Origin of the sequence: Falsiroseomonas sp., assembly GCF_051859025.1 — a bacterium.
Taxonomy (GTDB): Bacteria; Pseudomonadota; Alphaproteobacteria; order Acetobacterales; family Acetobacteraceae; genus Falsiroseomonas.
Map to the genome: position 1 here is coordinate 1 of NZ_JBHYGL010000034.1, position 56053 is coordinate 56053.

55 protein-coding genes and 1 pseudogene (1 of these 56 cut by a window edge) are annotated in these 56053 nt (G+C 70.6%); 40 read left to right on the forward strand and 16 right to left on the reverse strand.

What is annotated here, in order from left to right:
- On the reverse strand, positions 1-1370 hold a 1370-nt coding region (locus ACTIE5_RS21115; protein WP_439551699.1), incomplete at its 3' end, for a sigma-70 family RNA polymerase sigma factor.
- A gap of 86 nt (positions 1371-1456) precedes the next feature.
- Positions 1457-3346, reverse strand: a complete 1890-nt coding sequence (gene dnaG, locus ACTIE5_RS21120) for a DNA primase (RefSeq protein ID WP_439551700.1) — start codon at positions 3344-3346, stop codon at positions 1457-1459.
- 82 nt (positions 3347-3428) lie between these two features.
- Here dnaG and ACTIE5_RS21125 point away from each other — a divergent pair, with 82 nt between their 5' ends.
- Positions 3429-4859 carry a pentapeptide repeat-containing protein gene (locus tag ACTIE5_RS21125; protein WP_439551701.1) on the forward strand — a complete coding sequence of 477 codons (1431 nt, stop codon included), beginning with the start codon at positions 3429-3431 and terminating at the stop codon, positions 4857-4859.
- A 24-nt stretch (positions 4860-4883) separates the two neighbouring features.
- On the opposite strand, the gene ACTIE5_RS21130 is transcribed toward ACTIE5_RS21125, so the two are convergent.
- The gene (locus ACTIE5_RS21130; protein WP_439551702.1) at positions 4884-5348 is read right to left on the reverse strand and encodes a GatB/YqeY domain-containing protein; all 465 of its coding nucleotides are present in this window, start codon (positions 5346-5348) and stop codon (positions 4884-4886) included.
- Between the two features lie 111 nt (positions 5349-5459).
- Between ACTIE5_RS21130 and carA the strand changes: the two genes are divergently transcribed.
- From carA to ACTIE5_RS21165, 7 genes are all read left to right on the forward strand, one after another.
- Entirely contained in the window at positions 5460-6857 is a 1398-nt protein-coding gene (carA, locus tag ACTIE5_RS21135; protein WP_439551703.1) for a glutamine-hydrolyzing carbamoyl-phosphate synthase small subunit, read from the forward strand.
- A gap of 10 nt (positions 6858-6867) precedes the next feature.
- A complete protein-coding gene (locus ACTIE5_RS21140) occupies positions 6868-7500 on the forward strand; it encodes a LysE family translocator (protein ID WP_439551704.1) in 633 nt (210 codons plus the stop codon).
- Positions 7497-7763, forward strand: a complete 267-nt coding sequence (locus tag ACTIE5_RS21145) for a hypothetical protein (protein WP_439551705.1) — start codon at positions 7497-7499, stop codon at positions 7761-7763. Before ACTIE5_RS21140 ends, ACTIE5_RS21145 begins: the two co-directional genes overlap by 4 nt.
- A 1-nt stretch (position 7764) precedes the next feature.
- Positions 7765-11010, forward strand: coding sequence for a carbamoyl-phosphate synthase large subunit (carB, locus tag ACTIE5_RS21150; protein WP_439551706.1), 3246 nt, complete (start codon positions 7765-7767; stop codon positions 11008-11010).
- Positions 11011-11222: 212 nt separating this feature from the next.
- Complete coding sequence (greA, locus tag ACTIE5_RS21155) at positions 11223-11696, forward strand: transcription elongation factor GreA (protein ID WP_439551707.1); 474 nt, start codon at positions 11223-11225, stop codon at positions 11694-11696.
- A gap of 10 nt (positions 11697-11706) precedes the next feature.
- Positions 11707-12957 (forward strand): threonine ammonia-lyase, encoded by a 1251-nt coding sequence (locus ACTIE5_RS21160; protein WP_439551708.1) that lies wholly within the window; start codon positions 11707-11709, stop codon positions 12955-12957.
- A 5-nt stretch (positions 12958-12962) separates the two neighbouring features.
- Positions 12963-13445 (forward strand): GFA family protein, encoded by a 483-nt coding sequence (locus ACTIE5_RS21165; protein WP_439551709.1) that lies wholly within the window; start codon positions 12963-12965, stop codon positions 13443-13445.
- On the opposite strand, the gene ACTIE5_RS21170 is transcribed toward ACTIE5_RS21165, so the two are convergent.
- Together ACTIE5_RS21170 and ACTIE5_RS21175 are read right to left on the reverse strand one after the other, a co-directional pair.
- The gene (locus tag ACTIE5_RS21170; protein WP_439551710.1) at positions 13432-14742 is read right to left on the reverse strand and encodes a hypothetical protein; all 1311 of its coding nucleotides are present in this window, start codon (positions 14740-14742) and stop codon (positions 13432-13434) included. The two genes, ACTIE5_RS21165 and ACTIE5_RS21170, sit on opposite strands and share 14 nt — an antisense overlap.
- A complete protein-coding gene (locus tag ACTIE5_RS21175) occupies positions 14739-15233 on the reverse strand; it encodes an Lrp/AsnC family transcriptional regulator (protein ID WP_439551711.1) in 495 nt (164 codons plus the stop codon). The genes ACTIE5_RS21170 and ACTIE5_RS21175 overlap by 4 nt, the downstream gene beginning before the upstream one ends.
- A 151-nt stretch (positions 15234-15384) precedes the next feature.
- Between ACTIE5_RS21175 and trxB the strand changes: the two genes are divergently transcribed.
- From trxB to ACTIE5_RS21190, 3 genes are all read left to right on the forward strand, one after another.
- The gene (gene trxB / locus ACTIE5_RS21180; protein WP_439551712.1) at positions 15385-16365 is read left to right on the forward strand and encodes a thioredoxin-disulfide reductase; all 981 of its coding nucleotides are present in this window, start codon (positions 15385-15387) and stop codon (positions 16363-16365) included.
- Between the two features lie 179 nt (positions 16366-16544).
- Positions 16545-17453: a LysR family transcriptional regulator gene (locus tag ACTIE5_RS21185; protein WP_439551713.1), complete on the forward strand. Its 909-nt coding sequence runs from the start codon at positions 16545-16547 to the stop codon at positions 17451-17453.
- Between the two features lie 371 nt (positions 17454-17824).
- Complete coding sequence (locus ACTIE5_RS21190) at positions 17825-18688, forward strand: isocitrate lyase/PEP mutase family protein (RefSeq protein WP_439551714.1); 864 nt, start codon at positions 17825-17827, stop codon at positions 18686-18688.
- Here ACTIE5_RS21190 and ACTIE5_RS21195 read toward each other — a convergent pair.
- The 5 genes from ACTIE5_RS21195 to ccmA form a co-directional block, all read right to left on the reverse strand.
- On the reverse strand, positions 18672-19058 hold the full coding sequence (locus ACTIE5_RS21195; protein ID WP_439551715.1) for a hypothetical protein: 387 nt from the start codon (positions 19056-19058) through the stop codon (positions 18672-18674). The genes ACTIE5_RS21190 and ACTIE5_RS21195 overlap by 17 nt on opposite strands.
- A 98-nt stretch (positions 19059-19156) precedes the next feature.
- The gene (locus tag ACTIE5_RS21200; protein ID WP_439551716.1) at positions 19157-21157 is read right to left on the reverse strand and encodes a glycosyltransferase; all 2001 of its coding nucleotides are present in this window, start codon (positions 21155-21157) and stop codon (positions 19157-19159) included.
- Positions 21154-22911, reverse strand: coding sequence for an HlyD family secretion protein (locus ACTIE5_RS21205; RefSeq protein ID WP_439551717.1), 1758 nt, complete (start codon positions 22909-22911; stop codon positions 21154-21156). The genes ACTIE5_RS21200 and ACTIE5_RS21205 overlap by 4 nt, the downstream gene beginning before the upstream one ends.
- Before the next feature lie 164 nt (positions 22912-23075).
- The gene (gene ccmB / locus ACTIE5_RS21210; protein WP_439552074.1) at positions 23076-23723 is read right to left on the reverse strand and encodes a heme exporter protein CcmB; all 648 of its coding nucleotides are present in this window, start codon (positions 23721-23723) and stop codon (positions 23076-23078) included.
- Between the two features lie 8 nt (positions 23724-23731).
- Positions 23732-24322 carry a heme ABC exporter ATP-binding protein CcmA gene (ccmA, locus tag ACTIE5_RS21215; RefSeq protein WP_439551718.1) on the reverse strand — a complete coding sequence of 197 codons (591 nt, stop codon included), beginning with the start codon at positions 24320-24322 and terminating at the stop codon, positions 23732-23734.
- A 181-nt stretch (positions 24323-24503) separates the two neighbouring features.
- On the opposite strand from ccmA, the gene acnA reads away from it, so the two are divergent.
- From acnA to ACTIE5_RS21240, 5 genes and pseudogenes are all read left to right on the forward strand, one after another.
- Complete coding sequence (gene acnA, locus ACTIE5_RS21220; protein ID WP_439551719.1) at positions 24504-27200, forward strand: aconitate hydratase AcnA; 2697 nt, start codon at positions 24504-24506, stop codon at positions 27198-27200.
- 134 nt (positions 27201-27334) lie between these two features.
- Positions 27335-27604 carry a ribbon-helix-helix domain-containing protein gene (locus tag ACTIE5_RS21225; RefSeq protein ID WP_439551720.1) on the forward strand — a complete coding sequence of 90 codons (270 nt, stop codon included), beginning with the start codon at positions 27335-27337 and terminating at the stop codon, positions 27602-27604.
- 26 nt (positions 27605-27630) lie between these two features.
- Positions 27631-27936: pseudogene (locus ACTIE5_RS21230) on the forward strand (type II toxin-antitoxin system RelE/ParE family toxin); the annotation flags it as partial.
- Positions 27937-27977: 41 nt separating this feature from the next.
- Positions 27978-28931: a diacylglycerol/lipid kinase family protein gene (locus ACTIE5_RS21235; RefSeq protein WP_439551721.1), complete on the forward strand. Its 954-nt coding sequence runs from the start codon at positions 27978-27980 to the stop codon at positions 28929-28931.
- A complete protein-coding gene (locus ACTIE5_RS21240) occupies positions 28900-29721 on the forward strand; it encodes a metallophosphoesterase family protein (RefSeq protein ID WP_439551722.1) in 822 nt (273 codons plus the stop codon). The genes ACTIE5_RS21235 and ACTIE5_RS21240 overlap by 32 nt, the downstream gene beginning before the upstream one ends.
- Here ACTIE5_RS21240 and ACTIE5_RS21245 read toward each other — a convergent pair.
- Together ACTIE5_RS21245 and ACTIE5_RS21250 are read right to left on the reverse strand one after the other, a co-directional pair.
- Positions 29711-30853: an MFS transporter gene (locus ACTIE5_RS21245; RefSeq protein ID WP_439551723.1), complete on the reverse strand. Its 1143-nt coding sequence runs from the start codon at positions 30851-30853 to the stop codon at positions 29711-29713. The two genes, ACTIE5_RS21240 and ACTIE5_RS21245, sit on opposite strands and share 11 nt — an antisense overlap.
- Before the next feature lie 41 nt (positions 30854-30894).
- On the reverse strand, positions 30895-31263 hold the full coding sequence (locus ACTIE5_RS21250; protein WP_439551724.1) for a hypothetical protein: 369 nt from the start codon (positions 31261-31263) through the stop codon (positions 30895-30897).
- A 219-nt stretch (positions 31264-31482) separates the two neighbouring features.
- On the opposite strand from ACTIE5_RS21250, the gene ACTIE5_RS21255 reads away from it, so the two are divergent.
- From ACTIE5_RS21255 to cysD, 5 genes are all read left to right on the forward strand, one after another.
- The gene (locus ACTIE5_RS21255) at positions 31483-34629 is read left to right on the forward strand and encodes a helicase-related protein (RefSeq protein WP_439551725.1); all 3147 of its coding nucleotides are present in this window, start codon (positions 31483-31485) and stop codon (positions 34627-34629) included.
- 7 nt (positions 34630-34636) lie between these two features.
- Positions 34637-34921 carry an RNA-binding S4 domain-containing protein gene (locus tag ACTIE5_RS21260; RefSeq protein WP_439551726.1) on the forward strand — a complete coding sequence of 95 codons (285 nt, stop codon included), beginning with the start codon at positions 34637-34639 and terminating at the stop codon, positions 34919-34921.
- Between the two features lie 152 nt (positions 34922-35073).
- Positions 35074-35406, forward strand: a complete 333-nt coding sequence (gene fdxA, locus ACTIE5_RS21265; RefSeq protein ID WP_439551727.1) for a ferredoxin FdxA — start codon at positions 35074-35076, stop codon at positions 35404-35406.
- Positions 35407-35655: 249 nt separating this feature from the next.
- Positions 35656-36789, forward strand: a complete 1134-nt coding sequence (locus ACTIE5_RS21270) for a CarD family transcriptional regulator (protein ID WP_439551728.1) — start codon at positions 35656-35658, stop codon at positions 36787-36789.
- 90 nt (positions 36790-36879) lie between these two features.
- Positions 36880-37800, forward strand: coding sequence for a sulfate adenylyltransferase subunit CysD (gene cysD, locus ACTIE5_RS21275; RefSeq protein WP_439551729.1), 921 nt, complete (start codon positions 36880-36882; stop codon positions 37798-37800).
- A gap of 67 nt (positions 37801-37867) precedes the next feature.
- Here cysD and thpR read toward each other — a convergent pair whose 3' ends face one another.
- Positions 37868-38404 carry an RNA 2',3'-cyclic phosphodiesterase gene (thpR, locus tag ACTIE5_RS21280; protein WP_439551730.1) on the reverse strand — a complete coding sequence of 179 codons (537 nt, stop codon included), beginning with the start codon at positions 38402-38404 and terminating at the stop codon, positions 37868-37870.
- Between the two features lie 36 nt (positions 38405-38440).
- Entirely contained in the window at positions 38441-38989 is a 549-nt protein-coding gene (locus ACTIE5_RS21285; protein WP_439551731.1) for an arylesterase, read from the reverse strand.
- A gap of 124 nt (positions 38990-39113) precedes the next feature.
- Here ACTIE5_RS21285 and ACTIE5_RS21290 point away from each other — a divergent pair, with 124 nt between their 5' ends.
- From ACTIE5_RS21290 to ACTIE5_RS21340, 11 genes are all read left to right on the forward strand, one after another.
- On the forward strand, positions 39114-39824 hold the full coding sequence (locus tag ACTIE5_RS21290; protein ID WP_439551732.1) for an ABC transporter ATP-binding protein: 711 nt from the start codon (positions 39114-39116) through the stop codon (positions 39822-39824).
- Positions 39825-39828: 4 nt separating this feature from the next.
- Positions 39829-42342 (forward strand): ABC transporter permease, encoded by a 2514-nt coding sequence (locus tag ACTIE5_RS21295; protein WP_439551733.1) that lies wholly within the window; start codon positions 39829-39831, stop codon positions 42340-42342.
- 21 nt (positions 42343-42363) lie between these two features.
- Positions 42364-42879, forward strand: a complete 516-nt coding sequence (locus ACTIE5_RS21300) for a deaminase (RefSeq protein ID WP_439551734.1) — start codon at positions 42364-42366, stop codon at positions 42877-42879.
- 146 nt (positions 42880-43025) lie between these two features.
- The gene (locus ACTIE5_RS21305) at positions 43026-43823 is read left to right on the forward strand and encodes a Bax inhibitor-1/YccA family protein (protein ID WP_439551735.1); all 798 of its coding nucleotides are present in this window, start codon (positions 43026-43028) and stop codon (positions 43821-43823) included.
- A 95-nt stretch (positions 43824-43918) separates the two neighbouring features.
- A complete protein-coding gene (locus ACTIE5_RS21310) occupies positions 43919-44317 on the forward strand; it encodes a DUF2946 family protein (protein ID WP_439551736.1) in 399 nt (132 codons plus the stop codon).
- A gap of 58 nt (positions 44318-44375) precedes the next feature.
- A complete protein-coding gene (locus ACTIE5_RS21315; RefSeq protein ID WP_439551737.1) occupies positions 44376-44891 on the forward strand; it encodes a YcnI family copper-binding membrane protein in 516 nt (171 codons plus the stop codon).
- 14 nt (positions 44892-44905) lie between these two features.
- Positions 44906-45256 (forward strand): hypothetical protein, encoded by a 351-nt coding sequence (locus tag ACTIE5_RS21320; RefSeq protein ID WP_439551738.1) that lies wholly within the window; start codon positions 44906-44908, stop codon positions 45254-45256.
- 10 nt (positions 45257-45266) lie between these two features.
- Entirely contained in the window at positions 45267-45737 is a 471-nt protein-coding gene (locus ACTIE5_RS21325) for a copper chaperone PCu(A)C (RefSeq protein WP_439551739.1), read from the forward strand.
- A 55-nt stretch (positions 45738-45792) separates the two neighbouring features.
- The gene (locus ACTIE5_RS21330; RefSeq protein WP_439551740.1) at positions 45793-46338 is read left to right on the forward strand and encodes a cupin domain-containing protein; all 546 of its coding nucleotides are present in this window, start codon (positions 45793-45795) and stop codon (positions 46336-46338) included.
- A complete protein-coding gene (locus ACTIE5_RS21335) occupies positions 46307-46459 on the forward strand; it encodes a hypothetical protein (RefSeq protein ID WP_439551741.1) in 153 nt (50 codons plus the stop codon). Before ACTIE5_RS21330 ends, ACTIE5_RS21335 begins: the two co-directional genes overlap by 32 nt.
- A 71-nt stretch (positions 46460-46530) precedes the next feature.
- On the forward strand, positions 46531-47139 hold the full coding sequence (locus ACTIE5_RS21340) for a glutathione S-transferase family protein (RefSeq protein WP_439551742.1): 609 nt from the start codon (positions 46531-46533) through the stop codon (positions 47137-47139).
- Positions 47140-47180: 41 nt separating this feature from the next.
- Here the strand turns inward: ACTIE5_RS21340 and ACTIE5_RS21345 are convergent, their stop codons facing one another.
- Positions 47181-47759, reverse strand: coding sequence for a hypothetical protein (locus ACTIE5_RS21345; protein ID WP_439551743.1), 579 nt, complete (start codon positions 47757-47759; stop codon positions 47181-47183).
- Positions 47760-47907: 148 nt separating this feature from the next.
- Between ACTIE5_RS21345 and ispH the strand changes: the two genes are divergently transcribed.
- The 5 genes from ispH (at position 47908) to ACTIE5_RS21370 (ending at position 52197) form a co-directional block, all read left to right on the forward strand.
- A complete protein-coding gene (gene ispH, locus ACTIE5_RS21350; protein WP_439551744.1) occupies positions 47908-48894 on the forward strand; it encodes a 4-hydroxy-3-methylbut-2-enyl diphosphate reductase in 987 nt (328 codons plus the stop codon).
- Between the two features lie 9 nt (positions 48895-48903).
- A complete protein-coding gene (locus ACTIE5_RS21355; RefSeq protein WP_439551745.1) occupies positions 48904-49884 on the forward strand; it encodes a homoserine kinase in 981 nt (326 codons plus the stop codon).
- A 34-nt stretch (positions 49885-49918) separates the two neighbouring features.
- The gene (gene rnhA, locus ACTIE5_RS21360) at positions 49919-50347 is read left to right on the forward strand and encodes a ribonuclease HI (protein WP_439552075.1); all 429 of its coding nucleotides are present in this window, start codon (positions 49919-49921) and stop codon (positions 50345-50347) included.
- 208 nt (positions 50348-50555) lie between these two features.
- Positions 50556-51617, forward strand: a complete 1062-nt coding sequence (locus ACTIE5_RS21365; protein WP_439551746.1) for a helix-turn-helix transcriptional regulator — start codon at positions 50556-50558, stop codon at positions 51615-51617.
- 163 nt (positions 51618-51780) lie between these two features.
- Positions 51781-52197 carry a hypothetical protein gene (locus ACTIE5_RS21370; protein ID WP_439551747.1) on the forward strand — a complete coding sequence of 139 codons (417 nt, stop codon included), beginning with the start codon at positions 51781-51783 and terminating at the stop codon, positions 52195-52197.
- Between the two features lie 25 nt (positions 52198-52222).
- Here ACTIE5_RS21370 and ACTIE5_RS21375 read toward each other — a convergent pair whose 3' ends face one another.
- The gene (locus tag ACTIE5_RS21375) at positions 52223-53239 is read right to left on the reverse strand and encodes an amino acid ABC transporter substrate-binding protein (protein ID WP_439551748.1); all 1017 of its coding nucleotides are present in this window, start codon (positions 53237-53239) and stop codon (positions 52223-52225) included.
- 202 nt (positions 53240-53441) lie between these two features.
- On the opposite strand from ACTIE5_RS21375, the gene ACTIE5_RS21380 reads away from it, so the two are divergent.
- The 3 genes from ACTIE5_RS21380 to ACTIE5_RS21390 form a co-directional block, all read left to right on the forward strand.
- Positions 53442-54386 carry an FkbM family methyltransferase gene (locus ACTIE5_RS21380; protein WP_439551749.1) on the forward strand — a complete coding sequence of 315 codons (945 nt, stop codon included), beginning with the start codon at positions 53442-53444 and terminating at the stop codon, positions 54384-54386.
- 79 nt (positions 54387-54465) lie between these two features.
- Positions 54466-55692, forward strand: coding sequence for an ABC transporter substrate-binding protein (locus ACTIE5_RS21385; protein ID WP_439551750.1), 1227 nt, complete (start codon positions 54466-54468; stop codon positions 55690-55692).
- Positions 55693-55697: 5 nt separating this feature from the next.
- Positions 55698-56053 carry the 5' end (the start) of an ABC transporter permease gene (locus tag ACTIE5_RS21390; RefSeq protein ID WP_439551751.1) on the forward strand. It continues 1498 nt past the right edge of the window, so only the first 356 of its 1854 coding nucleotides appear in the window; the start codon lies at positions 55698-55700; its stop codon lies beyond the right edge, outside the window.

Below are 56053 nucleotides of genomic sequence, written 5' to 3' on the forward strand. Positions count from 1 at the left end.
TAGGTGCTGAACTTGTAGCCGCGGCGGTATTCGAACTTATCGACCGCCTTCATCAGGCCGATATTGCCTTCCTGGATCAGGTCCAGGAACTGCAGGCCGCGATTGGTGTATTTCTTGGCGATGGAGATCACCAGGCGGAGGTTCGCCTCGATCATCTCCTTCTTCGCCTGGGTCATGTCGCGTTCGCCGCGCGACACGGTGGCATAGACGCGCTTGAAATCCGGCACCGGCAGGCCGGTATCGGCGGCGACCTTGGCGATCTCCGCGCGGATCGCTTCCGCATCGTCCTTGGACCGCGCGACGAAGGCCTTCCAGCCCTTGCCCTGCAGCTTGGAGATGCGGTCGAACCAGGCGGGGTCCAGCTCGCTGCCGCGCCACTGCTCGATGAACTCGTCGCGCTTGACCTTCTGCGCTTCCGCCAGGCGCAGGACCTGGCCTTCCAGCATGGTCTGGCGGCGGTTCAGGCCCTTGAGCTGGTCGACCAGCTCCTCGATCCGGTTGTTGTGGAGGTGGACCTTCTCCACCAGCGCCACCAGTTCCTGGCGCTGCTTCTCATAGGTCTTCTCGCTGCGGGCCGATTGCTCCCCGCCCGAGGTATAGGCATCCATCCGCTTGGAGGTGAGCTTGTAGAGCTTGCTGTAGGCGCCCTCGATCTCCTCGAAGGCCTTCAGCGCTTCCGGCTTCAGCTTTTCTTCCAGCGCGGAGAGGGAAAGGCCGACGCCTTCCGCGGCCTCGTCACCCTCCTCGTACTCCTCCTCCGGCGGGGGCGTGCCTTCGGGGGTATTGGCGCCGGCGGTGGCTTCCAGGTCGATGACGTCGCGCAGCAGCATGCGGCCATTGTTGACGGCGTCATGCCAGGCGACGATGGCCTTGAAGGTCAGCGGGCTTTCGCACAGCCCGCCGATCATCATGTCCCGGCCGGCTTCGATCCGCTTGGCGATGGCGATCTCGCCCTCGCGCGACAGCAGCTCGACCGAGCCCATTTCCCGGAGGTACATGCGGACCGGGTCGTCGGTGCGGCCGAGATTGGCCTCATCGACATTGCCGCCGCTTTCTTCCTCATCCTTGTCGTCGTCGTCGGCCTTGGCGGCGGGCTTGTCGACCGCGGCCTCGCCATCCTCCGATTCCTCGGATTCCACCACCTTGATGCCGATCTCGCTCAGCATCGCCATGGTGTCCTCGATCATCTCGGAGGACACTTGTTCGGAGGGCAGCGCGGCGTTCAGCTCGTCATAGGTGACGTAGCCGCGTTCCTTGCCGCGGGCGACCAGCTTCTTGACCGCGGCGGTCAGGGTATCGAGCAGCACGCCCTCAACCGCCTCGTCACGGCCTTCTGCCGTTTCGGCGCCACCTGCGACCTTGCTCGCCATGCCTTCATCCGCTCCGTCAACGGCGCAACGACAGGCCGCGGGGTTTTGCCCGTGGCAGGCGGAAGCGCGTTAAGACCTTCAATACGTCAATGCCCACCGCCGGTGGCCGCGTCGCCCGCGGCCTCGGCTCCATCCATTTCCGCCCACTCGCCGCGCCGCACGGCGGCCAGGGTTTGCGACAGCCGGATCAGGCGCTGCTGCGCCCGGGCCTGCGCCGCGGGGTCGCTGGCTGCGTCCCAGTCGCGCTGTGCCGCCACCCGGTCCTCCTCCAGCTCCGCCTCGCCCCGCAGCAACCCGAAGAAGTGCCACCAGGCGTCGAGCGCGTCCTTCGGCTGGGCATCGGGGCTGGCGGCCTCCGGCAGGCCCGGATCCCGCAGCAAGGCCGATACCAGCTCCCCCCACCCATCCCGGGCGAGTTGGTCCATCAGGCCGATGGAGTCAAGTTCATGGCCGCCTGCCAGCCACAGGAGCATCGAGGCGCGGCAATCCGCCAGCTGCGGGTCGCCCATTTCCAGCCCGGCGAAGACCTCCTCCACCTCCGGCAACAGCCAGGGGTGGCGGAGCGTGATGGCCATCAGCGCGCGGGACTGGGCGATGCGGACGCGGCCGGGCGTGATGGCGGGGCGCACCCGGGGCACCACCACCTTGCGGCCACCGGGGCGCCCGCTTCCACTGAAGCCGCCACCCCCTCCGCCGCCGCCAAAGGCGGGCTTCTGGGCGCGGGTGCTTTCGAAGAAGCGGTCCAGCAGGGCGCGGCGATATTCGGCCGCCAGCGACTTGTCGGCGATCTGGTTCGCCACCTCCGCCAGGCGGTTGCGCAGCCCGGCGCGCTGTTCGGGCGTGGTGGCCGGGCGGCCTTCGGTCAGCAGGCCGAACAGCGCCTCCGACAGCGGCCGCGCGCCATCCAGCACCGACTGGAAGCCGGCCGTCCCGCGGCGGGAGACGAGGGTGTCCGGGTCCTCCCCCGCCGGCAGGGTCGCCAGCCGCAGGCTGCGTTCCGTGGTCAGCAGCGGCAGCGCCGCCTCCGCCGCCCTTGCCGCCGCGCGGGCGCCGGCGCCATCGCCATCGAAGCACAGCACGGGTTCGGGGCTGAGGCGCCACAGCTCCTCCATCTGTTCCGCGGTCAGGGCGGTGCCGAGCGGCGCGACGGCACCGCCGAAGCCGGCTTGGTGCAGGGCGATGACATCCATGTAGCCCTCCACCGCCACCACCGCCGCGCCCCGGAAGGCGGCTTCCCGCGCCATGTCCACGCCATAGAGGTTGCGGCGCTTGGAAAAGACCGCCGTTTCCGGCCCGTTCACGTATTTCGGCTGGCCATCCCCCAGGATGCGCCCGCCGAAGGACACGACGCGCCCGCGCCGGTCCCGGATGGGGAAGATGACCCGGTTGAAGTAAAGGTCTGAATAACCCTCGCCGCTTTCGCGTTCGCGGATCAGCCCGGCTTCCGCCAGCTGTTCCTGGGTGATGCCATCCGTTTTCAGATCCGCCGCGATGGCGCCGCGGCCGCCGCCGGACCAGCCCAGGCCGAAGCGCGCGATCGTCTCCTCGCTCAGCCCGCGGCGGCGGAGATAGGCCAGGCCCTCCGCCCCCTCCGGCATCCGGAGCCGCCGCTGGAAGGCATGGGATGCGGCCTCCAGCACGCCGTAGAGGTCCCTCGCCGCGCGTTCCCGCGCCGCGGCTTCGGGGGTGGCTTTCGGAACTTCCAGCCCCGCTTCCTGCGCCAGGCGCTCCACCGCCTCCGGGAAGCCCTGGCCTTCCGCCTTCATGACGAAGGTGATGGCATCCCCATGCGCGCCGCAGCCGAAGCAGTGGAAATGGTCGTCATAGACGTAGAAGCTCGGCGTTTTCTCCCCGTGGAAGGGGCAGCAGCCCTTCCAGTTCCGGCCTGATTTCGTCAGCCGGGTCTTGCGCTGGATCAGCGGCGCCAGCGGGGTGCGGGCGCGCAACTCGTCCAGGAATTGCGGGGGCAGCGCCATGCCGGCCCCTTAGCATACCGTGCGCCGCCGCAAGGAAGGGCGTAGCGAATTCTTCAGGGCTTCGGCGCCAAGCATGGGGGACGTGACCCATCTCCCCCCCCTGCCATCCTCCATGGCCCCCTCCATGGCCCCCTCCATGGCCCGCCCGACTTCGGCATCCACGGGCCCGAGCTGGCGGGAGGCGATGGCGGTGGATTACCACCCCGTCTCGGCGGCGGAGATCGCGGCTGCGCTGGCGCTGCACGCCCGCCACCTCCGTGGTGAACGCGGCGGCAGGCGGGCCGCCTTCAAATTCGCCGACCTCGCCCATGCCGATCTCCGCGGCGCGGTGCTCGCCGGCGCGGACCTGACCGGCGCCAGGCTGGAAGGGGCGATGCTGGCGGGGGCGGATCTGCGCGATGCCTGCCTGTTCGGCGCCAACCTCCGGAAGGCGGAGCTGACGCGGGCCCGATTGAACAAGGCGGACCTTCGCGGCGCCTCCCTGCTCGGTGCCCGGCTGATGCGCGCCGACCTGACGGGCGCCGATCTGCGGGATGGCCACCTGGTGCGCAGCAAGGGGGGTGAACTGGTGCCCGCCACCACCATGGACGGGCATGGGGACCTGTCGGAGGCCTCCGCCACCAATGCGAACCTGACCCGCGCCAAGCTCTCCAACGCCTTCATCGTGCAGACCGATCTGCGCGATTCCAATTTGCGGGAGGCAGTCTTCGTCCGCGCCGACCTGAGCCGCACCGACCTCAGCGGCTGCAATCTGGAAGGGGCGGACCTGTCGGAGGCCAATCTGGAAGGCGCGGTGCTGGAGGGGGCGATCCTCAGCCGGGTGCTGCTGCGCCGCACCAACCTGGCCGGCGCCAATCTGCTGGGCGCGCTGCTGGACGAGGTCGATCTGGGTTCCGCCATCCTGGATGGCGCGGCGATGACGCGTCGGCTGGAGAATCTGGAGGATGCGGTGAGCCAGGCCGTGGCGCTCCACCAGGAGTGGATCCGTAGCAACGGGCGGGAAGGACAGCGGGCCGATTTCTCCGCCTGCGACCTGGCGGGTACCGATCTTTCCGGGGTGAACCTGGCGGCGGCGGTGCTGAAGCACGCTGTGCTGCGCGGCTGCGACCTGACCGGCACGGTGCTGGCCATGGCGGATCTGAACACCGCTGATCTGCGCGGGGCGAAGATGGCGCGGGTCAATTTGCGCGGCGCGAGCCTGGTCCGCGCATCGCTGAACGAGGCCGACCTGACGAAGGCCGCGGCCGGGCCGATGACGCTGAAGCAGGGCCACACCTGGCCCACCAACCTGACCAGCGCGCGGCTGGTTCGGGCGAAGCTGGTGGGGGCGGATCTGGCGGAAGCCCGGCTGCCCGATGCCGACCTGACCCAGGCCGATCTGCGGGAGGCGGCGCTGGCCGGCGCCGACCTGACCGACGCCACCCTGACCATGGCGGACCTCCGCCGCGCCGACCTGCGCGGGGCGATCCTGGTGGGCGCCGAGGGCCTGGTCCTGCCGGGGCGGGGGGGTTAGCCCCCGTCCTCCAGCCCCCGTCCTTCAACCCCCGAGCTTGGCCTTCACCAGCGGGCCGGCCTTGGCCATGTCCAGCACCGCGCCGTGCTTGGCCTTCAGCACGGCCATGACCTTGCCCATCTCCTTGACGGAGGTCGCACCCGATTCCGCCACGGCATCGGCCACGGCGGCTTCCATGGCGGCGCCATCCATCTGCGACGGAAGAAAGGATTCGATCGTCGCGATCTCGAACTCCTCCTTCTCCGCCAGTTCGGGGCGGCCGCCCTGGCGGTACATGGTGGCGCTCTCCGCCCGGGACTTCACCATGCCGCGCAGCATGGCGACGATCTGGTCATCCGACACCTTCTCCACGCCGGAGGGGCGGGCGGCGATGTCGGCATCCTTCAGCTTGGCCGTGATCATGCGGATGGCAGAGGTCTTCGGCGCATCCTTGCCGATCATGGCGGCCTTGAGAGCCTCGGTGAAACGGCTGCGGAGATCGTCGGCCATGGGAAATCCTCCTTGATCAGATGGCTGTAGCATGGGGGAGCGATTGGGAAAAATATTCCCAGAGACAGACTCGGGTTGCAGGCGGAAGTTTTTTCCCACATAGGACCGGCCATGCGCACGGTCGATGACGTCATCACCCTGCTGGGCGGCGCGGAAGCGGCGGCCCAGCGCCTCGGCATCGGGACGGAGGCTGTGCGCAAGTGGCGCCAGGCCCGCGCCATCCCGGCCAAGCACTGGTCCGCCATCCTGGGCGCCACAGGCCTGACCCTGGCCGACCTGCCCCAGGGCATCACCCCGACCGGCGACACCGCCCCCCGCAAGCCCCGCATGGAGACCGCCCCGGTGACCCAGACGACCACGACCCCCGAAGGCGCCACTGCGGCGCTCGTGCTGGCCGACGGGTCCGTCTTCTGGGGCCGCGGCTTCGGCGCCCATGCGACGACCGTGGCGGAGATCTGCTTCAACACCTCCATGACCGGGTACCAGGAGGTGCTGACCGATCCCTCCTACGCCGGGCAGACCATCTGCTTCACCTTCCCCCATATCGGCAATGTCGGCGCCAATGCCGAGGATATCGAGGCCATCACCCCCGCGGCGCGCGGCCTGATCGTCAAGCAGGATGTGACGGAGGCCTCCAACTACCGTGCCACCCGGCACCTCGATGACTGGCTGAAGTCCCACGGCATCCCCGGGATCGCGGGCATCGACACCCGCGCGCTGACGGCCCGCATCCGCGATGGCGGCGCGCCGAATGGCGTGCTGGCCCACCCCGCGGACGGCGTCTTCGACATCCCCGCGCTGCTGGCCCAGGCCAAGGCCTGGCCAGGGCTGGAGGGGATGGACCTCGCGAAGCAGGTCTCCACCCGCCAGACCTATGGCTGGGACGAGGCCGAATGGGCCTGGGGCCAGGGCTACGCCACCCAGACGGCGCCGAAGCACAAGGTGGTGGCGGTGGATTACGGCGCCAAGCGCAACATCCTGCGCTGCCTGGCCGCGGCCGGCTGCGCCGTGACGGTGGTGCCGGCCACGGCGACGGCGGAAGAGATCCTCGGCCACAACCCCGATGGCGTGTTCCTGTCGAACGGCCCCGGCGACCCCGCGGCGACCGGTGCATACGCGGTGCCGGCGATCCAGGGCGTGCTGGCCAAGGGCGTGCCGGTCTTCGGCATCTGCCTGGGCCACCAGCTGCTGGCCCTGTCGCTCGGCGCCACGACCTACAAGCTGGACCGCGGCCATCGCGGCGCGAACCAGCCGGTGAAGGATTTGGTGACGGGCAAGGTCGAGATCACGTCGCAGAACCACGGCTTCGCGGTGGATGAGAAGTCGCTGCCCGACGGCGTGACGGTGACGCATCGGAGCCTGTTCGACGGCACGAATGAGGGTATCGCGAGCGCGAAGTACCCGGCCTTCTCCGTGCAGTACCACCCGGAAGCGAGCCCCGGCCCGACGGACAGCCACCACCTGTTTCGTCGCTTCGTCGGCATGATCGAGACGCACAAGGCAGGCTGAGGCGCGGGTCATGCCCTCCGCCGACACGATCCTCGTCTTCGCGCTGCTGTCGCTCGGCCTGGCGGTCACGCCGGGGCCGAACATGCTCTATTTGGTCTCGCGTTCGCTGGCGCAGGGGGCCGGGGCGGGGATGGTGTCGCTGGCGGGGTGCCAGGCGGGATCGCTGACCATCATGGTCTGCGCGGCGGCGGGCATCACCGCGGCGCTGCTGGCGGTGCCCTATGCCTGGGACGTGCTGCGGCTGGGTGGTGCGGCCTATCTGATGTTCATGGCCTGGCAATGCGTGCGGCCCGGCGGGCAGCCCCTGTTCAGCCCGCGGCCGATGCCGCGCGAACCGGCGGCGCGCCTGTTCATCGTGGGCTTCGCGACGGCGGCGCTGAACCCGAAGGTGGCGCTGTTCTACATGGCGGTGCTGCCGCCCTTCCTCGACCCCGATCGCGGCAGCCTGTTCATGCAGGCAGCGGTGCTCGGCCTCGTGCAGATCGCCGTCTGCACGGCCTGGGATGCGGTGCTGGTCTGGGGCGCCGCCGGCACGGCGCGGTTCCTGTCGACAAAACCCTTCTGGATGGCGGTGCAGCGCTGGGTGCTGGGCGGCGCGCTGGCGCTGCTGGCGGTGAAACTGGCAACGGAGAGCAAGGCATGATGGACATCGCGCTTGGCATCTTCGCCCTGGCCTATTCGGGGCTTGTGCTCTTCACCGTCGCATCGTCGCTGCGCCGGCTTTATCCGCCGGTGCGCGCGGCCGTCTCGGCCTTCGCGCTGTCCGTCGCCGTGCATGGCGCGACGACGCTGATGATGGGCGATGTCGCCACCCTCGCCTTCTTCTTCTGGGCCGTGCCCCACGCCCTGATCCTGCCGCTGCTGCTGATGAGCGCGCGGCGCCAAGCAAAATCGACCGGAGCCTGACATGCCGAAGCGCACCGACATCAAGTCCATCCTCATCATCGGCGCGGGCCCGATCGTCATCGGCCAGGCCTGTGAGTTCGACTATTCCGGCGCGCAGGCCTGCAAGGCGCTGCGGGCGGAGGGCTATCGCGTCATCCTGGTCAACAGCAATCCCGCGACCATCATGACCGATCCAGGGCTCGCGGATGCGACCTATATCGAGCCGATCACGCCCGAGATCGTCGAGAAGATCATCGCCAAGGAACGGCCGGACGCGCTGCTGCCGACCATGGGCGGGCAGACCGCGCTGAACACCGCCCTCAAGCTCGATGCCTCCGGCGCGCTGAAGAAGTACAATTGCGAGCTGATCGGCGCCAAGGCCGAGGTGATCGACAAGGCGGAGGATCGCCTCAAGTTCCGCGATGCCATGAGCAAGATCGGCATCGAGAGCCCCCGCTCCGCCATCGCCCATTCCATGGAGGAAGCGCGCGCGGGGCTCGAACTCGTGGGCCTGCCCTGCGTCATCCGCCCCTCCTTCACGCTCGGCGGCACCGGCGGCGGCATCGCCTATAACCGGGAGGAGTTCGAGCAGATCGTCGCCTCCGGCCTCGATGCCTCCATGACCACCGAGGTGCTGGTCGAGGAAAGCGTGCTGGGCTGGAAGGAGTATGAGATGGAGGTGGTCCGCGACAGCGCGGACAACTGCATCATCATCTGCTCCATCGAGAATCTGGACCCGATGGGCGTCCATACCGGGGACAGCGTGACGATCGCGCCGGCGCTGACGCTGACCGACAAGGAATACCAGCGGATGCGCGATGCCAGCATCGCCTGCCTGCGGGAGATCGGCGTCGATACCGGCGGATCGAACGTCCAGTTCGGCATCAACCCCGTCGATGGCCGCATGGTGGTCATCGAGATGAATCCGCGCGTCTCCCGTTCCTCCGCGCTGGCCTCCAAGGCGACGGGCTTCCCCATCGCCAAGGTCGCCGCGAAGCTGGCTGTCGGCTACACGCTGGATGAGTTGTCCAACGATATCACCAAGGTCACGCCCGCTTCCTTCGAGCCCACCATCGACTACGTCGTGGTGAAGATCCCCCGCTTCACCTTCGAGAAATTCCCCGGCACGCCGGCAACGCTGACGACGTCGATGAAGTCGGTGGGCGAGACGATGGCCATCGGGCGCAGCTTCGCCGAGGCCCTGCAGAAGGGCCTGCGGGGGCTGGAGACGGGTCTCAGCGGCCTCGATGAGATCGAGGTGCCGGGCGATGGATCGCATGCCGCCATCCGCACCTCGCTGGCCACGCCGAAGCCCGATCGCGCGCTGGTCGTGGCGCAGGCGCTGCGCGCGGGGATGAGCGTGGAGGAGATCCACGAGGCCTGCCGCTTCGATCCCTGGTTCATCCGGGAGATCGGGAAGATCGTGGATGCCGAGAATGTGGTGAAGGCGGAGGGGCTGCCGAAGACGGCGCAGCGTTTCCGCACCCTCAAGGCGCTTGGCTTCAGCGACAAGCGGCTGGCGAAGCTGGCGGGCATGACGGAAGCCGCTGTCTTCGATGCGCGCGACAAGCTCGGCGTCCATGCCGTGTTCAAGCGCATCGATACCTGCGCTGCGGAATTCGCCTCCGACACCCCCTACATGTACTCGACCTATGAGGGCGGCTTCGGCACCCCGGAATGTGAGTCCCGGCCGACGACGCGGCAGAAGGTCATCATCCTCGGCGGCGGGCCGAACCGGATCGGCCAGGGGATCGAGTTCGACTATTGCTGCGTCCATGCCTGCTACGCGCTGCGCGATGCGGGCTACGAGACCATCATGGTGAACTGCAACCCCGAGACCGTCTCCACGGACTACGACACCAGCGACCGCCTGTATTTCGAGCCGCTGACGGGCGAGGACGTGATCGCCATCATCCGCAAGGAACAGGAAAGCGGGGAACTGCTGGGCTGCATCGTGCAGTATGGCGGCCAGACGCCGCTCAAGCTGTCGCAGGCGCTGCACAAGGCGGGCATCCCCATCCTCGGCACCTCCGCCGAGGCGATCGACATCGCGGAGGATCGCGAGCGGTTCCAGCTGTTGCTGAAGCAGCTTGGCCTGAAGCAGCCGCAGAACGGGATCGCGCGCGACCTGGATGAGGCGTTGGTGGAAGCCGAACGCATCGGCTACCCCGTCGTCGTCCGCCCCAGCTACGTCCTCGGCGGCCGCGCGATGGAGATCGCCTACAACAAGGAACAGCTGCGCCGCTTCGGCGCGGAAGCCGTGAAGGTCTCCGGCGAGAACCCGATCCTGATCGACCAGTATCTGGCCGATGCGATCGAGGTCGATGTGGACTGCATCTGCGACGAGGTCGGCGATGTCTATGTCGCCGGCGTGATGGAACACATCGAGGAAGCCGGCATCCATTCCGGCGACAGCGCCTGCTCCCTGCCGCCCTATTCCCTGCCCCCCGCCATCGTGACGGAGCTGAAGGCGGAGACGGAGGCGATGGCCAAGGCCCTCAAGGTCAAGGGCCTGATGAATGTCCAGTATGCCGTGAAGGACGGGGAGATCTTCGTCCTCGAGGTCAATCCCCGCGCCAGCCGTACCGTGCCCTTCGTGGCGAAGGCGACGGGCGTGGCGGTCGCCAAGATCGGCGCGCTGGTCATGGCGGGGGCCAGGCTCAAGGCCTTCGGGCTGGATGACACGGCCGTGTCGCGGCACGTCGCGGTGAAGGAAGCGGTCTTCCCCTTCAACCGCTTCCCCAATGTCGACGTGATCCTGGGCCCGGAAATGAAGTCGACCGGGGAGGTGATGGGCCTCGATTTCAGCTTCGAACGCGCCTTCCTGAAGTCCCAGCTCGGCGCCGGCGTGAAGCTGCCGGAAACCGGCACGGCCTTCCTTTCCGTGAAGGATAGCGACAAGGCCGGCGCCGTCAGCATGGCGCGGCGCCTGGTGGAGATGGGCTTCAAGGTGATGGCAACGCGCGGCACGGCGGCCAGGCTGCGGGAAGTCGGCATCGACTGCACGGTGGTGAACAAGGTGGCGGAGGGGCGGCCGCATTGCGTGGACGCCATGAAGTCCGACGCCATCCAGATCGTCATCAACACCGCGAGTGGCGGGCAATCCGTGACGGACAGCTTCGACATCCGCCGCAGCGCGCTGACGCACGGCATCCCGCACTACACGACGCTGGCCGGCGCCAGGGCCGCGGTGCATGCCATCGCGGCGCTGAAGGGTGGAACCCTTGATGTGGCGCCGCTCCAGTCCTATTTTGCCCATTCATTCTGAGCGGGCGGGCCCGTTCAAGCCGGCGGGGCGGGGTGGGGGTGGACCCCCTTCCCCGCCTTGCCTGTTCCAGCCCCGATCATAACGTGCTTGCATGGTGCCGGCCCGGTTTCCCGGGCGCGGCACCGCCGGCAGGATCGGAACCCGGCAGGGCCCGTGACGCTGCCACCGCCATCGATTGCCCACCGCTTATTGTGCTGGAGGAAGGACGCGACGTGCAGAAGTTCCCCATGACCGCCGAAGGTCTCGCCCGGCTGGAGGAGGAACTCCGTCAGCTGAAGGCCGAGGAGCGCCCCGCCGTGATCCGTGCGATCGCGGAAGCCCGCGCCCATGGCGACCTTTCGGAGAATGCGGAGTACCACGCGGCGCGAGAGAAGCAGTCCTTCATCGAAGGCCGCATCGCCGAACTCGAATCCGTCATCCCCTCCGCCGAAGTCATCGACACATCCAAACTCTCCGGCAACCAGGTGCGCTTCGGCGCGCATGTGACCGTGGTGGATGAGGAGACGGACGGGGAGAAGACCTACCGGATCGTCGGCCAGCATGAGGCCGACATGAAGAAGGGCACCATCTCCATCTCCTCGCCGCTCGCCAAGGCGCTGATCGGCAAGAAGGTCGGTGACAGCGTTGAAGTCCCGGCCCCCGGCGGCGCCCGGGTCTATGAGATCGCGAACGTCCGCTTCGTCTGAAAGACTTCCCATGTCGCCCGTCCGCGCACTCGCCCCGGTGATGGAAACCGCCACCGCAATCTCCATCACCCTGGCCGATGTGCGCGCGGCGGCGGCGCGGATCGCGGGCGCCGTCATCCGCACGCCGACCATCCGCTGCGATGCGCTGTCGCGCGCCACGGGCGCCTCCATCCACCTGAAGCTCGACAACCTCCAGGCCACGGGCGCCTTCAAGGAACGGGGTGCGGCCAACCGCATCGCGCTGCTGACGGCGCGGGAAAGGGCGGCTGGCGTCATCGCCATGTCCGCCGGCAACCACGCCCAGGCCGTGGCGCGCCATGCCTCGCTGGCCGGCATCAACGCCACCATCGTCATGCCGCGCTTCACGCCGGCCACGAAGGTGACGCGGACGGAAGGCTGGGGCGCGCGCGTGGTACTGCATGGGGAGACGCTGGCGGAAGCCGCGGCCCATGCGCATGAACTGGCGCTGCGGGATGGCCTGACCTTCGTCCACCCCTATGACGACCCCGGCGTCATCGCCGGCCAGGGCACCGCTGCGCTGGAGATGCTGGAGGATTTCCCCCAGCTCGACACCCTCGCCATCCCGGTGGGCGGCGGTGGATTGCTGGCGGGCTGCGCCACCGCCGCGCTGGAACTGCGCCCGGGCATCCAGGTCTTCGGCGTGGAGGTGGAAGGCTACCCCGCCATGGCGCAGCGCCTGGCGGGCCAGCCGGTCGCCGTGGGCGGGCCGACGGTCGCGGAGGGCATCGCCGTGCGCGATGTCGGCGAAGTGCCCTATGCCATGTTGAAGCGGCTCGGCACCGAAGTGCTGGTGGTGCCTGAACGCGCGGTCGAACAGGCCATCGCCATGCTGGCGGAAGGTGCGAAGCTGGTGGCGGAAGGCGCGGGTGCCGCGGGCCTCGCCGCCGTTCTGGCCTTTCCCGAGCGTTTCGCGGGCAAGGCGGTCGGCATTCCCGTCTGCGGCGGCAACATCGATGCCCGCGCGCTGTCGAACGTGCTGCTGCGGCAATTGCTGCGGGATGGCCGCATCCTGCGGCTGCATTTCGACATCCCCGACCGGCCCGGCATGCTGGCGGACATCGCCGCGCGCATCTCGGCGCTCGGCGGCAATGTCATCGAGGTGAACCACCAGCAGCTGTTCGGCGCGCCCACGGTGCAGTCCACGGAGCTGTACCTGATGGTGGAGGTTCGGGACGGCGTGCAGGGCAATGCCATCATCTCCGCGCTGCAGGCGGCGTCCTACGTCGTGCGCCGGGGCTGAGGGCCTTGCGGGGGCATTGCACCTGCCGCCGCGTCAGCTACGAGATCACCTCGAAGCCCCTTTTCGTCCATGGCTGCCACTGCCGCTGGTGCCAGCGGGAGACGGGATCGGCCTTCGCCACCAATGCGATGATCGAGACGGACCGCATCCTGCTGACCGCCGATGCGCCGGAACTCGTCGATACGCCATCGAACAGCGGTCGTGGCCAGAAGATCATGCGCTGCCCCAACTGCCGCGTGGCGCTGTGGAGCCACTACCCCGGCGCGGGGCCGCGCTTCGCCTTCCTCCGCGTCGGCACGCTGGAAAACCCGGACGCCTTCCCGCCGGACATCCACATTTTCGTCAGCTCCAAGCAGCCCTGGGTGGTGCTGCCGGAAGGCGTACCGGCGATGGCGGAATACTACGACCGCGAGGAACACTGGCCGGCGGAGAGCCTGGCGCGGCGGGCGGCGGTGCTCCTCAGCGGGGCCTCCTTCAGCGGGGATTGACCCGCGACTCCCAGGATGGCGGCGTGTAGCCGGACAGGACCCGGCATTCGCCGGCGTAGCGTGCGCGCAGCGCCTCGCAGCGGCCGCGCACCTCCCCCGGCGTCGGGCGGCGGCGGGTTTCCGCCCAATCGGCCAGCGCGGCCAGGGCGGCGGGGTAGAGCGCGGCGGAGAGCTTGTTGTGCTCCCCATCATCGACGAAGACCTGCGCCAGCAGATGCGCGGTGCCCGCGGCCTCCAGAGTCGCGCGGTAGGCGGCCGCGTGTTCCACGAAGACCGTGCTGTCGGCGATGCCGTGCAGCGTCAGCACGGGAATCGCGATACCCCCCATCGGGTCGCCATCCCTGGCCAGCACGGCCCGCGCATCGGGATCGGGCGTGATGCGCGGCACGCGGGCGTTGAAGGCCGCGTCGTCGCTGGTGCCGGTGTAGCGCACCTCCGCATTCCCGAAGGCGCTGCGGCCATCCATCATCCGCCAGGCGATGTCGGCGAAGACCGTGGTGGCCCAGGACAGGTGGCCCGGTATGGCCCATTCCGTGATCCGGCTGGCCGCAACCAGGTCGCCCAGCGCCTGGCGCTGCGCCGGGCTCCGCGCTTCCGGCGCCAGGTCGGCGCCTGTGCAGGCGAGGTAGCGCTCCATCAGCGCGTCCCGCTCCATCACCTCGCCCCGGGCCAGGCCGAGCGTCACGGGGTATTGCGTCTCCTCCGGCCGGGGATGCGTGCCGCAGACCGCCTGGAAGGCGGCGCGGAGGTCGACGCGCATGTCATAGGCCCGCGTCGGCCCGGCCAGCACGGCGGAGGTAAGCAGCGCCGCCTGCCAGGGGCGCCGGCCTTCCTCGTCCCGCTCGTTCAGCGTCTCGATCGCCTTGGCCGCAACGGCGCCGCCCCAGGATTGACCGTGCAGCACGGACAGGCGCGGGCGGCCGAAGGCGGCTTCCGCGGCGCGGGTGGCGGCCAGCGTATCCTCCCCCGCCCGGCGCAGGCCGAAGCCTTCCCGCCGGCGGCTGGTGGAGGCCCAGGCCCAGCCCTCCGCCAGGAATTCCTGGTAGCGGATCAAATCCTCATCCGTCGTCTCCCGCGCCGGCGGCGTCATGCGGGGGCCGCCGAAGATGTGGGTGACGAGGCCGCCATTCCAGGTGGCGGGGCGGGCCAGCAGCAGCCAGGCGCCGTTCGCGTCCTGGCCCCGCAGGCAGGTGGTGCCGGCGGGCAGGCCGGGCGGGCAGTCGGCGGGGACGATTTCCGCCCGCGCGCCAAAGGGCAGCAGCGCCAGCGCCAGCCAGGCCAGGCGCCGCCAGGTCACCCCGCGGCGCCTTCCCGGTCGATCGGGACGCCGGTCTGGTCCTTGGCGGTGTGGATGGTCTGCAGCGTCTGCACCCGCAGCACATTGGGCGCGCCGGTGAGGCGCGAGGTCAGCTGGTTCTCATGCGCCGTGTCGCGGGCCACCAGGCGCAGCATGAAGTCGCCGCCGCCGCGGATCATGTGGCATTCGCGCACCTCCGGCCATTCGCAGACCATCGCCTCGAAGGCCTGGAGCACGGCCTGCTTCTGCGTCTCCAGCCCCACCAGGGCGAAGAAGGTGATCTGCCATCCCAGCACATGGGGATCGAGGTCCGCGTGATAGCCGCGGATCACCCCCTGTTCCTCCAGCCGCCGCACGCGGCGCAGGCAGGGGGGGGCGGAGAGGCCGACGCGCCGGGCCAGTTCCACATTGGTCATCCGGCCATCGCCTTGCAGCTCCGCCAGGATATGGCGGTCCACCTGGTCGATGTCCTGGGCAGCGGAGTCCGGCATGGTGGGGCGAAATGTCCTGTTCAGCGTTGCGGGCGCAATATCCTTGCGGGGAACCATGTCGGCAAGATGGCTGATGATGGGAGGTTGAGCATTCGCCCCGGGCGGCCGATATCCCGGTCCCAAGACCCCAGACCGCAACGGATTCCCTGCCGTGTCCCAGACCATCACGACCCGCCTGCTGATCCTCGGCGCCGGCCCCGCCGGCTACACGGCGGCGATCTACGCCGCCCGCGCGGGGTTGCAGCCGCTGGTGGTGGCCGGGATGCAGCCGGGCGGGCAGCTGACCATCACGACGGAGGTCGAGAACTATCCCGGCTTCGCCGGCCCGATCCAGGGGCCATGGCTCATGGAACAGATGCAGGCGCAGGCCGTGCATGTGGGGGCGACGATCGAGCAGGATGTGATCACCTCGGTCGATTTCTCCCGCCGTCCCTTCCGCTGCATGGGCGACAGCGGCGCCACCTACCTGGCCGAATCGATCGTGATCGCGACGGGCGCGCAGGCCCGCTGGCTCGGCATCCCCGGGGAGAAGGAGCTGTCGGGCTTCGGCGTCTCCGCCTGCGCCACCTGCGACGGCTTCTTCTACCGCGGCAAGGACGTGGCGGTGGTCGGCGGCGGCAATTCGGCGACGGAGGAGGCGCTGTACCTCTCCAACCTCGCCCGCCACGTCACGCTGATCCACCGGCGCGACACGCTGCGCAGCGAGAAGATCCTGCAGCAGCGGCTGTTCGCGAAGGCGAACATCACCTGCGTCTGGGACACGGCGGTGGAGAGCGTGCTGGCCGATCCGTCCGGCCGCGTGCCCGTCGCGCGCGGATTGGCGCTGCGGAACCTGAAGACCGGGGCGACGTCGGAGCTGGCGGTGCACGGCGTCTTCGTCGCGATCGGGCATGATCCCGCGACCGCGCTGTTCAAGGGCCAGCTCGGCATGGACCAGGACGGCTACATCGTCACGAAGCCCGGGACCACGCAGACCAGCATCGCCGGCATCTTCGCGGCCGGGGACGTGCAGGACCGCATCTACCGCCAGGCCGTCACCGCGGCCGGCACGGGCTGCATGGCGGCGCTGGAGGCGGAGAAGTTCCTGGCCCATGTGCCGGCCGATGCGCCCGCCCTCGCCGCGTGGGATTGAGGCGGCCTCGGCCGCCGGGAAGTTCTGCGGCCCTGCCGCCGGGAATTGAGGCCCGCTTTCGCACGATCTGACGGGCTGATGGAAAAAACCTATCGCGGAAGTCAGGCTGAGCCTACTCAAGCGCCATCATTGCATGGCAGCCTGCCCACCGAATCGAGAGCTTGGGAGAACGCGCGGGCATGCCGCTGGACTGGGACAAGCTGCGGGTCTTCCACGCCGTCGCCGAGGCCGGGTCCTTCACCCATGCCGGCGAGACGCTGAACCTCTCGCAATCCGCCGTCTCGCGCCAGATCCAGGCGCTGGAGGAGGCCCTGCAGGTCCCGCTGTTCCACCGGCATGCGCGGGGCCTGATCCTGACCGAACAGGGGGAGACCCTGAACCGCGCGGTGCGGGAGGTCTTCGCCAAGCTGGCGATGACCGAGGCGCTGCTGACGGAAAGCCGCGAACGGCCGACCGGGCGGCTGAAGGTCACGACCACGACGGGCTTCGGCAGCGTCTGGCTGGCCCCCCGGCTCCGCCGCTTCATGGCCATGCACCCGGATGTGACGCTGACGGTGCTGCTGGATGACGCCGACCTCGACCTCGCGATGCGGGAAGCCGATGTCGCCATCCGCATGCACCCGCCGCGGCAGCCGGACCTGATCCAGCGGAACCTCGGCACCTTCGGCTGGCGGGTCTGCGGGGCGCCGGAATACCTGAAATCGGCGGGCATGCCGCAGCGGGCCGAGGATCTCGATGCCCATCGCATGATCGTCTATGGCGACTATCGCCCGCCGGTGGAGAGCGTGAACTGGCTGAGCGAGGCAGGGCGCCGGCCGGGTTCGTCCCGCCGCGCGGTGCTGGAGATGAACTCCCTGCCCGGCATCCTGGCCGCGGTGCGCAGCGGTGTCGGCCTCGCCGCCCTGCCCGACTACATGGGTGAGGAGCTGGACGGCCTGGTGCATGTGCTGCCGGAGCTGAAGGCACCGCGGATCGAGGCGTATTTCGTCTATCCGGAGGAGCTGCGCCATTCCAAGCGCGTCGCGGTGTTCCGCGACTTCCTGGTGGCGGAGCTGGCATCCCCGTCGCGGATCAACGGCGCGGCCTGAGCCTTTCCATCGCGCGGGACAAGGCGGCGTGACTGAGAAAAATTCCGCGGACTGAGAAAACTCACCGGTATTTTTCCAGTCGCGCAGGCCTCACGCTTACCCATGCGTTCAGCGCATGTCGGCTACCGCCAATTCATCAATCCTCCATGCCGCACCGCAGCACTATGTTGTTGGTGTGCCGGCGGCGACGCTGGCTCAGGGTCACTCGGGACACTTTCCCGAACCCCTTCGTCTCCCAGACGTGAAGCCTCCCTGTTTGACTCGGCCGCTACCCCCTGGGGTTGGCGGCCTTTTTTTTGGTCCATCGCCCGGCTTGGTCCGGGCCCGTGCCGGGGATAGGCTTTCCTCAATCAATCACTGAGGAAGCCGCCATGACCCCGCCCGATCGCCTGCGCGCCCTGCTGGCCAAGCCAGGCCTGCTCACCATGCCCGCGGTGTGGGACGGGATTTCCGCGCGCCTCGCCTCGGAAGCGGGGTTCGAGACGGCCTTCCTCTCGGGCTCCTGCGTCGCGGCCAGCCGGCTCGGCGGCCCGGACCTCGACCTCATCTCCTTCGGGGAGATGTTCGACAGCTTCACCATGGTCCGCAACGCCGCGCCGAAGACGCTGATCCTGGCCGATGGCGACCATGGCTACGGCAACGCGATGAACGTGCAGCGCACCGTGGCCGCCTATGGCCGTGCCGGCGCGGCGGCCGTGCTGATCGAGGACAAGGTGACACCTCGCGCCCTGACCGCCGCCGGCAAGCCCTGCATCCCGCGGGAGGAAGCGCGCATGAAGATCCGCGCCGCCGTCCAGGCCGCGAAGGAAAGCGGCATCCTGATCTGCGCCCGCACGGATTGCCGGCCGACGCGCGGCATCGACGAAGCCGTGGCGCGGATCGAGATGTATGTGGAGGAAGGCGCCGACATCCTCTTCCTCGACAGCCCGTCCGATGAGGTGGAGATCCGCCGCGCGGTGGAGGCTTCCAAGGGCCGGCCGCATTTCGCCGTGCTCTCGCCAGGCGGCACGCGCCTGATCCCGGACCGGGATTTGGCGGAACAGCTCGGCCTCAAGATCGGCACCTACCCCACCGCCATGCTCTCCCCGGCCATTGCCGGCATCCAGTCGGGCCTGGCTGCGCTGGAGGCCGGCAAGGCCGCGAGCGAGCTGGCGCTGCCGCCGGCGGTGCACCAGGCGACCCTGGGCTACGGCACCTATGACGAGGCCGCGAAGCCCTTCATCGTCCAGGAATAGGGTCCAGCAACGGCAGGGCGGGCGGCGGGGCATCCCGTCGCCTTGCCTGGCCACGCCGGGCGGCGGCGGCGCGCAGCCGCAGCAATTCATCCAGCATCCTGTCCATGGTTCGCCACAGCGGTTCATCGCCGCGGCGTTCCGCCATCACCAGGCGATGCGCGTCCAGCGTCACGTTCAGCGTGCCGCGCGTCGTCTCCGGCCGGGGCGATCGCATCTGCACCAGCGCCTTCTCCACCTCCTCCAGCGCCACGCCGAAGCGGGCGGCGATGGCCGCGGGCTCCATCCCCTGCCGGCGGAGCGATCGCGCCCGCGTGGCGGCGGCGGGGTCGAGCGCGATGGCGGGGCGGAGCGCGGCGGTGCGGCGCGACATCTCCCCCGATCCTGATCCCGGCGGCTTTCCCCTGAACGACATGACAGGCCTCACGCGGTGTTGCGGAGGAAGACGCGGCGGCAGGCCGCCGGGTTCCCTCAGGACCCGCGCCGGATCGCCTTCTGCCCATCGGGGTCGCGTACCCGCCGCCACAGCCCGCCCAGCGCCACGCCGAGCCGTCCGGCGCGGGCCACGTTGTCGGGGGCGCGGGAGAAGAGCAGCGCGATGATCCGGCGCCGCACCACGGGATCGACCCGCCATGCGATGCCGACGATTCCGGGCGCACCCAGGCGCACCACCTCCGCCCGCACCGCCCCCACCTCCGGCAGCACCAGATCCAGCATGGTGCCGATGGCGGGGGTGCGGGCGGGGTCTACAAGGCGCAGCCGCGCGCCGCTGACGGAACAATCCTCCACCACCATTCCCGGCAGGCGCCAGAAGACGTCGAAGCGTTCCTCCCCCCGCGGCCGCGGCAATTCGCAGGAGACGAGCAGGCAGACCAGCGCCAGCACGATGGCGATGGAGGCCCAGACGATGTTCATCACATCCTCCGCCGCCACCTCCACCGGGTTGTCAGGGCCCATCAGGGACCAGGCGATGCCCCCGAGATTGGCGGCGAGGATGCCGCCGAAGCCGATCGCGAAGCCGCGGTTGAAGGTCATGGCCGTGCGGGACCTTCCCTTGGCCGTGACCTTGAAGGGCCGGCCGAAGGGGCGCAGCGCGGCGGCCACCAGGGACATCGTCACCGGCAGCGCGGCCACGGCGTGGGAGACCTCCGTGAACAGGGGCAGCGAACGGCCGCCGGAAATCCAGGCGCTATGGACCCAGAAGCAGGCCAGCGCCGGCACCCCGTAGGTCACGAAGTCCACATGGTCCGCCTGGAAGGCCGGCACGCCGAAGACCCAGTAGATGGCGGGGCCGATCAGCAGCAGCAGCAGGAAGGGCTTGGACAGCCAGTGCAGCATGCCGTGCAGGTAATGCAGCCGCTGGCCCAGCGTATAGCCGCGCCCGAAGAAGGGCCCATCCCGCAGCAGCGCCACCTGGATGGTGCCGAGGCACCATCGCGCGCGCTGGGTGCAGTATTCCGCCATGTCCTCCGCCGACAGGCCGATCGACAGGCGTTCGTTCAGCCAGCGCGTCTCGAAACCCCGGCGCAGCAGCGAATAGGTCAGGTAGATGTCCTCGCTGACCGCGCCTTCGGGAAAGCCGCCCATGAGGTCGAGCAGGTCGCGCCGCACGATGAAGCCGGTGCCGACGCAGAAGGCGCAGCCCCAGGCATCCTTCGCGGGCTGGAACAGGTCGAAGAACACCCGCTGGTCATCCACCCAGGACCCGGCGATGCCGAGGTTGTGCTGGATGGGATCGGGGTTGAAGTAGAATTGCGGCGTCTGCACCACGCCCACCTTGGGGTCGAGGAACAGCCCCACCATGCGCTTCAGCATCTGCCGCTGCGGCGCGAAATCCGCGTCCAGCACCAGGATCAGCGGCGCCTTCGTCATCGCCGCGGTCTGCCGGTAGCCGCTGTTGAGGTTGCCGGCCTTGGCGCCCTTGTTGTCCGGCCTGGTCAAATAGCGGGCGCCGACTTCATCGCAGTAGTCGCGCAGCCAGGCGCGGCGCGTATCGTCCAGCACCCAGACCGTGAAGCGGTCCGGCGGGTAGTCGAGTGCGAGGGCGGAGACGATCGCCTTCTCCAGCACCTCCAGCTTCTCGTTGTAGGTGCAGATGAAGATGTCGACGGCGGGCCAGTCGCCGCGCGCTTCCAGCAGCGCCTCCGCCGCATCGGCCCGCGCGCGCACACGTTCGGCCGAGCAGCGCGTCATGATCATCGCGGCGCCCAGCGTGTAGGCGATGGAGATGGTCTCGAAGACCAGGAAGAAGCGCGCCCAGAGCGGTTCGAAGGCGATGTCGAAGGACGGCAGCGTCTGGGTGATGCGCCAATGCAGGTAGATCAGGATGGGCAGCATGGCGCAGCCCGTGAACAGCACGCGGTCGAAGGCACGGGCGCGGTCCAGCAGCAGCGCCAGCAGCAGCGCCGCCAGGGCGAAACCCGCCCCCCAGGACAGGGCCGCCTGCAGGTCCCAGGGCGCGCCCCCGATCAACGCGTCGTCGCATCCTGCATGGGGGATGCTTCCGCGCGGCCGAAGATCGTCACGACCAGCCCGCGCGTCCAGCGCCAGGCGGTGGTGGTGACGTCGCCGAAGAAGTTGCCATCCACCTCCACGCTCACCCAGCGGCCGATGTCGCAGGGGACGGAGGGCGCGAGCCGGCTTTCATAGCCGCGCGACCAGCGGCGGGGGGATCGTTCGTCGAATTCGACCAGCACATACATCTCCCGCCGCTCCATCGGCGGGAAGGGCACGGCGTAGCCGGTATCGACGCGGTCCGTGGTGCGCGGCAGCACCTGCACCACGACGCCGTGGCGCGTCTCCTCCCAGCCATCGGCCTCGATCCGCACGCGGGTGCCGAGGCCGAGGCGATGCGCCTGGCGGACGGAGAAGATGGCGACGACGAAGGCGCGGCCGCATTCGACCGTGCCCGCGATGGTGTCGCCCGCCGTCAGGCGCTGGCCGGGGCTGGCGAAGGCGCGCAGGATGTGGCCGCCATTGGTGGAGACCGCCTGCGCGGCGCGCTGCTGGTTGAAGCGCTCCTCCTCCACCCGCGTCTGCGCTTCCAGGCTGGCCAGGCTGCTGGCAAGCTGCTGGCGCTCAACCTTCATGCGGTTGATCTCGAGGATGGTGTCCCGCCGCCGTTCCACCAGCGCGCCGAGCGCGCCCTGCCCGTCGCCGACATAGCTGCCGGTCTCCACCGCGATATGCTCGGCCACGCGCCGCGCCAGCGTGGCCTCGGCGGCGATCAGTTCCTCCCGCGCGCCACGCTCCCGCATCTGGGCGATGCGGAAGACGGTTTCCGTGACCACGCCGCGTTCGAAGAGGATGCGCTGGCGGTTGGCGAGGGCCGATTGCTCCGCCGCAGCGGCGCCGGCGGCGGCGACCTTGGCGCGGGCCTCGCGTTCGCCTTCCTGGGCCATGCGCAGGGCATGGGCCCGGTGGGTGGAGAGCGCGGCTTCCAGCGTCACCACCCAGGATTCCGCGATGGCGAGGCGCTGTTCGAGGCCGGAGACCGCGACGCGCGTGCCGGCCGTCTGGTTCTGCAAGCCGATCAGCGTCGATCGGTCCAGGCGTTCGTTGCGCAGATGCGCCAGCACCTGGCCGGGGCCGACCGCTTCCCCGGGCTGCGCCAGCAGGCGGTCCAGTTCGCCATCGATCGGCGCCGTCACCAGGGCCACGGGCGCGTTGACGACCGCGCGGGTGGAGGTGTCGGACAGGATCGGCGGCAGCGTCGCCAGCAGCAGGCTGCCGGCCAGCAGAATGGCGCCGGAATAGGTGACGGCCCGCAGCGTGAAGGCCGGCCAATGCGCGCGCAGCTCCGCCAGGCTCGGCGGGTCCAGCCGGTGCAGCAGCGCTTCCGCCGCATCGCGCCAGGGGCGGGCATGGGCGGCGGGCGGTTCCGCGGGGGATGGGGCAGCGGGGGATGAGGCAGCGGCGTGCGGGGCGGCGTACGGCGCGGGGTCCGGCGGCGGCGGGGCGTCCCCGAAGCCGGGGGCCGCCGCTTCGGCCAGGAAGATGGGCTGGGGGGGTGCGGGGCTCGGCCGGGGGGCGATGGGTTCGTGGCGACGGGCGGCGAGGGGCGGGGCGGCGAAGGGCGGGGCGCCGTCCCGCGCGGCCGATTCCCAGGGAAAGCGCACGGGGGCGGGACGCGAGGGATCATGCCCCACCGCGGCATCACCCGTGGTCGAATTGCCTCCCGTGTCGGCGGCCCGCGCGGCCTTGCGCGGATTGCCCCACAACCACATGCGGGGTTTGGCCCCCTTCTCCGCCCCGGGCCACCGTGCCGTCACGGTAGCTCTTCGGAGCAGCACTAAAATTGAGACTCAGCCAATCGAATTGGCTCATCTCTTCGTTCTAAATTCACATTCCCGTCAAAACAAGCGATCTGCGGTTGCAGTGTCCAAGGGTTCTACTCGCCCCGCAACGCAGCCCCGGCCGCCAGCGGCGCCAAGGGGGCGGCCAGTGCCAGCAGGGCGCCGAGCAGCAGCAGGTAGGGGCGCGCGGCCATGTCCGCGGCCGCGGCCTCGATGGCGGCGGCGCCGAAGATGACGGCGGGGATGGACAGCGGCAGGACGAGGAGCGGCAGCAGCACGCCCCCACGGCGGGCACCCAGTGTCAGCGCCGCCCCCGCCGTGCCGAACAGGGACAGGATGGCGGTGGCCAGGCCCAGCGCCACCATGGCCGTGCCCCAGGCCTCCACCGGCAGGTTCAGCATGGCCGCGGCCACGGGCGTCGCCGCCAGCAGGGGCAGGCCGGTCACCACCCAATGCCCGGCCGCCTTGGCCGCGGCCAGCAGCGCCGGCGGCAGGCCGGACAGCAGCAGCTGGTCGAGCGACCCGTCTTCGGCCTCCGCCGCGAAAAGCCGGTCCAGCGGCAGCAGCGCGGCCAGCAGCGCGGCCGCCAGCAGGGCGCCGGGGGCGATGCGGGCCAGGATCTGGGGCTCCGGCCCGATGCCGAAGGGGAACAGGGCGCAGACCAGGACGAAGAACAGCACCGCCGCCAGCGCATCCCCGGGGTGGCGGAGTGCCAGCCGCACCTCCCGCCCCAGCACCGCCATGAAGCCCTTCACAGCCGCAGCTCCAGCGCGCCGGGAAGTGGCAGCGGCAGGTGGGTCGCGGCCAGCACGGCGCCGCCCGCCGCGCGATGCGCCGCCAGCAGCAGGCCCAGCCTTTCGACGGAGGCGGCATCCAGCCCGACCGTGGGTTCATCGAGCAGCCAGAGCGGCGCCGGCGCCAGCGCGAGCCTTGCGAGCGCCAGGCGCCGCTTCTGGCCGGAGGACAGCACCCGCGCCGGCAGTTCCGCCAGCTCCGCCAGACCGACGGCGTCCAGCGCCGCCTCCACATCGCCGCCCCAGAGCCGGGCATAGAAGGAGAGGTTCTCCCGCGCGCTGAGGGAGGGTTTCAGCGCGTCCTGGTGGCTGAGGTAGCGGAGCCTGGCGGCATGGGCGACGCGATCCGCCAGCGCATCGGCGCCCTGCCACAGCAACTCGCCCTCCGCGAGAGGCACGAGGCCCGCAAGCAACCGGAGGAGGGATGATTTGCCCGCGCCATTGGAACCCACCAACAGCAGCGCCCCGCCGGGCGGCAAGGTGAAGGACAGGCCGGCGAAGACCGCGCGTTCGCCCCGCCAGCAGGCGAGGTCCCGACCTTCCAGCATGCACCCCCCCAAATGCCCCCGGGGATACGCCGCACCGGATGGACCGGCCCCCTTCCCTGTGGTTTAAGCCGGATGCTGCGGTCGCGAAAGCGCCGCGGGCGAAACCGCGCCTGGGTCGGCGGAAGGCGCCCCGCTTCCGGGGTCGCACCGGTCCCGGTGCCACGACGGGGATAACCGGACCATGCGGATGATCGGGCAGGACAGCCTGAAGACCCGCCGTACCCTCACGGTGGACGGCAAGGACTACAACTACTTCAGCCTGCCCGAGGCGGCGGCCAAGATCGGCGACGTCACGCGCCTGCCCTACAGCCTCAAGGTGCTGCTGGAGAACGTGCTGCGCTTCGAGGATGGGCGCAGCTACACGGTGGACGACGCCAAGGCCGTCGCCGGCTGGCTTGAGAAGGGCAGCTCCACCAAGGAGGTCCCCTTCCGCCCCGCCCGCATCCTGCTGCAGGATTTCACGGGTGTTCCCGCCGTGGTCGACCTGGCCGCGATGCGCGATGCGCTCAGCACGCTGGGCGGCGATCCGCGCAAGGTGAACCCGCTGGTGCCGGTCGATCTCGTCATCGACCACTCCGTGATGGTGGACGTGTCCGGCACCAAGGACTCGCTGCAGAAGAACGTGGACATCGAGTTCGAGCGGAATGGGGAGCGCTATGAGTTCCTCCGCTGGGGCCAGTCCGCCTTCGCGAATTTCCGCGTGGTGCCGCCCGGTACGGGCATCTGCCACCAGGTGAACCTGGAATACCTGGCGCAGGTGGTCTGGACGTCGCAGGACGGGCCGGACACCTACGCCTTCCCGGACAGCTGCTACGGCACCGACAGCCACACGACGATGGTCAACGGCCTCGGCGTGCTGGGCTGGGGCGTCGGCGGGATCGAGGCCGAGGCCGCGATGCTCGGCCAGCCCATCGCCATGCTCATCCCCGACGTCATCGGCTTCAAGCTGGTCGGCGAATTGAAGGAAGGCATCACCGCCACCGACCTGGTGCTGACGGTGACGCAGATGCTCCGCAAGAAGGGCGTCGTCGGCAAGTTCGTGGAGTTCTACGGCTCGGGCCTCGATGTCCTGCCGCTGGCCGACCGCGCGACGATCGGCAACATGGCCCCGGAATACGGCGCCACCTGCGGCTTCTTCCCGGTGGACAAGACCACCATCGACTACCTGCGCATCTCCGGCCGCGACGAACACCGCATCGCGCTGACCGAGGCGTACGCGAAGGCACAGGGCATGTGGCGCGACGCCACGACGCCCGACCCGGTCTTCACGGATACGATGGAACTCGACCTGTCGACGGTCGAACCCTCCATGGCCGGCCCGAAGCGCCCGCAGGACCGCGTGGCGCTGTCCAACATCGCCTCCTCCTTCTCCAAGGACCTGGCGGCGGGCACGATGGGCGTGCCGGGCGACAAGGCCGATCTGCGCGTGCCGGTGGAAGGCAGCAACTATGACCTCGGCCACGGCGATGTCGTGATCGCGGCCATCACGAGTTGCACCAACACCTCCAACCCCTATGTCCTCGTCGCCGCCGGCCTCGTGGCCCGCAAGGCGCGGGCCAAGGGCCTGAAGCCGAAGCCCTGGGTGAAGACCTCGCTGGCGCCTGGCTCCCAGGTGGTGACCGAGTATCTGGACAAGGCGGGTCTGTCCGCGGACCTCGATGCGCTCGGCTTCCAGACGGTCGGCTATGGCTGCACGACCTGCATCGGCAATTCCGGCCCGCTGGCGGAGCCGATCGTGGATGCGGTGGAGAACAACAAGCTGGTCGTCTCCAGCGTGCTGTCCGGCAACCGCAACTTCGAAGGCCGCGTGCACGCCAATGTGCGCGCCAACTACCTGGCCTCGCCCCCGCTGGTCGTGGCCTATGCGCTGGCCGGCACGGTGAAGCTGAACCTGACGACCGACCCGATCGGCACCGGCAGCGACGGCCAGCCCGTGTTCCTGAAGGACATCTGGCCGACGACGCAGGAGGTGAACGACACCGTCCACGCCGTTGTCACCCGCAAGATGTTCATGGAACGCTACGGCGACGTCTTCAAGGGACCGGCGCAGTGGCAGGCCATCCGCGTCGATGCGGACAGCGACACCTATCGTTGGAACAGCGGCTCCACCTACGTCCAGAACCCGCCCTACTTCACGGGCATGACGATGGATGTGGCGGACATCAAGTCCGTGCACGGCGCGCGCATCCTGGCGAGCCTGGGTGACAGCATCACCACCGACCACATCTCCCCGGCCGGCTCCATCAAGAAGGCGTCCCCCGCGGGCGACTATTTGCTGGAACACCAGGTCCGCCAGAACGACTTCAACAGCTACGGCGCCCGCCGCGGCAACCATGAAGTCATGATGCGCGGCACCTTCGCCAACATCCGCATCAAGAACGAATTGGCCCCGGGCACCGAGGGTGGCGTGACCAAGCACCAGCCCTCGGGCGAGGTGATGCCGATCTACGACGCGGCCATGAAGTACCAGAAGGAAGGCGTGCCGCTGGTCATCTTCGGCGGCAAGGAATACGGCACGGGTTCGTCCCGCGACTGGGCGGCCAAGGGCACCTTCCTGCTGGGCGCCAAGGCCGTGATCGCGGAGAGCTTCGAGCGCATCCACCGCTCCAACCTGGTCGGCATGGGCGTGCTGCCGCTGGTCTTCAAGAATGGCGAGGACCGCAAGTCCCTCGGCATCACCGGCGCCGAGACGATCGACCTGCTGGGCATCGAGGAACTGTCGCCGCGCATGGACGTGACGATGGTGATCCATCGCGCCGACGGCACGACGCACACGACGACGCTGATGTGCCGCGTCGATACGGCGGATGAGGTCGAGTACTACCGCAATGGCGGCATCCTGAACTACGTGCTGCGCGGCATGGCGAAGGCGGCGTAAGCCACCCTTCACCGATGGGCTGGAAGGGGGCGCGGTCCGCAAGGGCCGCGCCCCTTTCGCGTCCGGGGCAGGCCGCCCATTTGCGTTGACACCGCCGGCCCGGCTTCGGGACAGTGGCGCAGGAGGAGGGCGCGATGCCGAGCCTGACCGTGGAGCTGACCGAACCCCTGGCCCGCTTCGTCGAGGAAGCGGTGGCGCGGGGCGAATACGCCGATGCCGGCGAAGCGCTGCGCGATGCCCTCTTCGTCCTGCGCCAGGAGAACCAGGTGCATGGCGAGAAGCTGGCGATCCTGCGCCGGGAAGTCCGGCGCGGCGCCATCGAGGCCGATGCGGGGCGGTTCTCCGACCTCACGGTCCAGGACATCGCCCGGCAGGTCCGCGCGGAAGCCGAACGCATCGCGTGACCGCGCCCGGATAACGGCTTGCCCCACGGGCGGCCGAGGATCTACGCGCCATCCTGGCCCACACCTTGCGCCACTTCGGCACCATCCAGCACGACAGCTATGCCGCCCTGATCCACCGGGCCGCCCTTCTGGTCGCAGCGGAGCCCGACCGGATCGGCAGCGTCGATCGCCGTGACATCGCCGAGGGGTTCCGCGCCTACCCCCTTTGGATCGCCGGGCGCCGGCGCAGCGCTTCCCCCCACATCCTGTTCTGCATCCGGGAAGGCGGCGGCATCGCCATCCTCCGCCTTCTCCACGCCGCCATGGACCCCACGCAGCACCTGGCGCCCTGAACCCCGGCGAACCCGACGCACCCGCATCCGTTACGGCCTTCATGCGCATCGCCGTCGTGATCAATTCCGCCTCCGGCTCCGCCCTCGGCCGCGACCAGATCGCGCTTGAGGTGGCGCGACACCTGGAGGCCGCGGGGCTCGATGCCGTGCTGGTTCCGGAACATCCGGACGGGCTGCTGGCACGGCTGGATCACGCCGTCGCGCATGGCGCGGATGCGGTGGTGGTGGGCGGCGGGGACGGCACCATCGCGGCGGCGGCGGCGCGGCTGATGGGCGGGCCGGCCGCGCTCGGCATCCTGCCGCTCGGCACCATGAACATGCTGGCCAAGGACCTCGGCATCCCGCTGGACCTCGCGGAGGCGGCGGAAGCGCTGGCCCATGGCGCGATCCGGGAGATCGATGTGGCGGAGGTGAACGGCCATTTCTTTCTGTGCTCCTCCGTCATCGGATCGCCGTCCTGGCTCGGCCGGCACCGCGAACGGCACCGGGGCCGCGCCTCCTTCCGCACGCGGGTCGCCTTCGCGCTGGCCGCCTTGCGGGCGGGCTGGCACCACCGGCCGATGCGCCTCAGCGTCGCGCTCGATGGAGGGCGCAGCGTGCGGCTGTGGACGCGGGCGCTGTCGGTCGCGAACAACGCCTATGCCGAGGGCTTCGGCCAGGTGATGGCCAAGCCCCGCCTCGATCGCGGCGAACTCGCCCTCTATGTCGCGCGGCGCTACGGCGCCTGTTGGTGGGTACGGCTGATGGTGGGGATGTTCCTCGGCACCTGGCGAGGCGCGCGGCTGGTGCATGAACGCACGGCGCGGGAGGTCACGATCCACACGCCCCGCACCGCGCTCCGCGTGATGAATGACGGGGAGGCCGTGCTGCTGCCGCCGCCGCTGGTCTATCGCACCCACCGCGCGGCGCTGCGCGTCATCGCGCCCCGCCTGGCGCCGGTCACGGTGGATGCACCGGCGGCGGATGCGCTGCCCCCCGGCGCCGCGCTGGCCTGACGATGGCATCCTGACCATGGCGCGCTGCATCGCCCATCTGTCGGATTTGCATTTCGGGTCGGAGGATCCCTCCGTCGTCGCGGCGCTGGCGGCCGACCTGTCGCTGAACCCGCCGGACCTGCTCGCCATCTCCGGCGACCTGACGCAGCAGGCGCGGCACCGGGAATTCATCGCGGCGATGACCTTCCTGCGTGCCATCCCCGTGCCCATGCTCGCCGTGCCAGGCAACCACGACATGACGCCCTATGACGTGATCGAGCGTTTCACCGACCCCTATGGCCGCTGGCGCCGGCATGTGGCGCCGGAGACGGAGCCGGTCTTCATGGATGGGGAGATAGCGGTGGTGGGGCTCAACACCGCGCGCCGCGGGGGGCTTTATCTCAACTGGGCGCGCGGCCGCGTCTCCCGCTCCCGCCTCGCCCATGCGGAGGCAAGGCTGGCGGCGATCCCGCCGGGGCTGTTCCGCATCGTCGTCGCGCACCACCCCTTCGTGGCGCCCGCCATGGCACCGGCGGCGCGGCTGGTGGGGAATGCGGCGCCGGCGCTGGAAGCCTTCGCGCGGCACGGGGTCGGGCTGGTGCTGACGGGGCATCTCCACCTCGGCGACATCAGGCCGGTCGGCGAGGGGGGGATGCTGCTGGTACAGGCGGCGACGGCAACCTCGACCCGGCTGCGCGGCACGCCCAACGCCTATAACCGCATCACGGTGGAGGATGGGCAGGCCCGCGTCGCGACCCGGGTCTGGGACGGCACCGCCTGGCGGGACGCGCCCACTTCCGTCACCGCCTGAGCGCGCGCCCCAGCGCCAGCGACGCCGGCACCGCCAGGACGCAGAGCGCCGCCATGCCCCAGAAACCCGCGCCCCCCAGCGCCGCATAGGCCGGGCCGCAGGCCAGCGTCACCAGCATCATCCAGAGGCCGACGCCGAGTGCGGCGTGCAGCGTCTGCGCCGTCGCGGCCTCCGCCGGGGGCACCACCCGCGCCAGCACCGCCATGGCCGCCAGATGCTGCATCCCGAAGGTGGCGGCGTGGAGCACCTGGGCCGGGAACAGCAGCAGCGGATCGACCGTGACCGCCGTGATGCCCCAGCGCAGCACGCCCGCCAGCGCCGCCGCCACGGACAGCCCCATGGGGCCCAGCCGCGCGACGATGCCGCGGCCCCAGAGGAACAGCGCGACCTCCGCCACCACCCCCGTGGCCCAGAGCGCGCCGATCAGCCCCGCCCCCAGCCCCGCCGCCTGCCAGTGCAGCGTGCCGAAGGCGTAGTAGAGCGCGTGGCTGGACTGGATCAGGGCGGAGACCGCGAGCAGCCGCCGGAAGGCCGGGATGCGCAGCGGCGCCAGGAACCCCGCCCAGCCCCGCGCGGCGCGGGATGCGCCCGGGGCCGCGCGCGGCAGCAGCAGCGCCGCCACCGCCGTGCCCGCCAGGCACAGCACCAGCAGCACCACGGCGCCCTGGGTGCCGGCGATGGCCACCGCCTGCCCGCCCGCCAGCGCCGCCAGGATGAAGGCGATGCTGCCGGCGGCCCGGACCCGCGCATAGTCGAAGCCGGGTTTCCCGCGCGCGGCGTTGACGGCCACCGCATCCGTCAGCGGCACGATCGGCGCGATCGCCGCGCTGTGCACCGCCTGAACCACCAGCAGCATGAGAAAGCCCGCCGGCAGCAGGAAGCCGCAGGCCGCCAGCGCCGAGATCGCGGCCGAGGCCGCCAGCACCGCCGGCGCATTGCCGATCGCATCCGCGATCCGCCCGCCGAGCGGCCCGGCCACCAGCCGCACCGCGGACCCCACCGCCAGCACCGCCGCCACCTGTTCGGCCGACAGCCCATGCCCCGCCAGCACCGCCGGCAGGAAGGGCAGGATGACGCCAACCGCGGCGAATTGCGTGGCGAAGATCAGGGCATGGCGCGCGGCAAGGGTCACGGCGCGCAACCTGACCGTTGCGGGTCAGCGGCGAAAGGGGGTCAGGCCGCTTCCCTGAAGCCCACGCGCGCATGGTGCCGCGCCGGCGCCACCGGCAGGGGCCGCCGGACCGCGACGGGGGTGTCCGCGACGGGGGTGTCCGCGACAGGGGGGGCCGCGATGGGGGGCTCCAGGCTCGATTCCAGGGCGAAGGCCGCGATCCCGGCCAGGATGGCGAGTGCCGCGACCGTGACGGCCAGCACGGTCAGGGCCAGGCGCTCGGCTTCCGGCATCGGCGCCGGGTCCATCAGGTCCTGCGGCACGATGCCGGCGGCGAGCCAGGCAACGGCCAGGGAGAGGGCGCCCACGGCCAGGCCGATCAGCCATGGTATCCGCCGCGGCAGGGCTGCCGGGCTTCGCGGATGGGTCATGCAGGGCCTCCTGCCCCAGCTGGCGCGGCGGGGGGGCCGGCCAGGAGCCCACCCTCCCGCACGAAGATTTACACTTCGTTGCCAGGCCGCACGGCAGGCCCTTGCCGGCCCAATCCGGCCCCAAAGGTTGCCAAGCCCGCGATGGCGTGCCACCCGTCACCTCCCCCACGGACCATGCCGACCAACCAGATGTCCGATACCACAAGGTCACACGGCCAGATGTTCGCTCCCCGGGTCCGCGCCGTCCTCGGCCCCACCAATACCGGCAAGACACACCTCGCCATCACGCGATTGCTGGCGCATGCCTCCGGCATCATCGGATTCCCGCTGCGCCTGCTGGCGCGCGAGAATTACGACCGCATGGTCGCCGCGAAGGGGGAGAAATACGTCGCCCTCATCACCGGGGAGGAAAAGATCGTCCCCCCGGAGGCGCGCTGGTTCGCCTGCACGGTGGAGGCCATGCCGCTCGACCGCCGCGCCGAATTCGTGGCGGTGGACGAGATCCAGCTCTGCGCCGATGCGGATCGCGGCCACATCTTCACCGATCGCCTGCTGCATGCCCGCGGCCTGGTCGAGACGATGTTCCTGGGTGCGGAGACCATCCGCCCCCTGCTGCAGCGCCTGGTCCCGCAGGCCGAGATCGAGACGCGCCCGCGCCTCTCGCAGCTCACCCACGCCGGCAACGCCAAGCTGACGAAGCTGCCGCCGCGTTCCGCCATCGTCGCCTTCAGCGCGACGGAGGTCTACGCCATCGCGGAGGCCGTGCGCCGGCGCCGCGGCGGCTGCGCCGTGGTGATGGGGCGGCTGTCGCCCCGCACGCGGAACGCGCAGGTGGCGCTCTACCAGAATCGTGAAGTCGATTTCCTGGTGGCGACGGACGCCATCGGCATGGGCCTGAACATGGATGTCGACCATGTCGCCTTCGCCGATCTGAAAAAATTCGATGGCCACACCCTGCGCGCCCTGAACGCGCAGGAAGCGGCGCAGATCGCAGGCCGCGCCGGCCGCGGCATGCGGGACGGCACCTTCGGCACCACGGCCGAATGCCCGCCCCTGCCGGACGAACTCGCCCACCAGATCGAGGGCCATCACTTCGAGGCCCTGTCCCAGATCGCCTGGCGGAACAGCGACCTCGATTTCGGCAGCATCGACGGGCTGCTGGACAGCCTGGCCGCGCCGCCGCCCCAGCCCGGCCTCGCCAAGGGCAATGACGCGGTCGACCACATCACGCTCAACGCGCTGTCGCGGGAGGTGGAGACGCGCGGCCTGGCGCAGGGCCGCGCCCGCGTGCGGCTGCTGTGGGAAGCCTGCCAGGTGCCCGATTTCCGCAAGATGTCGGATGACAGCCACACCAGGCTCTGCGGCAAGATCTTCACGCATCTCGCGCAGGAAGGCCGCCTGCCCACGGATTGGGTGGCGAGCAACATCGCCGCGCTGGGCAATGTGGAGGGCGACCTCGACACGCTGATGGCGCGCCTCGCGCATATCCGCATCTGGGCCTACATCGCCGCCCGCGCGGATTGGCTGACGGACGCCGAGACGCAGCAGGCCGAGGCCCGCCGCGCCGAGGAAGCGGTCAGCGACGCTCTGCATGAACGCCTGATCGCCCGATTCGTGGACCGCCGCGCCGCGCACCTGATCCGCAGCCTGGACGACACGGAGAAGGAGCTTCTTTCCGCCGTCACCCGCCAGGGCGACGTGCTGGTGGAAGGCCATTCCGTCGGCAAGGTGCAGGGCTTCCACTTTCACCCCGACCCGGATGCGACGAAGGAGGAGGAGAAGCGCCTCGTCCTCCGTGCCGCCCGCCGCGCGCTGCGGGAGGAGATGCCCCGCCGCCTGGCCGCGCTGGAGATGGCGAAGGACGAGGCCTTCACCCTGACGCCCCAGCACCGCGTCATGTGGGACAATGCGGAGGTCGCGCGGCTGCGCCCGGGGCCGGAACCGCTGAAGCCCCATGTGGACGTCATCGCCACCGAATTCCTGGACAACACGCAGCGCGAAAGGGTGCGGGCCAAGCTCGCGCTCTGGCTCGATGCGCTGGTGAAGAAGGAACTCGGCGGGCTGGAGGCCATGGAGGCCAAGGCAGCCGAGGACAACACGCTGCGCGGCCCGGCCTTCCGGCTGCGGGAGAATATGGGCCTGGCCCCCGGCGCGACGGACCGGGAGGTGCCGGCCGATCTGCGGACGCGCCTCAAGGCCATCGGCATCCGGGCGGGGCGCTATGCGCTGTATATGCCCGATGTGCTGAAGCCGCGGGCGATGCAGCTGCGCGCCCAGCTCTGGGCGCTCCGCCGCAACATCCCGACGCCGCTGCTGCCCAACCCCGGCCTGGTGGCGGTGACGCTGCCGGAGGTGCCGCTGCCGGCGCCGGAGGATCCCAACACGCCGCGCGGGCCGGAAGGCTGGCCCTCCGGCTTCGCCATCATGGCGGGCTGGCTGCCGGCGGGGCGCGTGTTGCTGCGCCTCGATGTCGCGGAACGCATCGCGGGGGAACTCGGCTACCTGACGCGCCGCGCGCCCGCGCCGGTGCCGGAAGGGCTGGCATCGCGCCTCGGCGTGAAGGGCGACACGCTGCCGATGGCGCTGGAAGCCATGGGCTTCCGCCTGATGCCGGGCAGCGAGCTGGAGGAAGGGCAGTTCGGCCCGCCCGCACCCGCCCGCATCAGCGTCCACCGCCCCGAACGCCAGGGGCAGCGTGGCCCCCGCCGTCCCGAGGGACGTGCCGAAGGGCGTGGCGAAGGCCGGGCCGAGCAGGCGCGTGGTCCCCGCCGGGACGACAGGCAGGGTGACCGCCAGCGCGCCCCCCGCCCGGAAGCCGCGCCGGATGGCACGCCGCGCCCCGTCTATTTCGGCCCGCCCATCCCGCCGGAGCTGCGCCAGCCCCGCCCGGATCGCGGCCCGCGCCGCGATGGCCCGCCCAGGGACGGACAGCGGCGGGAAGGACAGCGGCGGGATGGGCCGCCCCGGGAAGGACAGCGCGATGGCCAGCGCCGGGACTTCGGGCCGCGCCGCGACTCCGGCCCGCGCCCGCCCCGGGATGCCGCGCCGGCCGGCGACCAGCCGCCGGCACCCCAGGCTGACCGCCCGCAGGGTGATCGTCCGCGCCAGGATCGCCCCCAGGGTGATCGCCCCCAGGGCGATCGGCCGCGCTTCGACGGCCCCCGCCCGGAACGGCGCCCCGATGGCCCGCGCCCCGATCGCCCGCGCGGCGACCGGCCGCGCTTCGACGGGCCTCGCCCGGATCGCGGTGGTGACCGGGGCGGCGACCGCTTCGGCCCGCGCGACCGGCCGCGGGAGGTGATCGCGGCGCCGAAGCCCGATTCGCCCTTCGCCGTCCTGGCGCAGCTGAAGCTGAAGAAGGACTGATCGCGGCATGGAGGCAGGGGAAGGGCGCGATTTCCAGCGTCTCGACCTCTGGCTCTGGTGCGCGCGGCTGGCCAAGACGCGGGGGGAATGCGCCCGGCAGGTTTCGGCCGGCCGGGTGCGCATCAACCGCCTGCCGACCGACAAGCCCCATGCGAAGCTGCGCGTGGGGGATGTGCTGACCCTGGCGATCGGCGGGCGCGTGCGGGTCTGGCGCGTGCTGGCGCTGGCGGAGCGGCGCGGCCCTGCGAGCGAGGCGCGGGCGCTCTATGACGATCTCTCCGATCCGGTTTGACCCCCACTCCGGATGACGTTGGATCACGCAGCGCGGCATACCCCGCTTGCCTTGCGTCGCGCGCCGGGCCATGTCGTCATCTCCGCGCTGCTGGCATGGCGCGGACGAAAGCCGCCGCAGGGGCGCGGCACGCATCTCCGCCGGAGGCGCAGTTGACCTACGTCGTCACCGAGAACTGCATCAAGTGCAAGTACATGGACTGCGTGGAGGTCTGTCCGGTGGACTGCTTCTACGTGGGCGAGAACATGCTCGTCATCCATCCCGACGAATGCATCGATTGCGGCGTCTGCGAACCGGAATGCCCCGCGGAAGCCATCCTGCCCGACAGCGACGACAAGGCGACGCCCTGGGTCGAGTTGAACCGCACCTATTCCACGCAATGGCCGAACATCACCCGCAAGGGCCAGGCGCCCGCCGATGCGGATGAATGGAAGGACAAGCCGGGGAAGAAGGACCTCTTCGACCCCAATCCCGGCTCCCCCTGAACCCGGATCGCGCCACGCCGCGAGCAAGCCCGCACCCGCGCCTCCCCCGGCCGGGGCGGGGGTGGAAACGCACGCCGGTTTGTGTTATGTTATCAATGGGATCGGGAAAACGACACGGATCGCCGCGCGTTTCCCCCTCATCGGGTTCATGACAAGCCCGCGACCGGGCCTCGCCCGCGATGCCATCCCCCAGCGGGGGATGCAACGTGGCAGGTCGTCCGTGACGCGGCATGGAAAGCGGGTGGCGTGATGAAGCAAACCGCCCAGGCGCAGACGGGCGCCGCGAAGGCCGGCGCCAAGCCGAAGGCCGCCACTGCCGAGGTTGGCACCGCCGAGGTTGGCACCGCCGAGGTTGGCACCGCCGAGGTTGGCACCGCCAAGGCGGCCACTATCAAGGCTGCCACCGCCAAGGCTGCCGCCGTGGCGAAGCCGCCCGGCAAGGCCGCCGCCAAGCCCACTGAGACCAGGCCCGCCGTGAAGCCCCAGGCAGCGTCCCCGGCGAAGGCGGCAGCGCCCGCCGCCAAGACCCCTGACAGCAAGGCAACCACCATCAAGACCCCCGCCACGACGCCGCCGAAGGCCAAGGACCCCGCGGGCAAGACCCCCGAGGCGAAAACAGCCGTGGCAAAGGCCGCCGAGATGCCGGCACCAAAGGCCGCGCCGGCCGAAGCCCCGGCCGCCGTCGCGACGCCCGCCGCCCGCGCGCCCGAAGCCGCGCCGCGCCAGGCCCCCCCGATGCAGAACCGCAGCACGCCACCCCGCCCCACCGCCGCCGCCGCCGCCTCGGCGCGCCCGCCGGTCTATCCCCCCCGCCCCGCACCCCGCCAGCCGGTGGTGGAGGAAGGGGATGACGCCCCCTCCCCGCCCCCGCCGCCGAAGCCCAAGGGCCCGCCGGTCGAGTTCCACGCCGGCGACCATGTCGTCTACCCCACCCATGGCGTCGGCCAGGTCCAGGGGATCGAGGAAATGCCGGTGGCCGGCATGTCCCTCAAGGTCATCATCGTGACCTTCGAGGAGAACCGGATGACGCTGCGCGTCCCGGTCAACAAGGCCGCCTCCTCCGGCCTCCGCAAGCTCGCCAGCGCGGAGATGATGAACGAGGCCCTGGAAGTCCTGCGTGGCCGCGCCCGTATCAAGCGCACCATGTGGTCCCGCCGCGCCCAGGAATACGAGGCGAAGATCAACTCCGGCGACCCGCTGGCGATCGCCGAAGTGGTCCGCGACCTGCACCGCAATGCCGGCCAGCCGGACCAGTCCTTCTCCGAACGCCAGATCTACGAACAGGCGCTGGATCGCCTGGCGGCCGAACTCGCCGCCATCGACCGCACGGACAAGAACGCCGCGGCCGACAAGCTGCAGACATTTCTCAAGACCGTCACCTGACGGTGACGCCGGGTCTCAAGACCGTCACCTGACTACAACGCCGGGCCTCAGGATCACCGCCTGAGGCCCGGCCCCGGAGCCCCCCGGACCATGCCCGACGCCCAACCCAGCCGCCTGTCGCCCCATCTCCGGCGCCTGGAGGCCGAGGGCATCGCCATCATCCGGGAAACCGCGGCCAGCTTCCGCAATCCCGTCCTGCTCTATTCCATCGGCAAGGACAGCAGCGTCGTCCTGCACATGGCGATGAAGGCCTTCGCCCCGGGCAAGCCGCCCTTCCCCCTGCTGCACATCGCGACGGGCTGGGACTTCAAGGCGATGCTCGAATTCCGGGACCGCCGCGTGGCCGAACTCGGCCTGACCTGCATCGTCCACACCAACCCCGATGGCCTGGCGCGCGGCATCGGGCCCCTCACCCACGGCTCCCAGCTCCACATGAACGTCATGGGGACGGAGGCGCTGAAACAGGCGCTGGACGCGCATGGCTTCGACGCCGCCCTGGGCGGCGCCAGGCGGGATGAGGAGAAGGCGCGGGCCAAGGAACGCGTCTTCAGCCACCGCACCGCCGGCCATGCCTGGGAACCGCGCAACCAGCGGCCGGAACTCTGGGGCCTCTACAACACCCGCCTGAACCCCGGTGAGGGGATGCGCGTCTTCCCCCTCTCCAACTGGACCGAATTCGACGTCTGGGACTACATCGCGGCGGAGGACATCCCGGTGGTCCCCCTCTATTTCGCCGCCGAACGGCCCATGGTCCGCCGCTCCGGCGCCCTCATCATGCGCGACGACGACCGCATGGCGCTGGAACCCGGGGAGGCGGTGGAACCGATGTGGGTCCGCTTCCGCACCATGGGCGACTGGCCCCTGACCGGCGCCCATGAAAGCCGGGCGGAGACCATCGACCAAGTGCTGGCCGAAATCCGCGACAGCCGGAAAAGTGAACGCGAGGGCCGCCTGATCGACAGCGACCAGGAAGCCTCCATGGAACGCAAAAAACGCGAAGGGTATTTTTGATAGGCTGCCGCGGGCCAGTCACCAGGCGGGCCGCCCGGGCCCCGCAACGCTCACCAGCCGTTGTCGATCACGCCAACTCGTATTCCACTTCCGGCACGTAATGCGCGGCCTCCTTCCCGAGGAAGGAGGAGAAGAGAGTAAAATGCTCCACGGTCACGGGGGGCGTGCGGAACAGGCTGTGGGCCTGGACGAAGCCGATCAGCTTGTGCGTCTCCGCCCGGTCCGTCCGCGCCAGCGTCACATGGGGGGCGAAGCGCCGGCGCTCGGGCTCCAGCCCGATCCGCTGCATGGCGGTTTCCACCTTGTTCTGCAGGCGGGTCAGGGCGTCCGACCGCTCCGCCGTCACATGCAGGGACTGGATCCGGCCCGCCTTCTCGAAGGTGCCGACGCCGGCCAGCGCCAGGTCGAAGCGCGGGCATCGGATGGCGGCCAGCGCCGTGTCCACCTCCTCCGCCTGCCAGCCCTGCACCTCCCCGATGAAGCGCAGCGTGAGGTGGTAATTCTCCGGCGGCACCCACCGGGCACCCGGTATGCCCCCGGACAGGGCCGATAGCTGGGCCTTGACCAGGGAGGGGAGGGAGAGGGCAACGAACAGACGCAGCATCGGCAGGCGCTCCGAATCCGGGGCAGCCCCAGCGGACTACAAAGGCCGCACCCGGTCCAGTAGCGTTTCGATGGCAGGAAGGATGCGCTCCGCCAGCAATTGTGCGCCCCGTGCGGTGGGGTGGATGCGGTCCGGCTGGTTGAGCGCGGGGTCGCCGGCGATGCCTTCCAGCAGGAAGGGGTAGAACACGATATCGGGACGGTCCCGCGCCAGATCGCTGAACACCGCCGCGAATTCCCGGCCGTATTCGGCGCCGAGGTTGGGCGGCGCGATCATGCCCGCCAGCAGCACCGGCAGGCGGCGCTGGGCCAGCGCATCCAGGATCGCGACCAGGTTGCCCCGCATCTGCGTGGGCGTCAGGCCGCGCAGCCCGTCATTGCCGCCGAGCGCCACGATCACGGCATGGGGCCGGTCCGCCAGCGCCCATTCCAGCCGCGCGCGGCCGCCCGCCGTGGTGTCGCCGGACACGCCGGCATCCAGCAGGCGCACATTGCGCCCCTTGGCCCGCAGCAGCGCCTCGATCCGCGCCGGCGGGCCTTCTCCCCGCGCCAGGCCGAAGCCCGCGGTGATGCTGTCCCCCAGCATCAGCAGGCGGATTTCCTGTCCCTGTGCTACCGCAGGGCGCGCCGCCAGCAACAATCCGCAACCTGCCATGGCCTTTTGCAGCGCAGCGCGGCGCCCATATCGGGCCAAACCTTGCGAGGACTTCATGTCAGATCCCCAGGCACTGGTGTCGGCGAACGGCCTCGTCTTCACCGCCGCCGCCGCCTCCGGCCCCGTCCATGTGCTCCGCGGCGTCGACCTCAGCGTCGGCGCGGGGGAGGCTGTGGGCATCGTCGGTCCCTCGGGGTCAGGCAAGACATCGCTCCTCATGCTGCTGGCGGGGCTGGAACGCCCCACCGCGGGCAGCCTCCAGGTCGCGAACCAGGACCTGAAGGCGATGGACGAGGACGCCCTCGCCCGCTTCCGTCGGGACGAAGTGGGGATCGTCTTCCAGGCCTTCCACCTCATCCCCACCATGTCGGCGCTTGAGAATGTGGCGATGCCGCTGGAATTCGCGGGGCGGCGTGATGCCTTCGACCGCGCGGCGGCGGCGCTGAAGGATGTTGGACTCGGCCATCGCCTGGACCACTACCCCGGCCAGATGTCGGGCGGCGAGCAGCAGCGCGTGGCGCTGGCCCGCGCCGTGGTGGCGGAACCGCGGCTGATCCTGGCGGATGAGCCGACCGGCAACCTGGACCGCGCCACGGGCGGCGTCGTGATGGACCTGCTCTTCGGGCTGCGGGAGCGCCTCGGCACCACCCTCATCCTCATCACCCATGACCCCGCGCTGGCGGAGCGTTGCGGCAGGCAGGTGCGGATGGAGGATGGCCGCATCACAAATGACAGCGGCAACGGCCTGCGCATGGCGGCGGAATAGGCCCATGCTGACCCATGTCCGCCAGGGCTTCCGCCTGGCGCGGCGGGAATTGCGGGGCGGCTTCGCCTCGCTCCGCATCGTCCTCGCCTGCCTGGCGCTGGGCGTCGCCGCCATCACCGCCGTCGGCACGCTGCAATCCGCCACCAAGGCCGGGCTGGCCGCCGATGGCGCCCGGCTGCTGGGCGGCGATGTGGAGGTCCGCGTCGCCTACCGCCCCCTGTCGCGGGAAGCCCTGGACTGGGCCACCAGCCGCGGCGCCCGCGTCTCCGAGGTGATCGAGATGCGCGCCATGGCCGTGGCCCCCAACGGCGAACGCAGCCTGGTGGAGTTGAAGGCGGTGGATGCCGCCTGGCCGCTGATCGGCGACTTCTCCACCGTCACGGGCGCGACGCTCGCCCCCCAGGCCGGCCGCCCCGCCGTGGCGCTGGAAGCCTCCGTCGTCGATCGACTCGGCATCAATCCTGGCGAGGCGATCCGCATCGGGGAGGCCAGCTTCACCTTCATCGGCACCATCGCGCAGGAACCGGACCGGGTGGCGAGCCCCGCCGTGCTGGGCCCGCGCGCGCTGATCCTGGCGCAATCCCTGCCCGCCACGGGCCTGGTGCAGCCGGGATCGCTGGTGAACTACGACACCCGCGCCCTGCTGCCGCCGGGGACCGAGGCCCGCAGCTTCGGCCGCGCCTGGCAGGCCGCGATGGGCGATGGTGGCTGGCGCGTCCGCTATTCGGACCAGGCGGAGCCGGGGGTGAACCGCTTCCTGGACCGCGCCGCGGCCTTCCTGACGCTGGCGGGCCTCACCGCCCTGCTGGTGGGTGGCATCGGAGTCGCCACCGGCGTACGCGCCTGGCTGGAGGCCCGTGGCCGCACCATCGCGACGCTGCGCTGCCTCGGCGCGCCATCGGGCACCATCCTGGCCACCTACCTGATCCAGGTGCTGGTGCTGGCGGCGATCGGCATCGCCATCGGCCTCGTCGTGGGGTCCGGCGTGACGTGGCTGGCGGCGCAGGCGCTGGCCGGCGCGCTGCCGGTGCCGCCCAGGCTCGGCTTCTACCCCGGCGCGCTGGGGCTGGCGGCGCTGTATGGGCTGCTGACGGCGCTGGCCTTCGCGCTCTGGCCGCTCGGCCGCGCGCAGCGCATCCCGGGGGCGGCGCTGTTCCGGGACCTCGTCACCGCCAATCCGGGCTGGCCGTCCCGCCCGATCCTGCTGGCGAACCTGCTGGCGGCGCTGGCGCTGGTGGCGCTGGTGGTGGGCACGGCGGAACAGCCGAAATTCGCGCTCGGCTTCTGCGGCGGCGCGGCGGTGACGCTGCTGCTGTTCCGGCTCGGCGCCACCGGCCTCATGCGCTTCGCGCGGGGGCTGCGCGGTATCCGGCGCCCGGCCTTCCGCCTCGGCCTCGCCAACCTCCATCGCCCCGGCGCGCCGACGCCGACCATGCTGGTGGCACTCGGCATCGGCCTGACGACGCTGGCCGCCATCGCGACGATCGAGGGCAATCTCCGCGCCCAGTTGGCGGACCAGCTGCCGCGCGCCGCCCCCAGCTTCTTCTTCATCGACATCCAGAACGACCAGGCGGAGGAATTCGACCGCATCGCCCGCGCCCAGGCCGGCGTCGACGATGTCCGCCGCGTGCCCTCGCTCCGGGCGCGCGTCGTGGCCGTGAACGGCACGCCGGCGGAGCAGGTGAACGCGACCGAGGAGACGCGCTGGGCGCTGCGCGGCGACCGCGGCCTGACCTATGCCGCGACCCCGCCGGAGGGCACGCGCCTGGTGGAGGGCCAGTGGTGGCCGGCCGACTACAGCGGCCCGCCCTTGGTGTCCTTCGACGCCGCCATCGCCCGCGGCTGGGGCATCGGCATCGGCGCCACCCTCACCGTGAATGTCCTCGGCCGCGACATCGACCTGAAGATCGCGAGCCTGCGGGAGATCCAGTGGCGCGGCCTCGGCATCAACTACGTCATGGTGGCGTCGCCCGGGCTGCTCTCCGCCGCGCCGCACACCCACATCGCGACGGTCCGCAGCGACGCGGCGCAGGAGGTTTCGGTGCTGCGCGCCATCACCGATGCCTTCCCCAACGTCTCCGGCATCCGGGTGCGGGATGCGCTGGAAGCGGTGGCGGGGCTGCTGTCCCGCGTCGGCGTGGCACTCCAGGCCACGTCATCGGTCACGCTGCTGGCGGGGATGCTGGTGCTGGCCGGCGCGGTCGCCGCGGGTCAGCGGGCGCGGGTGCGGGATGCCGTCATCCTCAAGACCATCGGCGCCACGCGCAGCCAGATCCGGGGCGCCTGGCTGGTGGAATTCGGGCTGCTCGGCCTGGTGGCGGGGCTGCTGGCGGCGGCGGCGGGCTCCGCGGCTTCCTGGGCCGTCATGAACTTCGTCATGAACGCGCCCTGGGTCTTCCTGCCGGGGACGCTGGCGGTGACGGTGGCGGGCTGCGTGCTGCTGACTCTCGGCCTCGGCTATATCGGCACGGCGCTGGCGCTGCGGGCGCGGCCGGCGCCGCTGTTGCGGAACGAGTAGGTCTCGGGCTTCATCGGGGGCATGGACCATTTTCCCGAAGCCGCCCTTTCGGCGGACGATGCCGCCCGCCTCCGCCACGCCTATGCCCTGGCCGGCAAGGCGCGGGCGCGGGGCGACCGCCCCTTCTCCGCCGTGGTGGTCGCCGCCGATGGCGCCATCCTGGCGGAGGGGCTGTCCACCCAGGGGGCGGGCGGCGGCGGCACGCTCGCCCACAGCGAGATGAATGCCTGCCAGGCCGTGATCGCCGCCGGCATCCCCCGCGCCACCTTGCGGGCGGCCACCATCTATTCCTCGGGCGAGCCCTGTTCCATGTGCTCCTCCGCCATCTTCTACACCGGCATCGGCAGGGTGGTTTACGGCCTGTCCGCCGCCGCCATCCTGCATCTGCGAAACGCCCAGCCCCATACCGCCGGCCTCAACCTCTCCTGCCGCGCGGTGCTGGCGACGGCGGCCGAGTCGGTGGAGGTGGTGGGCCCGGCGCTGGAGGCCGAGGGCGCCGTCCCCCACCAGGGCTACTGGGTACAGGGCGCGGCGTAGGGCGCCTCCGTACCAGATTCTACAGCCCGCAGCCCGGGACGCCGCGGAAGACCGCGCCGTGCGGGTTGATCTGGATTACGAAAACTCCATATGATGGCGCATGCCGGGGCGGCTCTCACCCTCGCCCCGCAGGAGGTTTAGCAACCATGGCTTTCGGTCCCGACAACCGCTTTCAGACGGGCACGTCGGCCTGGACCCAGCCCTTCGGGCGGTCCGCGGCCGTTGATCAGGCGCAGCTCGACGAAGGGCTGCGGAGCTACATGCTGCGCGTCTACAACTGGATGGCCTCCGGCCTCCTGATGACCGGCATCGTGGCCTACCTGATCTCGTCGAACCCCGACGTGGCCGCGCTGTTCTACCAGGTCGTCCGCGGTCCGCGCGGCGTCAGCACCGTGCCGACCATCCTCGGCTGGGTCGCGATGTTCGCCCCGCTCGCCTTCATCCTGGTGCTGTCCTTCGGCATCAACCGGATGAGCAAGACGACGGCGCAGGCGCTGTTCTGGGTCTTCTGCGCCGTGATGGGCGCGTCGATGTCCAACATCTTCGCGATCTACACGGGCGCCTCCATCGCCTCGACCTTCTTCATCACGGCGGCGATGTTCGGCTCGGTCAGCCTCTACGGCTACACGACCAAGGCGGACCTGACCCGGATGGGCAGCTTCATGATGATGGGCCTGATCGGCATCATCATCGCGGGCCTGGTGAACATGTTCATCCAGTCCTCCGCCCTGCACTTCGCGATCAGCGTCATCGGCGTGGTGGTCTTCGTCGGCCTCACCGCCTACGACACGCAGCGGATCAAGGCGGACTACCTGGAATACGCCTATGCCGAAGGCACGGATGAAGCCGGCAAGCGCAGCGTCTTCGACGCGCTCGGCCTCTACCTGAACTTCGTCAACATCTTCCAGCTGCTGCTGCAGTTCGTCGGCGTCCGCCGCGAATAGCAATCCGCACCCGGAAGGGGCCTGAGATGGCGGCGCGCATCCCCCGGGGTGCGCGCCGCTTCCGTTTTGGGGTGCCGCGATGCTATGGCACCGCCGTGCGCCTGCGACCCGCCCTGATCCGCCTGCTGACCATCCTGCTGCTGCTGCAGTGGGGCACGGCATTCGGCCATTGCCTGCGCATGGCATCCCCGGAAGCGCTGCTCCACCTGGAGATCTGCACGCCGGACGGCATCCAGCGCTTGGCGATGCCCATCGCGGCCGATCCGACGGGTGAGGATGGCGCGGACCCCGCCACCCCCGTGCCCGCCCATCCGGCCGCGGGCATCTGCCCCGTCTGCGCCGGCCCCGCCACGGTGGCCCTGCCGCCGCCGCCCGTCAGCCTGGTCGCACCGCTGCTGCTGGTGCAGGCGCCGCAGCCGCCGGCGCCTTCCACCCCCAGCCCGGCACCACCGCCGCGCTGCCAGCCCCAGCCCCGGGCGCCACCGACCTCCTGAACCCCGTCCATGCCCGCCGGCCCCGCGCCGGCATGCCCAACGGCTTCAGGAACCCATCATGTCCCGTTCGATCATCGCGGCCGCCACCCTCGGCCTGCTCGCTTGCCTGCCGCTCGCCGCGGAGGCCCATGTCACGCTGGAAATCCAGCAGGCCCCGCCCAATTCCACCTACCGCGCCGTCTTCCGCGTGCCCCATGGCTGCGAGGGCGCGCCCACCATCCGCGTCACCGTCCGCCTGCCGGAAGGCGTGACGGAAGCCCGCCCCATGCCCAAGGCCGGCTGGACGCTGCGCACCGTGCCCCGCGCCACCGCCCCCGCCGCCGCAGGCCACGGCGCCGCGCCCCCGGTCGCTGAGGTGATCTGGGAGGGTGGCAGCCTTGAAGACGCGCATTACGATGAGTTCATCGTGCGGATGCGCCTGCCCGATCGGGCCGGCGAGTTGCTCTACATTCCCGTCGTGCAGGATTGCCCGGATGGGAAGCAGGCCGCCTGGGTCGAGATCCCGGAACCCGGCCGCCGCGTGACGGACTACCGCATGCCCGCGCCGGCCCTGCGCCTGGCGCCGCGCAACTGAAGGGGACCCGGACCATGGACCAGACCCGCCGCCTGCTGCCGCTCGCCGCCCTCGCCGCCGCTGGGGCAGCCAGCCTCGCCCCACGCCCCGCCGCCGCCTGCGATGCGGAGGCGATGGAAGCCCACCTCACCGCCGTCTGCGACGGCGCGCTGGAACCCGCCCGCCAGGCCCTCGCCGCCGCAATGGAACACGCGACGGCGGAGGAACGGATGGCGATGCAGCGCGCGCTGACCATCGCCAACAACACCTGCACCACCGGCGATCCCGTCGCCGGCGCCCGCATCGCCGCCAACCTGGCGCGCCTCGCGGGCCGGATCGAAGGCCGCGCCGGCGTGCAGAGCCTGACACTCGACCTGCTGGGCTGAGGGGAACACCATGACCATCCTGACCCGCCGCGCCGCCATCGGCGCGGCGATCCTGCTCGTCCCCGGCATCGCCTCGGCCCAGCAGCAAGGCGTCACCGTCGCCTCCCCCTGGACCCGCGCCGCGGGCCAGGGCGGCACGGGGGCCGGCTTCATGACGCTGCGCAACGCCGGCCCCACGCCGGACCGCCTGGTGTCGGCCCGCGCCGCCATCGCCCGCACGGTGGAACTGCACACCCACATCCACGACAATGGCGTGATGCGCATGCGCCCCGTGCCCGCCATCGAGGTCCCGGCAAGGGGCGAGGTCCAGCTGCGGCCGAGCGGCTTCCACCTGATGCTGATCGGCCTGACCGCCCCGCTGCGGCAGGGCGAGCGCATTCCCGTGACGCTCGTCTTCGAACGGGCGGGGGAGGTGCAGGTGGAACTCACCGTCGAATCCGCGGGTGCACGCGGTCCGGCCGCAGCCGGCCATCACCACTGACGCGACAGCACCCGGCCATGCTGTGATGCCCCCCGACCCGAGGAGGACAAACGGCATGGCCAGGCGCATCAATCCCGCCACCCTGGACGCGGTGGTGGGCACCTTCTACCCGCCGCCCTTCCACACCCCCTGCCTCGCCCGGGCGCGCACGAAACTGGGCGACGCCGCGGGGCTGACGCAGTTCGGCGTCAACCTGCTGCGGCTGCCGCCGGGCGCATGGTCCAGCCAGCGCCACTGGCAGACCCTCTCCGACGAATTCGTCTTCGTCCTGGCCGGTGAGGTCACGCTGGTGACGGATGCGGGGGAGGAGGTGCTGAAGGCCGGGGAGGCCGCGGGCTTTAACAGGCTGCGGAAGGACGGGCGGCTGAGGATGGGCGAGCGAATTTTCGTGCAGGAAAGGATGACGCGCAGACACGATGTGGTTGCATCGTGGCAAGCGCCAAAGGGGGTTGGCCCGAATCCTGCGCGGAAAGGCGCCGTCCAGCCGACCCGTCCCGTTTTTCCGCAGCCTGTTAAGGCCGGCCACCCGGATGGCCACCACCTCCGCAACCACAGCGCCCAGCGCGCTGGTGCTGGAGATCGGCACGCGGATCGAGGGTGACGGCGCCGTCTATCCGGATATCGACATGCTGGCCCCCGGCTTCGGCGAGCCCGCGATGTACACGCGCCGCGACGGCACGCCCTGTCCCGATCTGCGGCGACGCGGGCCCGGCGAGGAATAGCCGGCCCCGGTTGTCGCCAGCCGCGAAGCGGAGCAAACCCTTCCCCAACCTACTGGGGAAAGGATACGACCATGCTGAAAATCCATGGAATCGCGCGCAGCCGGGCCTTCCGCTGCATCTGGGCGGCTGAGGAAGCCGGCCTGCCCTACGAAGTGATCCCGATCGGCTTCGGCCCGGGGCTCAAGGATGCCATCTCGGCCGTCAATCCGAACGGCAAGGTGCCGGCCATGACGGATGGCGACCTCACGCTGTTCGAAAGCCTGGCGATCAACCTGCACATCGCCGCCAAGGCCGGCGCGCCGCTGATGCCCACGGGCGACGATGCCTCCCGCGTCCTGCAATGGACCTTCTGGGCGGCGACGGAGGTCGAGCCCTCGGCCGGGATGTGGGCCTACAACACCTATCTGAAGCCGGCCGACCAGCGGGACGCGGCGGTGGCGAAGGCGGGGGCGGAAGGCGTCGCCGCGCGCCTGGCGGTGCTGGAAGGCCACCTGGCCAAGGGCGGCCCCTGGCTGCTGGGGGCCACCTACACCATCGCCGACTGCAACCTGGCCGCCGTGCTCTACGGCGCCTGGTCCAACGGCTTCGATTTCAGCGCCTTCCCGAAGGCCAAGGCCTGGCTTGATGCCTGCGTGAGCCGCCCGGCGGCGCTGGCCGCCCGGAAGCAACGGGACGGCTGATCCCCGTTACCCCTGGCCACTAGCCTCGGCCGTGGCCCGCCTCAGCGCGGGCCGCGGCTGCGGTTCTGGGCCAGTTGGTCCGGCGTCAGCTGGAAGCTGATGCGCACCACGTAGTTGCCGGCGGACACGCCATCGCCGATCGGCAGGCGCAGCCGCGCCGCCTGGCCATTGGTGTTGATGCGGGTCTGGTTCGACGCCATCGCTGCCCGCGCCGTGAAGGCCTGGCGCTCGATCACATCCGTGTCGCCGGCATCCGACACCGCGGCGAACCACGGAAGGTCGAGGCTGCCGCCCCGCGCGGCCGGCCCGCGTTCCACCTGGAAGCGCGGCGTGACGCGCACATCCAGCGCCCGGCGGTCCCGCGACGCATAGTCGCAGACCGCGTCGAAGCCCGCGATCCGCGCATCCAGCACCATCGTGGTCAGGTCCCGCGGCGCGCCGGCGACATACTGGGTCAGGTCCGCGCCATCGGCCAGGATGGTGATACGCGGGCAGGGCGCCTGCCCGGCGGTCAGCACGTTGCTGGTCGATTCGCTGCCACCGCAGGCCGCCAGCATCGCCGGCAACGCCACCACCGCCACACCCTTGGCCACAACGGACCGGAACCCTGGCTGCGTCATGCCGGAGCACTCCCCCTTTGAACCCGTCACCGCGGCCGGTAAGGTGGCGCCGCGCCACCCGCTGCGTCTATCGCATCGCGGGCGCCGCCCGACTATCCCCTATGCCCATCCCCGCCCCACACCTAGAAGCCGAGCCTCCGAAGCCCCGATGCCCGATGAGACGAAGCCCCGGCTGAACGTGTTGCTGGCCGGCCCGCGCGGATTCTGCGCCGGCGTGGACCGCGCCATCAAGATCGTGGAGGAGGCGCTGCGCCGCCACGGCGCACCCGTCTATGTGCGGCATGAGATCGTGCACAACCGCTTCGTGGTCGAAAGCCTCGAACGCCAGGGCGCCGTCTTCGTCGAGGAACTGGACGAGATCCCCGATGACGGCCGGCCCGTCGTCTTCTCCGCCCATGGCGTGCCGAAGGCGGTGCCGGAAGCGGCGGCGAAGCGGAACCTCTTCGCCCTCGACGCCACCTGCCCCCTGGTGTCGAAGGTGCACCGGGAGGCGGAGCGCCATTTCGCCCGCGGCCGCCACATCATGCTGATCGGCCATGCCGGCCATCCGGAGGTCATCGGCACCATGGGCCAGCTTCCCCCCGGCGCCGTGACGCTGGTGGAGGATTCCGCCCATGCCGAGACGGTGGAGGCCCCCTCCGACCTGCCGCTGGCCTACACGACGCAGACCACCCTCTCGGTCGATGACACCGCCGATATCGTCGCCATCCTCCAGCGCCGTTTCCCGGACATCGCCGGCCCGGCGAAGGAGGACATCTGCTACGCTACCACCAACCGCCAGGCGGCGGTGAAGGCCATCGCGGCCCGGGGGGCGGAGCTCGTGATCGTCGTCGGCGCGCCGAACAGCAGCAATTCCGTGCGGCTGGCGGAAGTCGCCAAGCGCGCCGGCGCGGCGCGGTCCGTGCTGGTGCAGCGCGGCGCGGCACTCGACCCCGCCATCGCCGATGGCTGCACCACCATCGGCCTGACGGCCGGGGCCAGCGCCCCGGAAGTGCTGGTGGAGGAAGTGCTGGCGAAACTCGCCACCCGCTTCACCCTGGCGGTGGAGGAAGTGGTGGTGGCGGAGGAGAAGGTGGTCTTCCGCCTGCCGCCCGGACTCTCCCAGCCCGGCGTCCAGCCTGACGCAGCAGAATAGCCCCCCTCCATGGCGGTCTATACCGAGGTCTCGGACGAGGCGCTGCGCGCCTTCCTGAGAGATTACGACATCGGCGGCCTCCTCGCCTTCCGCGGCATCGCGGAGGGGGTGGAGAATTCCAACTACGCGCTGCGCACCGATCGCGGCGACTATGTGCTGACGCTGTACGAGAAGCGCGTCGATCCGGCTGAACTGCCCTATTTCCTCGGCCTGATGGACCATCTGGCGGCGCGCGGCCTGGCCTGCCCGGTGCCGCTGCGCGGGCGGGATGGCGTGTCGCTGCGGGAACTGGCGGGCCGCCCGGCCGCCATCTGCACCTTCCTGGAAGGCGTCTGGCCGCGCCGGGTCCGGCCGGACCATCTGGCGCCGCTGGGCGAGGCCCTGGCCAGGCTGCATGACGCCAGCGGGGATTTCCCGCGCAACCGCCCGAATGCGCTGGGCCCGAAGGGCTGGGCGCCGCTGCTGGAAGGCTGCCGGGACCGCGGCGATGAGGTCTCGCCCGGCCTGGTCGCCGAGTTGGATGGCCACCTCGCCGGCATCCTGGCCGCCTGGCCGGAAGCCGGGGTGCTGCCGGTCGGCCAGATCCATGCGGACCTCTTTCCCGACAACGTCTTCTTCCTGGACGATGCCGCCGGGCGACCGCGCGTTTCCGGGCTGATCGACTTCTACTTCGCCTGCACGGATCTGCTGGCCTACGACATCGCCGTCTGCCTGAACGCCTGGTGCTTCGAAGCCGATGGCATGTTCAACGTCACCAAGGCGCGAGCCCTGCTGACGGCGTATGAGGGCGTCCGCCCGCTGTCGCTGGCGGAACGCGCGGCGCTGCCGGTGCTGTGCCGCGGTGCCGCCATCCGCTTCCTGCTGACCCGCCTCTATGACTGGACGCATACCCCCGCGGATGCGCTGGTGACCCGGAAGGATCCCTTGGAATACCTGCGAAAGCTGCGTTTCTTCGCCCAGGCCGAGACCGCCGGTGCCCTCGGAGTCTGACCCCCGCATCGATCCCCGGGGGGACGATCGTCCCCTGGTGGAGATCTGGACGGATGGCGGCTGCAAGCCGAATCCGGGCCCGGGCGGCTGGGCCGCCATCCTGAAATTTGGGGAGATGGAGAAGGAGCTGACGGGCCACGACCCCGCCACCACCAACAACCGCATGGAACTGACCGCCGCCTGCGCGGCGCTGGAGGCGCTGAAGCGCCCCTGCCGCGTGGTGCTGCACACCGACAGCGAATATGTCCGCAACGGCATGGAACGCTGGATCAAGGGCTGGGTCAGGAACAATTGGAAGAACGCGGCCAAGGAACCGGTCGCCAACTACCCGCTGTGGCAGCGCCTGCTGGAAGCCGCCAAGCCGCATGACGTGGAATGGAAATGGGTCCGCGGCCATGCCGGCGACGCGATGAACGAACGCGCCGACGTGCTGGCGACGCGGGCGCGGGTGGAAGCGGGGTAGCGGCCCGGCGGCACACATCCCCCGCCTGGCGCCTTGCCACGACAAACCCCGCTCACATCCAGCCCCCGGCGCCGCGCCCGGCCGGCGCACCCCCGACGGCTATTGTCTCGTTGACGGAAGCGTCGCGTTACGCCGACACTCAACCCGTCCGCGTGTCCTGTCGGCTTTCTGTCGACCCTGGGTGGCGCAGACGGCTGGAGCAGGGCCATTGGACGAAGCCCCCGATCAGGGTGCCGGGGGTGGCTTCAAGCTGGCGCGCATCGCCGATTTGCGGGACCTCGAAGGCGGCACCTACTGGCCGCAACTGCAGCCGCATTTCGCCAACCCGCATTACCGCACGCTGCGCTACCGGCTGGACGGATCCGCGCGCGGGACGGAGGGCGCGGCCCGCGCCCTCGCCGTCCGGGGCGCCAGCGGCATCGGGGAGTTGGACGTCGCCTATATCGCCGATCGCCTGGCCGCCCGGCTGACGATCGAGCAGGGCGGCATCGCGGGCTACTGCCTCACCGCCGTCACCCGCGGCGCGCTGGCCTTCTCCGGCGCGCCGGGCGTGCGGGCGGCGCAGGGAGTCGATTCCCGGGTCGGGCTGGTCTATCGCGGCGCGCCCGGCACGACCCTGGCCGCGGCCGGCGACCATGAACGCATCGCGCTCTGGGTCGGGGCGGAAAGCCTGGGCCGGCGCCTGGCCGCGCTGCTGGACGGGCCGATCGACCAGGAGATCGCCTTCGATCCGGTCTTCAGCTGGGATTCCCCCCAGGCCCAGGGCCTGCTGCGCCTGCTGCGATTGATGCGGGAGGAAGTGGCAGCCCCCCTTCCCTTCGCGGGCAGCGACCTCGCCAGGCGATCCTTCTCCGACCTCCTGCTCTACAGCCTGCTGAACGCCGCCCCCCACAACCATTCCCTCCACCTGCTGCGCAACGCCGCGACCGCCACCCCCGGCATCGTGCGGCGGGCGGAGGAGTACATCCGCGCGCATCTGGAATCGCCGCTGGCGCTGCATGACATCGCCTCCGCCGCCGGGTGCAGCGTGCGCAGCCTGCAGGCAGGCTTCCGCCGGTTCCGGGACACGACACCGATGGCCGCGATCCGCCAGGCCCGCCTGGCCGCGGTGCGGGACGCGCTGCGGGCCGCGGCGCCGGGCGATACCGTCACGGACCTGGCGCTGCGCTTCGGCTTCACCCATCCCGGCCGCTTCGCCCAGGCCTATCGCGCCGCCTTCGGCGAATCCCCCCGCGCCAGCCTGGGCCGGACCGACCGCGACGGGGGCTGACCCCGCCGCGCCGTCGAAGACTGGCTTCGAAGACTGCGCAAAACGTCCTTTCCCTGCGCGATCCGGATAGAGCGCGCGTACCGGACGGCCGAGGCTGCCTGGTGGGAGCGAATCGCGAGAAGGGGTGCCCAGGCACCCCCGGGGCGGCGCTGATCCAGCATGGATGCCCGGGGTGCGAGGAGACAATGGCCGAAAAGCCCGGCTGCCCCGCTTCGCCTCAGCCGCCCGCCCCCCCGGCGGCACGCGGCCGGGCCCGGCCGACGGACTGGCCACGCCGCGCCCCACCGCCGCCGCTGAAGCGGGGCCCGCGCCCCGCGCCGGCGGCCCTGCGGCAGGCCGCCATACCCGCCTTCTTCGCCGCCCGGCTGCTGACCCCCCGGCTTCCCAACCCCCGGCTTCCCAGCCCCCGACTGCCGCCACGGCGCTGACGGGGCTGCTCGGCCGCATCGGCGATGGCGGGCTCTTCGCCCCGCCCCTTGCCTTCCTGGTCGGCCTGGCACTGCCGCCGCTGGTGCTCTTCCAGCCGCTCCGGCTGGGCTGGGCGCGCGCCCAGGCCTTCGCGACCCGGGCCAGGGCCTGAGCCCGGCGGGCTCAGGCCCGCGCCCTCATCGCAGCGGCAGCGCGTACATCAGGCCGCCCCGCGTCCACAGGTCGTTCAGCCCCCGCTGCAGGCCGATCGGGCTGCCGGAGCCGAGGTGACGCTCGAAGCTCTCACCGTAATTGCCCACGGCCTTGATGGCGTTGAACAGCCAGCGTTCCTCCAGGCCCAGCGCGCGGCCGAAGCCGGCGGTCACGCCCAGCATGCGCTGCACGCCGGGGTTCGGGTCCCGCAGCCGGGCCTCGACATTGGCCTGGGTGATGCCCTGTTCCTCGGCCTCGATCAGCCCCGACAGCACCCACTTCACCACGTCGAACCACTGGTCGTCGCCATGCCGCACCATCGGGCCGAGCGGTTCCTTGCTGATGCGCTCCGGCAGCAGCAGATGGTCCTGCGGATTCTGCAGCGCGGTGGCGCGGTAGGATGCCAGCTGGCTCGCATCCTGCGTCATCGCGTCGCAGCGTCCGGCGGCATAGGCGGCGACGAATTCATCCGGCCGCTCGATCAGCACCGGCGTGAAGCGCATGTTGTTAGCGCGGAAATAGTCGGTGATGTTCAGTTCGCTCGTCGTGCCGGGCTGGATGCAGACCGTCGCGCCATCCAGCTGCCGCGCGGAGGCGACGCCGGAGGATCGCCGCACCAGGAAGCCCTGGCCGTCGTAGAAATTCACCCCCGCCATGTTGAGGCCGAGCGCCGTGTCGCGCACCAGCGTCTGCGTGGCGTTGCGCGCCAGCACGTCGATCTCACCCGACTGCAGCATGGTGAAGCGGTTCTGGGAGGAGGTGGCGACGAAGCGCACCTTGGACGGATCGCCGAACACCGCCGCCGCCAGGGCACGGCAGAAATCGGCGTCAAGCCCGCGATACTCGCCCCGGCTGTCGGGGGCGGAGAAGCCGGCCACGCCCTGGTTCACGCCGCAGATCACGCTGCCCCGCGCCTTCACCGCATCGAAGCTCGGCCCCGCCGCCGCGGTGCCCATTCCCGTCAGCGCCAGGCAGGCGCCCAGCAGCCAGTTGCGCAACATCACCCGAGTCCCCCGTTGGATTGGTCGCCCAGCATGGCGCCCGGCGCGGCGCCGCGCCAAGCCGCCCCCATTCGAGCGAAGCCCGGACGCCCGGTTCGCTCCTGCGTTGTGCGCCGCCCGGGCAGCCGGTAAGCCGGGGCCGGCAGGGTTGCGGCAATGGGGGCGGGCGGATGCAGGCGGCGATGGTCGGAGGCTCGGCGGGATGACGGAAAGCCGATCCGCGTGGCGCAGCCTCCTCCGCCGGCTGCAGGGCAGGCGCCCACCCCCCGCCGCCGACCCGCCCTGGCCCGCGCCCGCGGCGGACGGCTCCCTGCTGGCGGATGAGGATCTGCGCGCATTGGTGCCGTCGGCGCTGGAGAAGGCGGTCCGCATCCGCTGCCACACCGTGCCGGTGGAACCCTCCATCATCCTCTGCCGCGTGCTCGGCCGCTTCAAGATGCTGGTGGATGGGCGCGACATCGCGCTCTCCCCCCACCTCATGCTCGATGGCTATTGGGAGATGTGGACGACGACCTTCATGCTGCGCCACGCGGCACCGGGCATGGTCGCCATCGATGTCGGCGCCAATCTCGGCTATTTCTCCGTCCTGCTCGCCCATCTCGTCGGCCCCACGGGCCGCATCGTCGCGGTGGAGCCCAATCCCCGCCTGGCGCAACTCGCTGAACGCAACCTGGCGCTGAACGGCTTCTGGCACACGGCGCGGGTCGAACGCATCGCCGCCGGCGCCACCAGCGGCCAACCCGTCCAGTTCCGCTTCATGGCGTCGGACCCGAAGAACGGCCATGTGGTCGAAGCCGGCGCCGGATTGCCGCCGGGGGAGGCGATGGTCGAGATCGCCGTGCCGGGCATGCGGCTGGATGATGTCGTCGCCGGCCCCGTGGATCTCATCAAGATCGACATCGAGGGCGCGGAGGAACAGGCCTGGGCCGGCATGACCCGCCTGCTGGATGCCAGCCCCGCCATCATCGTGCTGATGGAATTCAACGCCTTCCGCTGCCGGACGCCGGATGAGACGCTGGCCGGCATGCAAGCGCGTTTCCCGCTGCGCGAATTGCGGCTGGACGGCGCGGTGGTGCCGGTGGAGGCCGAGGCGATCCTGCGGCGGCGGGAGGATACGCTGCTGGTGCTGACGCGGCGCGACCTGTAGGGCCGCCGCAGGAAGCGTCTGGACGACTGCCCCGCTTGCGCGCGATGCTCCCACGCGAACGAACCGATGGGGGCCTGGCATGGCTGGCATTTCCTTCACGCGCCGCGCGGCACTGGCGGCCGGCGCCGGCATCGCCTCCGCGCCGCTGATCCGCGCGCGCGGCGCGCAGGCCCAGGGCGCGCCGGTGAAGGTGGGGGAACTCAACTCCTACTCCCGCATGGCCGCCTTCTCCGTCCCCTACCGCAACGCCATCCAGCTGGCGGTGGATGGCATCAACCGCGCGGGTGGCGTCATGGGGGGCCGGCCCCTCGAATTCGTCTTCCGCGACGATGGATCGACACCCGGTGACGCCGTGCGCGTGGCGGAGGATCTGCTGACGCGGGAGGGCTGCGCCTTCCTGGCCGGCACCTTCCTGTCCAATGTCGGCCTCGCCGTCGCGGACCTCGCGAACCAGCGCAAGAAGCTGTTCCTGGCGACGGAGCCGCTGACCGATGCGCTGACCATGGCGCAGGGCAACCGCTACACCTTCCGCCTGCGTCCCAGCACCTACATGCAGACGCGGATGCTGACGGAAGCCGCGCGCGGCCGCACCACCCGGCGCTGGGCGATTGTCGCGCCCAACTACGAATACGGCCAGTCCGCAGCCGCCAATTTCAAGCGCCTGATCACCGCCAGCATCCCGGGCGCGGAGATCGTGGCGGAGCAATATCCGGCGCTCGGCCGCGTCGATGCCGGCGCCACCGTCGGCGCGCTGGCCCAGGCGCGCCCCGATGGCATCTTCAACGTGCTGTTCGGACCCGACCTGACGGCCTTCGTGCGGGAGGGCAACACACGCGGCCTGTTCGAACGCCGCTTCGTGCTGTCCCTGCTGACGGGCGAGCCCGAATACATGATCCCGCTGGGGGATGAGACGCCGGAGGGCTGGATCGTCACCGGCTATCCCTGGGAACAGATCACGGATGGCCCGCACAAGGCCTTCATCGACGCCTACCGCGCCCGCTTCAACGACACGCCGCGCAAGGGTTCGCTGCTGGGCTACGTCACCGCGCAGGTGGTGGCGAATCTGCTCAACAAGGCGAATTCCATCGACAGCGAAGTGCTGGTGGACGCCTTCAAGGACCTGCGCACCGATACCGTCGTCGGCAACGTCACCATGCGCGGCATCGACCAGCAGGGCACCATGGGCACCTGGGTGGGGGAGACGGTGCTGCGCGGCCGCAATGGCGCCATGCGCAATGTCCGCTACGCCGACGGCGCCGACTTCATGTTCCCGGAAGCCGAGGTGCGCGCCGCGCGCCGCAGCTGATATCGATGGATATCGGTTTCATCGTGGTCCAGTCCCTCTCGGGACTGGCCAGCGCCTCGGCCTTGTTCATCATCGCCTCGGGCCTCACCCTCGTCTTCGGCGTCACGCGCATCGTCAATTTCGCGCATGGCAGTTTCTACATGCTGGGCGCCTATATCGCCGTCACGGTCGTGCCCTGGCTGCTGGAGATCGACCGTTCGCCCACGCTGTTCTTCGTGGGCGTGCTGATCTCCGCCATCGCGGTCGGCGTGCTCGGCGTGCTGATGGAGCTTCTGCTGCTGCGCCGGCTCTACAAGGTGCCGGAACTGTTTCAGCTATTGGCCACCTTCGGCGTGGTGCTGATGGTGCAGGATGCCGTCCT

Bases quoted from the DNA above. Each gene is read 5' to 3' on its own strand.
- ACTIE5_RS21130 (WP_439551702.1), bottom strand. From the start codon at position 5,348: ATGGCCGACGATCTCCGCAGCCGTTTCACCGAGGCTCTCAAGGCCGCC.
- ACTIE5_RS21195 (WP_439551715.1), bottom strand. From the start codon at position 19,058: ATGTCGCGCCGCACCGCCGCGCTCCGCCCCGCCATCGCGCTCGACCCC.
- ispH (WP_439551744.1), top strand. From the start codon at position 47,908: ATGCCCGATGAGACGAAGCCCCGGCTGAACGTGTTGCTGGCCGGCCCG.
- ACTIE5_RS21375 (WP_439551748.1), bottom strand. From the start codon at position 53,239: ATGTTGCGCAACTGGCTGCTGGGCGCCTGCCTGGCGCTGACGGGAATG.
- ACTIE5_RS21315 (WP_439551737.1), top strand. From the start codon at position 44,376: ATGTCCCGTTCGATCATCGCGGCCGCCACCCTCGGCCTGCTCGCTTGC.
- ACTIE5_RS21140 (WP_439551704.1), top strand. From the start codon at position 6,868: ATGCCCTCCGCCGACACGATCCTCGTCTTCGCGCTGCTGTCGCTCGGC.
- thpR (WP_439551730.1), bottom strand. From the start codon at position 38,404: ATGCTGCGTCTGTTCGTTGCCCTCTCCCTCCCCTCCCTGGTCAAGGCC.
- ACTIE5_RS21305 (WP_439551735.1), top strand. From the start codon at position 43,026: ATGGCTTTCGGTCCCGACAACCGCTTTCAGACGGGCACGTCGGCCTGG.
- ACTIE5_RS21295 (WP_439551733.1), top strand. From the start codon at position 39,829: ATGCTGACCCATGTCCGCCAGGGCTTCCGCCTGGCGCGGCGGGAATTG.
- ACTIE5_RS21300 (WP_439551734.1), top strand. From the start codon at position 42,364: ATGGACCATTTTCCCGAAGCCGCCCTTTCGGCGGACGATGCCGCCCGC.
- carB (WP_439551706.1), top strand. From the start codon at position 7,765: ATGCCGAAGCGCACCGACATCAAGTCCATCCTCATCATCGGCGCGGGC.
- ACTIE5_RS21290 (WP_439551732.1), top strand. From the start codon at position 39,114: ATGTCAGATCCCCAGGCACTGGTGTCGGCGAACGGCCTCGTCTTCACC.
- carA (WP_439551703.1), top strand. From the start codon at position 5,460: ATGCGCACGGTCGATGACGTCATCACCCTGCTGGGCGGCGCGGAAGCG.
- ACTIE5_RS21160 (WP_439551708.1), top strand. From the start codon at position 11,707: ATGTCGCCCGTCCGCGCACTCGCCCCGGTGATGGAAACCGCCACCGCA.
- ACTIE5_RS21330 (WP_439551740.1), top strand. From the start codon at position 45,793: ATGGCCAGGCGCATCAATCCCGCCACCCTGGACGCGGTGGTGGGCACC.
- ACTIE5_RS21225 (WP_439551720.1), top strand. From the start codon at position 27,335: ATGCCGAGCCTGACCGTGGAGCTGACCGAACCCCTGGCCCGCTTCGTC.
- dnaG (WP_439551700.1), bottom strand. From the start codon at position 3,346: ATGGCGCTGCCCCCGCAATTCCTGGACGAGTTGCGCGCCCGCACCCCG.
- ACTIE5_RS21340 (WP_439551742.1), top strand. From the start codon at position 46,531: ATGCTGAAAATCCATGGAATCGCGCGCAGCCGGGCCTTCCGCTGCATC.
- ACTIE5_RS21270 (WP_439551728.1), top strand. From the start codon at position 35,656: ATGAAGCAAACCGCCCAGGCGCAGACGGGCGCCGCGAAGGCCGGCGCC.
- ACTIE5_RS21285 (WP_439551731.1), bottom strand. From the start codon at position 38,989: ATGCTGGGGGACAGCATCACCGCGGGCTTCGGCCTGGCGCGGGGAGAA.
- ACTIE5_RS21240 (WP_439551722.1), top strand. From the start codon at position 28,900: ATGCGCTGCCCCCCGGCGCCGCGCTGGCCTGACGATGGCATCCTGACC.
- ACTIE5_RS21235 (WP_439551721.1), top strand. From the start codon at position 27,978: ATGCGCATCGCCGTCGTGATCAATTCCGCCTCCGGCTCCGCCCTCGGC.
- ACTIE5_RS21370 (WP_439551747.1), top strand. From the start codon at position 51,781: ATGCCCGGGGTGCGAGGAGACAATGGCCGAAAAGCCCGGCTGCCCCGC.
- ACTIE5_RS21205 (WP_439551717.1), bottom strand. From the start codon at position 22,911: ATGTGGTTGTGGGGCAATCCGCGCAAGGCCGCGCGGGCCGCCGACACG.
- cysD (WP_439551729.1), top strand. From the start codon at position 36,880: ATGCCCGACGCCCAACCCAGCCGCCTGTCGCCCCATCTCCGGCGCCTG.
- ACTIE5_RS21190 (WP_439551714.1), top strand. From the start codon at position 17,825: ATGACCCCGCCCGATCGCCTGCGCGCCCTGCTGGCCAAGCCAGGCCTG.
- ACTIE5_RS21355 (WP_439551745.1), top strand. From the start codon at position 48,904: ATGGCGGTCTATACCGAGGTCTCGGACGAGGCGCTGCGCGCCTTCCTG.
- acnA (WP_439551719.1), top strand. From the start codon at position 24,504: ATGCGGATGATCGGGCAGGACAGCCTGAAGACCCGCCGTACCCTCACG.
- ACTIE5_RS21345 (WP_439551743.1), bottom strand. From the start codon at position 47,759: ATGACGCAGCCAGGGTTCCGGTCCGTTGTGGCCAAGGGTGTGGCGGTG.
- ACTIE5_RS21250 (WP_439551724.1), bottom strand. From the start codon at position 31,263: ATGACCCATCCGCGAAGCCCGGCAGCCCTGCCGCGGCGGATACCATGG.
- ACTIE5_RS21260 (WP_439551726.1), top strand. From the start codon at position 34,637: ATGGAGGCAGGGGAAGGGCGCGATTTCCAGCGTCTCGACCTCTGGCTC.
- ACTIE5_RS21325 (WP_439551739.1), top strand. From the start codon at position 45,267: ATGACCATCCTGACCCGCCGCGCCGCCATCGGCGCGGCGATCCTGCTC.
- ACTIE5_RS21255 (WP_439551725.1), top strand. From the start codon at position 31,483: ATGTTCGCTCCCCGGGTCCGCGCCGTCCTCGGCCCCACCAATACCGGC.
- ACTIE5_RS21145 (WP_439551705.1), top strand. From the start codon at position 7,497: ATGATGGACATCGCGCTTGGCATCTTCGCCCTGGCCTATTCGGGGCTT.
- ACTIE5_RS21385 (WP_439551750.1), top strand. From the start codon at position 54,466: ATGGCTGGCATTTCCTTCACGCGCCGCGCGGCACTGGCGGCCGGCGCC.
- ccmA (WP_439551718.1), bottom strand. From the start codon at position 24,322: ATGCTGGAAGGTCGGGACCTCGCCTGCTGGCGGGGCGAACGCGCGGTC.
- ccmB (WP_439552074.1), bottom strand. From the start codon at position 23,723: ATGGCGGTGCTGGGGCGGGAGGTGCGGCTGGCACTCCGCCACCCCGGG.
- ACTIE5_RS21175 (WP_439551711.1), bottom strand. From the start codon at position 15,233: ATGCCGGACTCCGCTGCCCAGGACATCGACCAGGTGGACCGCCATATC.
- ACTIE5_RS21185 (WP_439551713.1), top strand. From the start codon at position 16,545: ATGCCGCTGGACTGGGACAAGCTGCGGGTCTTCCACGCCGTCGCCGAG.
- ACTIE5_RS21380 (WP_439551749.1), top strand. From the start codon at position 53,442: ATGACGGAAAGCCGATCCGCGTGGCGCAGCCTCCTCCGCCGGCTGCAG.
- ACTIE5_RS21320 (WP_439551738.1), top strand. From the start codon at position 44,906: ATGGACCAGACCCGCCGCCTGCTGCCGCTCGCCGCCCTCGCCGCCGCT.